The sequence below is a fragment of the Rhodoferax sp. ZS1R8 genome (assembly GCF_056521325.1).
This window is the reverse complement of sequence record NZ_JBWMBA010000003.1, coordinates 169099-224671: the sequence shown is the minus strand read 5'-3', so window position 1 is coordinate 224671 and position 55573 is coordinate 169099. Positions and strand designations below refer to the sequence as shown.

The 55573-nt window shown below is 60.2% G+C and carries 57 protein-coding genes (2 of these 57 running past the window's edge); 29 read left to right on the top strand and 28 right to left on the bottom strand.

The genetic code is table 11. The annotated features are described in order from the left end of the window. Nucleotides 1-516, top strand: the 3' end of a protein-coding gene (locus tag AC097P_RS11965; protein ID WP_479610641.1) for a S49 family peptidase. 516 nt of this gene lie to the left of the window's left edge; only the last 516 of its 1032 coding nucleotides appear in the window; its start codon lies off the left edge, out of view; the stop codon is at nucleotides 514-516. Between the two features lie 17 nt (nucleotides 517-533). Here the strand turns inward: AC097P_RS11965 and AC097P_RS11960 are convergent, their stop codons facing one another. Together AC097P_RS11960 and AC097P_RS11955 are read right to left on the bottom strand one after the other, a co-directional pair. Then, entirely contained in the window at nucleotides 534-1292 is a 759-nt protein-coding gene (locus AC097P_RS11960; protein WP_479610640.1) for an SAM-dependent methyltransferase, read from the bottom strand. Beyond that, a complete protein-coding gene (locus AC097P_RS11955) occupies nucleotides 1289-1903 on the bottom strand; it encodes a Maf family nucleotide pyrophosphatase (protein WP_479610639.1) in 615 nt (204 codons plus the stop codon). Before AC097P_RS11955 ends, AC097P_RS11960 begins: the two co-directional genes overlap by 4 nt. A 25-nt stretch (nucleotides 1904-1928) precedes the next feature. Here AC097P_RS11955 and AC097P_RS11950 point away from each other — a divergent pair, with 25 nt between their 5' ends. The 21 genes from AC097P_RS11950 (at nucleotide 1929) to acpS (ending at nucleotide 20292) form a co-directional block, all read left to right on the top strand. Further along, nucleotides 1929-2471, top strand: a complete 543-nt coding sequence (locus tag AC097P_RS11950; protein ID WP_479610638.1) for a YceD family protein — start codon at nucleotides 1929-1931, stop codon at nucleotides 2469-2471. 125 nt (nucleotides 2472-2596) lie between these two features. Beyond that, nucleotides 2597-2779, top strand: a complete 183-nt coding sequence (gene rpmF / locus AC097P_RS11945) for a 50S ribosomal protein L32 (RefSeq protein WP_105259923.1) — start codon at nucleotides 2597-2599, stop codon at nucleotides 2777-2779. Between the two features lie 111 nt (nucleotides 2780-2890). Further along, nucleotides 2891-3916: a phosphate acyltransferase PlsX gene (gene plsX / locus AC097P_RS11940; protein ID WP_479610637.1), complete on the top strand. Its 1026-nt coding sequence runs from the start codon at nucleotides 2891-2893 to the stop codon at nucleotides 3914-3916. Between the two features lie 28 nt (nucleotides 3917-3944). Next, nucleotides 3945-4919 carry a beta-ketoacyl-ACP synthase III gene (locus tag AC097P_RS11935; protein WP_479610636.1) on the top strand — a complete coding sequence of 325 codons (975 nt, stop codon included), beginning with the start codon at nucleotides 3945-3947 and terminating at the stop codon, nucleotides 4917-4919. 51 nt (nucleotides 4920-4970) lie between these two features. Further along, on the top strand, nucleotides 4971-5933 hold the full coding sequence (gene fabD / locus AC097P_RS11930) for an ACP S-malonyltransferase (protein ID WP_479610635.1): 963 nt from the start codon (nucleotides 4971-4973) through the stop codon (nucleotides 5931-5933). Continuing rightward, on the top strand, nucleotides 5930-6676 hold the full coding sequence (fabG, locus tag AC097P_RS11925) for a 3-oxoacyl-ACP reductase FabG (protein ID WP_479610634.1): 747 nt from the start codon (nucleotides 5930-5932) through the stop codon (nucleotides 6674-6676). Before fabD ends, fabG begins: the two co-directional genes overlap by 4 nt. 110 nt (nucleotides 6677-6786) lie before the next feature. Beyond that, nucleotides 6787-7026 carry an acyl carrier protein gene (acpP, locus tag AC097P_RS11920; RefSeq protein ID WP_326530058.1) on the top strand — a complete coding sequence of 80 codons (240 nt, stop codon included), beginning with the start codon at nucleotides 6787-6789 and terminating at the stop codon, nucleotides 7024-7026. Between the two features lie 131 nt (nucleotides 7027-7157). Next, the gene (fabF, locus tag AC097P_RS11915) at nucleotides 7158-8402 is read left to right on the top strand and encodes a beta-ketoacyl-ACP synthase II (protein ID WP_479610633.1); all 1245 of its coding nucleotides are present in this window, start codon (nucleotides 7158-7160) and stop codon (nucleotides 8400-8402) included. 24 nt (nucleotides 8403-8426) lie between these two features. Next, nucleotides 8427-8900: a hypothetical protein gene (locus AC097P_RS11910; protein ID WP_479610632.1), complete on the top strand. Its 474-nt coding sequence runs from the start codon at nucleotides 8427-8429 to the stop codon at nucleotides 8898-8900. Next, complete coding sequence (gene rpoE, locus AC097P_RS11905) at nucleotides 8897-9520, top strand: RNA polymerase sigma factor RpoE (RefSeq protein ID WP_479610631.1); 624 nt, start codon at nucleotides 8897-8899, stop codon at nucleotides 9518-9520. The genes AC097P_RS11910 and rpoE overlap by 4 nt, the downstream gene beginning before the upstream one ends. A 19-nt stretch (nucleotides 9521-9539) precedes the next feature. Beyond that, a complete protein-coding gene (locus tag AC097P_RS11900) occupies nucleotides 9540-10145 on the top strand; it encodes a sigma-E factor negative regulatory protein (RefSeq protein ID WP_479610630.1) in 606 nt (201 codons plus the stop codon). Further along, nucleotides 10142-11152, top strand: a complete 1011-nt coding sequence (locus tag AC097P_RS11895) for a MucB/RseB C-terminal domain-containing protein (RefSeq protein ID WP_479610629.1) — start codon at nucleotides 10142-10144, stop codon at nucleotides 11150-11152. The genes AC097P_RS11900 and AC097P_RS11895 overlap by 4 nt, the downstream gene beginning before the upstream one ends. Nucleotides 11153-11224: 72 nt before the next feature. After that, nucleotides 11225-12688 carry a Do family serine endopeptidase gene (locus tag AC097P_RS11890; RefSeq protein ID WP_479610628.1) on the top strand — a complete coding sequence of 488 codons (1464 nt, stop codon included), beginning with the start codon at nucleotides 11225-11227 and terminating at the stop codon, nucleotides 12686-12688. Nucleotides 12689-13173: 485 nt separating this feature from the next. Beyond that, entirely contained in the window at nucleotides 13174-14985 is a 1812-nt protein-coding gene (gene lepA / locus AC097P_RS11885; protein WP_479610627.1) for a translation elongation factor 4, read from the top strand. Continuing rightward, nucleotides 14985-15950: a signal peptidase I gene (gene lepB, locus AC097P_RS11880; protein ID WP_479610626.1), complete on the top strand. Its 966-nt coding sequence runs from the start codon at nucleotides 14985-14987 to the stop codon at nucleotides 15948-15950. Before lepA ends, lepB begins: the two co-directional genes overlap by 1 nt. A 10-nt stretch (nucleotides 15951-15960) precedes the next feature. Continuing rightward, the gene (locus AC097P_RS11875) at nucleotides 15961-16314 is read left to right on the top strand and encodes a DUF4845 domain-containing protein (protein WP_479610625.1); all 354 of its coding nucleotides are present in this window, start codon (nucleotides 15961-15963) and stop codon (nucleotides 16312-16314) included. 1 nt (nucleotide 16315) lies between these two features. Then, nucleotides 16316-17002: a ribonuclease III gene (gene rnc / locus AC097P_RS11870; RefSeq protein WP_479610624.1), complete on the top strand. Its 687-nt coding sequence runs from the start codon at nucleotides 16316-16318 to the stop codon at nucleotides 17000-17002. Between the two features lie 92 nt (nucleotides 17003-17094). Continuing rightward, on the top strand, nucleotides 17095-18057 hold the full coding sequence (gene era / locus AC097P_RS11865) for a GTPase Era (protein WP_479611064.1): 963 nt from the start codon (nucleotides 17095-17097) through the stop codon (nucleotides 18055-18057). A gap of 193 nt (nucleotides 18058-18250) precedes the next feature. Further along, nucleotides 18251-19000 carry a DNA repair protein RecO gene (gene recO / locus AC097P_RS11860; RefSeq protein ID WP_479610623.1) on the top strand — a complete coding sequence of 250 codons (750 nt, stop codon included), beginning with the start codon at nucleotides 18251-18253 and terminating at the stop codon, nucleotides 18998-19000. An 88-nt stretch (nucleotides 19001-19088) separates the two neighbouring features. Beyond that, a complete protein-coding gene (locus AC097P_RS11855) occupies nucleotides 19089-19847 on the top strand; it encodes a pyridoxine 5'-phosphate synthase (RefSeq protein WP_479610622.1) in 759 nt (252 codons plus the stop codon). Nucleotides 19848-19890: 43 nt separating this feature from the next. Continuing rightward, nucleotides 19891-20292, top strand: coding sequence for a holo-ACP synthase (gene acpS / locus AC097P_RS11850; protein ID WP_479610621.1), 402 nt, complete (start codon nucleotides 19891-19893; stop codon nucleotides 20290-20292). A gap of 41 nt (nucleotides 20293-20333) precedes the next feature. Here acpS and AC097P_RS11845 read toward each other — a convergent pair whose 3' ends face one another. The 3 genes from AC097P_RS11845 to AC097P_RS11835 form a co-directional block, all read right to left on the bottom strand. After that, the gene (locus AC097P_RS11845) at nucleotides 20334-22238 is read right to left on the bottom strand and encodes an ankyrin repeat domain-containing protein (protein ID WP_479610620.1); all 1905 of its coding nucleotides are present in this window, start codon (nucleotides 22236-22238) and stop codon (nucleotides 20334-20336) included. 11 nt (nucleotides 22239-22249) lie between these two features. Next, nucleotides 22250-23527, bottom strand: coding sequence for a UDP-N-acetylglucosamine 1-carboxyvinyltransferase (gene murA / locus AC097P_RS11840; protein ID WP_479610619.1), 1278 nt, complete (start codon nucleotides 23525-23527; stop codon nucleotides 22250-22252). A 180-nt stretch (nucleotides 23528-23707) separates the two neighbouring features. Further along, entirely contained in the window at nucleotides 23708-24772 is a 1065-nt protein-coding gene (locus tag AC097P_RS11835; RefSeq protein WP_479610618.1) for an NAD(P)H-dependent flavin oxidoreductase, read from the bottom strand. 175 nt (nucleotides 24773-24947) lie between these two features. On the opposite strand from AC097P_RS11835, the gene nagZ reads away from it, so the two are divergent. After that, nucleotides 24948-26054: a beta-N-acetylhexosaminidase gene (gene nagZ, locus AC097P_RS11830; RefSeq protein WP_479610617.1), complete on the top strand. Its 1107-nt coding sequence runs from the start codon at nucleotides 24948-24950 to the stop codon at nucleotides 26052-26054. A gap of 1 nt (nucleotide 26055) precedes the next feature. Beyond that, nucleotides 26056-26733 carry a rhombosortase gene (gene rrtA / locus AC097P_RS11825; protein WP_479610616.1) on the top strand — a complete coding sequence of 226 codons (678 nt, stop codon included), beginning with the start codon at nucleotides 26056-26058 and terminating at the stop codon, nucleotides 26731-26733. Here the strand turns inward: rrtA and AC097P_RS11820 are convergent. From AC097P_RS11820 to AC097P_RS11810, 3 genes are read right to left on the bottom strand one after another with little or no spacing between them, the layout of a single operon-like run. Next, nucleotides 26674-28662 (bottom strand): S8 family serine peptidase, encoded by a 1989-nt coding sequence (locus AC097P_RS11820; protein WP_479610615.1) that lies wholly within the window; start codon nucleotides 28660-28662, stop codon nucleotides 26674-26676. The two genes, rrtA and AC097P_RS11820, sit on opposite strands and share 60 nt — an antisense overlap. Before the next feature lie 57 nt (nucleotides 28663-28719). Beyond that, nucleotides 28720-29136 carry a hypothetical protein gene (locus tag AC097P_RS11815; protein WP_479610614.1) on the bottom strand — a complete coding sequence of 139 codons (417 nt, stop codon included), beginning with the start codon at nucleotides 29134-29136 and terminating at the stop codon, nucleotides 28720-28722. 35 nt (nucleotides 29137-29171) lie between these two features. Beyond that, on the bottom strand, nucleotides 29172-29399 hold the full coding sequence (locus AC097P_RS11810) for a hypothetical protein (protein ID WP_479610613.1): 228 nt from the start codon (nucleotides 29397-29399) through the stop codon (nucleotides 29172-29174). A gap of 150 nt (nucleotides 29400-29549) precedes the next feature. Here AC097P_RS11810 and AC097P_RS11805 point away from each other — a divergent pair, with 150 nt between their 5' ends. Beyond that, nucleotides 29550-29762 carry a DUF3820 family protein gene (locus AC097P_RS11805; protein WP_479610612.1) on the top strand — a complete coding sequence of 71 codons (213 nt, stop codon included), beginning with the start codon at nucleotides 29550-29552 and terminating at the stop codon, nucleotides 29760-29762. A gap of 58 nt (nucleotides 29763-29820) precedes the next feature. Here the strand turns inward: AC097P_RS11805 and AC097P_RS11800 are convergent, their stop codons facing one another. Further along, nucleotides 29821-32643, bottom strand: coding sequence for an ATP-binding protein (locus AC097P_RS11800; RefSeq protein ID WP_479610611.1), 2823 nt, complete (start codon nucleotides 32641-32643; stop codon nucleotides 29821-29823). Nucleotides 32644-33000: 357 nt separating this feature from the next. On the opposite strand from AC097P_RS11800, the gene AC097P_RS11795 reads away from it, so the two are divergent. Beyond that, nucleotides 33001-33567 carry a chalcone isomerase family protein gene (locus AC097P_RS11795; protein WP_479610610.1) on the top strand — a complete coding sequence of 189 codons (567 nt, stop codon included), beginning with the start codon at nucleotides 33001-33003 and terminating at the stop codon, nucleotides 33565-33567. Between the two features lie 147 nt (nucleotides 33568-33714). Beyond that, nucleotides 33715-33963 (top strand): HP1242/YdcH family protein, encoded by a 249-nt coding sequence (locus tag AC097P_RS11790; RefSeq protein ID WP_479610609.1) that lies wholly within the window; start codon nucleotides 33715-33717, stop codon nucleotides 33961-33963. A 12-nt stretch (nucleotides 33964-33975) separates the two neighbouring features. On the opposite strand, the gene AC097P_RS11785 is transcribed toward AC097P_RS11790, so the two are convergent. Further along, the gene (locus tag AC097P_RS11785; protein ID WP_479610608.1) at nucleotides 33976-34518 is read right to left on the bottom strand and encodes a M48 metallopeptidase family protein; all 543 of its coding nucleotides are present in this window, start codon (nucleotides 34516-34518) and stop codon (nucleotides 33976-33978) included. Nucleotides 34519-34561: 43 nt separating this feature from the next. Continuing rightward, nucleotides 34562-36115, bottom strand: a complete 1554-nt coding sequence (lysS, locus tag AC097P_RS11780) for a lysine--tRNA ligase (protein ID WP_479610607.1) — start codon at nucleotides 36113-36115, stop codon at nucleotides 34562-34564. A 108-nt stretch (nucleotides 36116-36223) separates the two neighbouring features. Between lysS and AC097P_RS11775 the strand changes: the two genes are divergently transcribed. Next, nucleotides 36224-36790 carry a YggT family protein gene (locus AC097P_RS11775; RefSeq protein ID WP_479610606.1) on the top strand — a complete coding sequence of 189 codons (567 nt, stop codon included), beginning with the start codon at nucleotides 36224-36226 and terminating at the stop codon, nucleotides 36788-36790. Nucleotides 36791-36878: 88 nt separating this feature from the next. Next, entirely contained in the window at nucleotides 36879-37394 is a 516-nt protein-coding gene (locus AC097P_RS11770) for a TspO/MBR family protein (protein ID WP_479610605.1), read from the top strand. 27 nt (nucleotides 37395-37421) lie between these two features. On the opposite strand, the gene accD is transcribed toward AC097P_RS11770, so the two are convergent. The 17 genes from accD to sdhD all read right to left on the bottom strand — a co-directional run. Next, a complete protein-coding gene (gene accD, locus AC097P_RS11765; RefSeq protein ID WP_479610604.1) occupies nucleotides 37422-38294 on the bottom strand; it encodes an acetyl-CoA carboxylase, carboxyltransferase subunit beta in 873 nt (290 codons plus the stop codon). 77 nt (nucleotides 38295-38371) lie between these two features. Further along, entirely contained in the window at nucleotides 38372-39193 is an 822-nt protein-coding gene (gene trpA, locus AC097P_RS11760; protein ID WP_479610603.1) for a tryptophan synthase subunit alpha, read from the bottom strand. Next, entirely contained in the window at nucleotides 39190-40491 is a 1302-nt protein-coding gene (trpB, locus tag AC097P_RS11755; RefSeq protein ID WP_479610602.1) for a tryptophan synthase subunit beta, read from the bottom strand. Before trpB ends, trpA begins: the two co-directional genes overlap by 4 nt. A 58-nt stretch (nucleotides 40492-40549) precedes the next feature. Continuing rightward, complete coding sequence (locus tag AC097P_RS11750) at nucleotides 40550-41251, bottom strand: phosphoribosylanthranilate isomerase (RefSeq protein ID WP_479610601.1); 702 nt, start codon at nucleotides 41249-41251, stop codon at nucleotides 40550-40552. Next, nucleotides 41248-42030: a tRNA pseudouridine(38-40) synthase TruA gene (truA, locus tag AC097P_RS11745; protein ID WP_479610600.1), complete on the bottom strand. Its 783-nt coding sequence runs from the start codon at nucleotides 42028-42030 to the stop codon at nucleotides 41248-41250. Before truA ends, AC097P_RS11750 begins: the two co-directional genes overlap by 4 nt. 42 nt (nucleotides 42031-42072) lie before the next feature. Further along, the gene (locus AC097P_RS11740) at nucleotides 42073-44745 is read right to left on the bottom strand and encodes a motility hub landmark protein FimV (RefSeq protein WP_479610599.1); all 2673 of its coding nucleotides are present in this window, start codon (nucleotides 44743-44745) and stop codon (nucleotides 42073-42075) included. 235 nt (nucleotides 44746-44980) lie between these two features. Further along, nucleotides 44981-46168: an aspartate-semialdehyde dehydrogenase gene (asd, locus tag AC097P_RS11735; RefSeq protein WP_479610598.1), complete on the bottom strand. Its 1188-nt coding sequence runs from the start codon at nucleotides 46166-46168 to the stop codon at nucleotides 44981-44983. A 237-nt stretch (nucleotides 46169-46405) separates the two neighbouring features. Continuing rightward, nucleotides 46406-47488: a 3-isopropylmalate dehydrogenase gene (gene leuB, locus AC097P_RS11730; RefSeq protein WP_479610597.1), complete on the bottom strand. Its 1083-nt coding sequence runs from the start codon at nucleotides 47486-47488 to the stop codon at nucleotides 46406-46408. A gap of 83 nt (nucleotides 47489-47571) precedes the next feature. After that, complete coding sequence (gene leuD / locus AC097P_RS11725; RefSeq protein WP_479610596.1) at nucleotides 47572-48222, bottom strand: 3-isopropylmalate dehydratase small subunit; 651 nt, start codon at nucleotides 48220-48222, stop codon at nucleotides 47572-47574. Next, nucleotides 48219-48353 (bottom strand): entericidin A/B family lipoprotein, encoded by a 135-nt coding sequence (locus AC097P_RS11720; RefSeq protein WP_479610595.1) that lies wholly within the window; start codon nucleotides 48351-48353, stop codon nucleotides 48219-48221. The genes leuD and AC097P_RS11720 overlap by 4 nt, the downstream gene beginning before the upstream one ends. A gap of 23 nt (nucleotides 48354-48376) precedes the next feature. Then, complete coding sequence (gene leuC / locus AC097P_RS11715) at nucleotides 48377-49825, bottom strand: 3-isopropylmalate dehydratase large subunit (protein ID WP_479610594.1); 1449 nt, start codon at nucleotides 49823-49825, stop codon at nucleotides 48377-48379. A 28-nt stretch (nucleotides 49826-49853) separates the two neighbouring features. After that, on the bottom strand, nucleotides 49854-50801 hold the full coding sequence (locus AC097P_RS11710; protein ID WP_479610593.1) for a LysR family transcriptional regulator: 948 nt from the start codon (nucleotides 50799-50801) through the stop codon (nucleotides 49854-49856). A 285-nt stretch (nucleotides 50802-51086) separates the two neighbouring features. Beyond that, nucleotides 51087-52397 carry a citrate synthase gene (gene gltA / locus AC097P_RS11705; RefSeq protein ID WP_479610592.1) on the bottom strand — a complete coding sequence of 437 codons (1311 nt, stop codon included), beginning with the start codon at nucleotides 52395-52397 and terminating at the stop codon, nucleotides 51087-51089. 10 nt (nucleotides 52398-52407) lie between these two features. Further along, nucleotides 52408-52695, bottom strand: coding sequence for an FAD assembly factor SdhE (locus tag AC097P_RS11700; RefSeq protein ID WP_479610591.1), 288 nt, complete (start codon nucleotides 52693-52695; stop codon nucleotides 52408-52410). A gap of 86 nt (nucleotides 52696-52781) precedes the next feature. Further along, a complete protein-coding gene (locus AC097P_RS11695) occupies nucleotides 52782-53486 on the bottom strand; it encodes a succinate dehydrogenase iron-sulfur subunit (protein ID WP_209396820.1) in 705 nt (234 codons plus the stop codon). Between the two features lie 2 nt (nucleotides 53487-53488). Continuing rightward, nucleotides 53489-55279, bottom strand: coding sequence for a succinate dehydrogenase flavoprotein subunit (gene sdhA, locus AC097P_RS11690; RefSeq protein WP_479610590.1), 1791 nt, complete (start codon nucleotides 55277-55279; stop codon nucleotides 53489-53491). Nucleotides 55280-55306: 27 nt separating this feature from the next. Next, on the bottom strand, nucleotides 55307-55573 hold the 3' portion of the coding sequence (gene sdhD, locus AC097P_RS11685) for a succinate dehydrogenase, hydrophobic membrane anchor protein (RefSeq protein WP_479610589.1). It continues 99 nt past the right edge of the window; the window shows 267 of its 366 coding nt (coding positions 100-366); its start codon lies beyond the right edge, outside the window; the stop codon is at nucleotides 55307-55309.

Genomic DNA, 55573 nt, shown 5'->3' with positions numbered 1-55573 from the left:
TCTGCGGCCTACTACATCGCTGCCGGCGCCGACAAGATCTTTGTCGACAAGGCAAGCGTAGTCGGCAGCATTGGCGTGCTGATGGATGGCTTTGGATTCACTGGCCTCATGGACAAGATTGGCGTTGAGCGCCGCCTGATGACGGCCGGAGAGAACAAGGGGTTCATGGATCCGTTTAGCCCCCAGACAGAGAAGCAACGCGCGTTTGCCCAGACCATGTTGGACCAGATCCACCAGCAGTTCATCAAGGTCGTGAAACAGGGCCGTGGCGAGCGTCTGAAAGAAACGCCCGAAACCTTCAGTGGCTTGTTCTGGACTGGTCAGCAGGCCATCGATATGGGCTTGGCCGACCAACTGGGCAACCTGGACTTTGTAGCCCGTGAAGTGGTCAAGGCCGAGGAATTGATTGACTACACCCGCAAGGACAATGTGGCCGAACGCCTGGTCAAACGCTTTGGTGCCGCCATTGGTGAGAGCAGCGTGAAGGCGATGCGGGTTTTGCCTGCGCTGCGCTGAGCAAACCCTGGCTGTATTTAGCGGCCGATGGCAAACACCGTAGGGACGGTATTCGCCAGGGTCCAGGGCTTGTGTTTCCAGTTCTTGGCCAAGTCGCTGTAGCACTGGGCCCCGTCCAAAGTCAGCCCGCTGGCCGTTGCCAGGCGGGTGTTGTGCTGCAGGGTTTGCAACAGTGCCTGCTGCATAGCCTGGTTGCGGTAGGGCGTTTCAATGAATATCTGTGTTTGACCAGTCTTCAGCGCCAGGGATTCCAGCTCGCGTATGCGCTGGCTCCGCTCTGGTGGTGTATTGGGCAGATAGCCCACAAACGCAAAGTTTTGCCCACTAAGGCCGCTGGCCGCCAAGGCCAGCAGCAGTGACACCGGGCCAACCAGCGGCACCACCCGTACGCCCAATTCGTGTGCGGCACGCACGACGGAGGAGCCTGGGTCGGCAATGGCGGGCATGCCGGCTTCGCTGACCAAGCCCATGTCTTCGCCCTGTACCGCAGCTTGCAGCAGGTAGCGCGCGTCAAAGTGGCCCTGGTGATCGCCTTTTTTGTGGACCTCGTGCGGCAGCTCCTGCAATTGCATGGCTTGTAGCGGCTGGCACAGGGGGTGGGTCTCGGCGATGCGCTTCAGGTAAGCACGCGTGGACTTGGCGTTTTCACAAATCCAGTGCTTCAGACTTGCAGCCACTTCCAGCGTTCCCGCCGGCATGCTGCGGTTCAGTGCCACCTGGCTGTCGCAGCCAAAGTCCAGCGGGGCCGGCACCAGGTAGAGCGTGCCCGGCGTCATACCAGCGTCCGCGGGCCGGTCAACAAGGCAATGCCGGCAGCGCGCAACATGCGGCTGGTGCGAATCAGCGGCAAGCCGACCAAGGCCGTGGGATCGTCGCTGTCAATGGCGTCTAGTAATGCAATACCGAGCCCTTCACTCTTGGCGCTGCCGGCGCAGTCATACGGTTGCTCCAGCCGCAGGTAATTCTCGATTTCGGTGTCCTCCAGCGCGCGGAACTGAACCCGTACCGGAGCCAGCGACTGCTGGCTGAAACCCGTCTCCAGACACACCACAGCCACGGCCGTCTGAAAGACCACCGTCTTGCCGCGCATCTGGCGCAGTTGCAGCGTGGCCCGTTCGTGCGTGCCGGGTTTGCCCAAGGGCTGGCCGTCCAGGTCCGCGACCTGGTCCGAACCGATCACCACGCAGTCGGGGAAACGCTGTGCGACAGCCTGGGCCTTGGCCAGTGCCAGCCGCTGGGCCAGATCGGGCGGAAGTTCTCCGGGTAGCGGGGTTTCATCGACGTGGGGGGATTCCACGGAAAAAGGCAGGTTCAGGCGGCCCAGCAATTCGCGCCGGTAGACCGACGTGGATCCGAGTATGAGTTTTCTGTTGGAAATGTCTGGCATGGCCCGATTCTCTTACACTGCGCGCATGAAACACGACTACGATGCCCGGCACCTGAATATCGAGGCCTTTGCCACGGCCGGCGGCAGCCTCCAGGTCAGCGAAGACCTGGGCCGTTTTGACCGTCTGTTGGAGGAGGCGCAAGGTGGGGGTGCGCAAAACCCGGTGCGTTTTATCGCAGCGGGCATGACACGCCCCAACGGCGCTACCAGTGAGCAGATCTGGCTGAGTTTGAGCGCGCAGGTGGCGCTGCCGCAGACCTGCCAGCGTTGCCTGGGTCCTGTGGATGTGCCGGTGGCATTCGAACGGGAATTCCGTTTTGTGGCCAGCGAGGAGGTTGCAGCCGTGGAGGACGAAGAATCCGAGGAAGACGTGCTGGTGCTGAGCCGTGACTTCAACTTGCTGGAGCTGGTGGAAGACGAATTGCTGATGGCCTTGCCCGTGGTCCCCAAGCACGAAGTGTGTCCCGGAGCCGTGAAGCTGCAGGTGGCAGACCCGGATTTCGCCGAAGAAGCGCAGGAAAAGCCCAATCCTTTCGCTGTTCTGCAGCAACTCAAAAAGAAGCCCTAGCCCCAGTTGCCGCTTTGGGCTATAATCTTAGGCTTCGCGTGTGAAATCTGCCGCGTTTTTTACTAACCCCCAGTGTTGCATTTTGCGTTGAGCATGGCGCAGCACCCCAGCTCAGGAGCCTAGTCATGGCCGTCCAACAAAACAAAAAGTCGCCTTCCAAGCGCGGTATGCACCGTTCGCACAATGCCCTGGTTGTTCCAGGTATTGCAGTTGAATCCACCACTGGTGAAACCCACCTGCGCCACCACATCAGCCCCACCGGTTTTTACCGTGGCCGCAAGGTGTTGAAGACCAAATCTGAAGCCTGACCCAGGTTTTTCAGCCAAAGCCCGGAGCTACACATCCTGTAGCGTCGGGCTTTTGTCATTTTTGGCCCTGCTGCCGATGCTTGATCTCCACTCTTTTCGGGCGCTTACCCCATGATCACAATCGCTGTTGACTGCATGGGAGGCGACCACGGCCCTCAGGTCACACTGCCCGCCTGTACGCAATTTCTGGAGCAGCACCCGGATGCTGCGCTGCTATTAGTCGGTTTGGCGGACCGGTTGGCCGGATTTTCGCATCCCCGCGCCACCATTGTGGCTGCCAGTGAGGTTGTGATGATGGATGATCCGCTGGAAATTGCGCTGCGCCGCAAAAAGGACTCGTCCATGCGGGTTGCCATCCAGCAAGTAAAGGACGGCAAGGCACAAGCAGCAGTATCTGCCGGCAACACAGCCGCCTTAATGGCTATCTCCCGCTATATTCTCAAAACCCTTGATGGCATTGAGCGTCCCGCTATTGCTGCACAGCTTCCGAATGCAACTGGCGGTGCCACTACCGTACTGGATCTGGGAGCCAATGTGGACTGTGAGGCCGAGCATCTGTTGCAATTCGCGGTGATGGGCTCCGCTCTGGTTTCCGTACTGAACAACAAAGTATCGCCGACCGTGGGCTTACTCAATATCGGCGAAGAGATCATTAAAGGTAATGAAACCATTAAAAAGGCCGGCGAACTGTTGCGTTCTGCGTCCAAAGCGGGCGATTTGAACTTTTTCGGTAACGTCGAGGGGAATGACATTTTCAAGGGCACAGTCGACTTGGTCGTGTGTGACGGATTTGTTGGCAACGTGGCGTTGAAAGCCAGCGAGGGCTTGGCGGGCATGATCGGGAATTTCCTGAAAGCCGAGTTTTCTCGCAATATATTCACTAAAATGGCTGCAATTGCAGCTTACTCAGTATTAAATGCGCTCAAAGCGCGAGTTGATCACCGGCGCTACAACGGCGCAGCACTTTTGGGTCTTCGGGGTTTGGTATTCAAGAGCCATGGCTCCGCAGACGCGCTGGGTTTTGGGTTCGCGTTAAACCGGGCGTATGATGCAGCCCGAAACAACTTGCTTGACCGAGTTCAGGCCCGCATCGCGCACGCAGCGCCTTTGTTGGCGGCGGTTGAAAGCGCCACCTAAAACCTGACCGGGTGTCATCAACCCACACATGAAATATTCGCGAATAACTGGCACGGGCAGCTTTTTGCCCCCGCGCAGGCTGGCAAATGCCGATTTGGTGGCCGAGCTTGCGGCCAAGGGCGTGGAAACGTCGGACGAGTGGATCGTAGAGCGTACTGGCATTCGCGCCCGGCATTTCGTGGCGGATGGCGTGTTCAGCAGCGATCTCGGCCTGGAGGCTGCCAAGCAGGCGCTGCAGGCTGCAGGTCGCAGTGCACGGGACGTTGACCTGATCATCGTCGCCACGTCGACGCCCGACATGGTGTTCCCGTCGACCGCCTGCATCCTGCAAAACAAGTTAGGTGCCAATGGTTGCGCCGCATTTGATGTGCAAGCCGTTTGCAGCGGTTTTGTCTATGCACTGACCGTCGCCGACGCCATGGTCAAGACTGGCGCCGCCAAATGCGCGCTGGTCGTTGGGGCTGAAGTTTTTTCCCGCCTTCTCGATTTCAACGACCGCACCACCTGTGTGCTGTTTGGTGATGGCGCGGGCGCCGTTGTGCTGGAAGCGTCTGAAACACCTGGCATTTTGTCCAGCGATTTGCACGCCGATGGCAAGCACGTTGGCATTCTGTGTGTGCCCGGTCATGTGTCGGGCGGCGCCATCCTTGGGGACCCGCTGTTGAAGATGGATGGCCAGGCGGTGTTCAAGCTCGCTGTTGGCGTGTTGGAAAGCGCGGCCCGTGCCACGCTGGCCAAGGCCAACTTGACCGAGGCCGATATCGATTGGCTGGTGCCGCACCAGGCGAACATTCGCATCATGCAAAGCACGGCGCGCAAGCTGAAGCTGTCCATGGACAAAGTCGTGGTCACGGTAGATCAGCACGGCAATACGTCGGCCGCCTCGATTCCGCTGGCGCTGGACGCTGGCGTGCGCTCCGGCCAGGTCAAGCCCGGCCAGACCCTGCTGCTGGAGGGAGTGGGCGGTGGTTTCACATGGGGTGCAGTGCTCCTGATTTTATAGCGGCTTACGCGCTTTCCGCGAGGGCTAGAGGCACATTTGACTATTTTCAATATGAAGAATTTTGCATTTGTATTTCCCGGACAGGGCTCGCAGTCGGTGGGCATGCTGGATGCTTGGGGTGACAACGCCATCGTCGCGCAGACGCTGCAGGAAGCGTCCGACGCGCTGGGTGAAGATATTGCCAAGCTGATCCAAGAAGGCCCCAAGGATGCGTTGGCGCTGACAACCAACACCCAACCCGTGATGTTGGTCGCCGGTGTGGCGGCCTACCGGGTCTGGATGGCGGAAGTGGGTGTCGCTCCGTCGGCGGTTGCCGGCCATTCGCTGGGCGAGTACACGGCGCTGGTCGCTGCCGGGGCATTGACCTTGCAGCAGGCCGCGCCGCTGGTGCGTCTGCGTGCACAGGCCATGCAAGAGGCCGTTCCAGTGGGAGTGGGCGCCATGGCCGCTATTTTGGGCATGGACGCCACCAAGGTAAAGGCTGGCTGCCTGGAAGTGACGCAGTCCTTTGGGGCGGGTTCTACAGAGATCGTGGAGGCCGTCAATTTCAATGACCCGGCCCAGACCGTCATTGCCGGTAGCAAGGCTGCGGTCGAGAAAGCATGCGAAGTGCTCAAGGCCAACGGTGCCAAGCGGGCATTGCCCTTGCCAGTATCCGCACCGTTCCACTCCAGCCTGATGAAACCGGCAGCCGAAAAGCTGAAGGCCCATCTGGCCACGCTGGACATCGCCGCGCCCCAGATCGCCCTGGTCAACAATATTGATGTAGCCGTGGAAACCGACCTGGACCGGGTCCGGGACGCCTTGTACCGCCAGGCCTTTGGCCCAGTGCGCTGGGTAGAGTGCGTGCAGGCCATCAAGGCACGCGGGGTGACTACACTCGTGGAATGTGGCCCCGGCAAGGTGCTGGCCGGTATGGCCAAGCGTATCGATGCCGAACTGACAGGGCTGGCGATGTTCGATCCCACCACAGTACAAGATGTAAAAGAAGCGTTAAAGGGTGCCCTGGTATGACTGAAGTGAAATTTGAAGGCCAGGTGGCCCTGGTGACGGGCGCGTCGAGAGGCATTGGTGCTGCTATTGCGCTGGAATTGGCCCGTAAAGGCGTCAAGGTCATCGGCACGGCCACGACCGATGCCGGTGCCGCCAAGATTGCCGATGTCTTGGCCGCCTTCCCTGGATGTACAGGCCGGACGTTGGACGTGACCAATGGAGCCGCAGGCGAGGCCTTGGTGGATGCGCTGGTCAAAGAGTATGGTGGCCTGCAAGTGCTGGTCAACAATGCCGGCATCACCCGCGACAACCTGGCCATGCGCATGAAGGACGATGAGTGGGATGCCGTGCTGGAGGCCAACTTGAAGGGCGTGTTCCGCATGAGCCGCGCGGTGATGCGCACCATGATGAAACAGCGCTATGGCCGCATCGTCAACATCACCTCGGTGGTGGGCGCGTCGGGCAACCCCGGCCAGGCCAATTATGCTGCCGCCAAGGCCGGCGTGGCCGGCATGACCCGCGCACTGGCCCGCGAGCTGGGTTCGCGCAACATCACGGTCAATTGCGTTGCACCGGGCTTTATTGAGACCGATATGACTGCCAGCTTGCAGGAAGAGCAGCAAAAGGCGCTGCTGACACAGATTCCGCTGGGCCATTTGGGCAAACCTTCCGATGTGGCCCATGCTGTTGCATACTTGGCGTCCCCGTTAGCAGCCTACGTGACGGGCCAGGAGTTGCACGTCAACGGCGGCATGTACATGTAATTGCCAAAAGTAGAAGTTCAGCCGATTTGTCCGTTCGGCGACCCGTTTGGAGTTGAGACTCTAAGCCCGGGTAAAATTACGGATTCTTTTACAACCCTTAGAGGGAAGCCATGAGTGATATCGAAGTCCGCGTCAAAAAAATTATTGCCGAACAACTCGGTGTGGAAGAGTCCCAAGTTACCAACGAAAAAGCCTTTGTGGCCGATCTGGGTGCAGACTCCCTGGACACCGTTGAATTGGTGATGGCGTTGGAAGACGAGTTCGGAATTGAAATTCCCGATGAAGACGCAGAGAAGATCACGACCGTGCAAAACGCTGTCGACTACGCAACTACGCACAAGAAAGCCTGATCAGGCTTTCGCGGCACCTCGGTGCTGCGCGGTTCGGGGCACATATCCGCAGCAGTCGCTGCGGTGCTGCCGATCCGGAACATGGCCGACTTGATCGGCCTTTTTTTGACCAAAGCTGAAAACTGATTGCTATGTCCCGTCGTCGCGTTGTTGTCACTGGTTTGGGTTGTGTCAGTCCCGTAGGTAATACGGTGAACGAGGCATGGACCAATGTGCTTGCTGGCAAGTCCGGCATCGATTTGATCAGTCGTTTTGATGCGTCCACCTTCTCCTGCAAGATTGCCGGCGAGGTTCGCAATTTCGACCTCGAACCCTACATCAGCGCGAAGGAAGCGCGAACCATGGACACCTTCATCCATTACGGCATTGCTGCAGCCATGCAGGCCGTTGTCGATGCGGGGCTGCCCACGGGCGACGCGCTGGGCGAGGAGGAAGCCACGCGTATCGGTTGCGTGATCGGCTCCGGTATCGGAGGCTTGCCTCTGATCGAGACCATGCACACCGAACTCACGAATCGTGGCGCACGCCGGATCTCTCCGTTTTTTGTGCCCGCCACCATCATCAACATGACGGCCGGCCACGTGTCCATGAAGTACGGATTCAAGGGTCCCAACATTGCCATCGTGACCGCATGCACCACCGGTTTGCATTGCATCGGTGAGGCCGGCCGCATGATCGAGTACGGTGATGCCGACGTCATGGTTGCAGGTGGTTCCGAAGCCACTGTATCGCCGTTGGGCATTGGCGGCTTTGCGGCCATGCGGGCTTTGAGTACACGCAACGACGACCCTGCTACCGCCTCACGCCCCTGGGACAAGGACCGCGACGGTTTTGTGCTTGGCGAGGGTGCAGGCGTAGTCGTGCTAGAAGAGTATGAACATGCAGTAGCCCGCGGTGCCAGGATCTACGCAGAATTGGCAGGTTTCGGCATGAGTGCCGACGCCGGCCACATGACCGCACCCAATATGGATGGCCCCCGGCGCGCAATGCTGGGCGCTCTGCGTAATGCTGGCGTCAACGCGGACCAAGTCGACTATTTAAATGCCCATGGCACCTCGACGCCGTTGGGCGACCTGAACGAATCCAATGCGATCAAGGCGGCGCTGGGCGACCATGCCAAGAAGATCGTCGTCAACTCCACCAAGTCCATGACCGGCCATTTGCTGGGCGGTGCGGGCGGATTGGAGTCGGTGTTCACGATTCTGGCTGTGCACCACCAAAAGAGCCCCCCGACGATCAACATCTTCAACCAAGACCCCGAGTGCGACCTGGACTATTGCGCCAACATCGCCCGCGACTTGCGCATTGATGTTGCGGTCAAAAACAACTTTGGCTTCGGCGGAACCAACGGTTCGCTGGTGTTCAAACGCGTTTAGGCATTCGGGCCCAAGTCAGACTCCATGCACCGGGCCCCCGCGGTCAATTTTTCCGTCAAACGCTCGCGCTGGCAGCTACGGCTCATCGTCTGTTTGGGCTTGCTGGCTGGCGTAACCCTGTTGGTTTTCGCGCGCGAGCAGGCTCCGCTGGACGCACGCAGCGGGGTCATGGCGTTGGCCATCTGTGTTGCAACCGTCGTGGCGTTGCGGGGGTGGAGACGGTCCCCCCAAGGTAGCTTGCGCTGGGATGGGCAGCACTGGTACTGGTCCGGCTTTCCTGCCAACCCCGCGTGCAGGGTTGCCTTGTTGATGGATTTTCAGAGTGTCGTATTGGTGCGCATAGCCGCACAGGCGCATTCGGCTGTTTTCTTGTGGCTGGAAACGGCCCCCGCCGACGGAAACTGGCGACCGCTGCGACGTGCGTTGGTGTCTAGCCAAGCTGAATCTGGCAACACACCCACAACAGCTGGCCCTGGCGCGGGCGGAGAGCCCGCATGAGCGAAGAACTGCCAGCTACCCCGCAAGACAGTGATGCCGTATTGGTCCAGCGAACAGTAGCAGGGGATCAGCGTGCCTACGGCCTTCTGGTGCTGAAGTACCAACGCCGCATCCAGCGCCTGATCGGCCGCATGGTGCGCGATGTGGACCTGGTGGAGGATATCTGCCAGGAGACCTTCATCCGAGCCTACCGGGCCTTGCACCAGTTCCGGGGTGATGCACAGTTCTATACCTGGCTGTACCGTATCGCTGTCAATACGGCCAAGAAGTTCTTGCTGGAACTCAAGCACGATCCCACCGTGTCGGAGAGTTTTCTGGCAAATGACGACGACGATGAAACTTCCTGGAAGAAAAATGAACCAATAGCCGATGACGGACCGGAATCCATTCTGGCTGCCAAGGAAATTGCTGCCATGGTCAATGCCGCCATGGACGACTTGCCGGACGATTTGCGACAGGCTGTCGTGCTGAGAGAGATCGAAGGCTTGAGCTACGAAGAAATCGCCGCCGCCATGAATTGCCCTGTGGGTACGGTGCGTTCGCGAATCTTCCGCGCCCGCGAAGCGATTTCCGCGCGGATTCGTCCGCTATTGGACAAACAAACAGGTAAACGGTGGTAACGGTGGCAGAGGGTTGCACATGGAAAAGATGAATTTGATAGCCAAGGAGCGTGTCTGTGATCTGGTCGATGGCCATGGGCCGGATGGCGAGTCTGCGCGAGCTTTAGACGCGTTGTTGGCTGATGGCGAAGCGATGCAGACCTGGCATGCCTACCATGTGATTGGTGACGTGCTGCGCAGTTCCGAGCTGGCACCGTCCGGGGACGATCACGCCTTTTTGCAACGCTTGGAGCAGAGGCTGGCCCAGGAACCAGTTCGTCCGAGAGTTGCCGAAGTAGGCCAAGCTCCCGTATTCGCTAAGAACCTGTCGAGTGCGAATGCCTCTGTGTTCCGGTGGAAGATGCTGGCGGGTGTGGCCGGGTTTGCACTGATCGGTGTTGTCGGCATGAATCTCTGGACACAAACGGGCCTGCGCGGCGAAGCACAGATCGCGGCCCAAACTATTGCTAGTTCCCGTGCTGCAGATAGCACGCTGGTGGCCGCCGACAGCGCTGGCGGCGCCATGCTGCGCGATCCCCGCCTGGACGAATTGATGGCCGCGCACCGCCAGCTGGGGGGTCATTCTGCATTGCAGGTGCCTGCAGGCTTTTTGCGTAATGCTACCTATGAAGGGCCCATTCGATGAGGCGAGCCAGGGTTGGCTGGACCGGCCTGGTGCTGGTTCTGTGCGGACTGTGGTTTCAAGGCCAAGCGTTGGCGCAGTCGGCCAGCGCCGATGCCGCGCTGAATGCGTGGCTGATGCGGGTACACCAGGCCGCGCGGCAGAGTGTCTATACGGGCACCTTCGTCGTTTCTTCCAGCGCGGGCATGGCGAGCGCGCGCATCTGGCATGTGTGCGATGGCGCGCAGCAAATGGAGCGAGTGGAGTCCCTGAGTGGCACGCCCAGAGCCATCTTTCGGCACAACGACCAGGTAGTCACCTTTTTTCCCCAAACCCGCATTGCGGTGGCCGAGGTGCGCGAATCCTTGGGTCTGTTCCCCAATCTGCTCAAATCCAGTGACTCGTCCCTTGGCGAGTTGTATCAACTGAAAGCTTTGGGCAGTGAGCGCATTGCTGGCTTTGATACGGAAATCTTTCAGCTGGTACCCAAGGACCAGTTGCGCTATGGCTACAGGGTGTGGAATGAGAAAAAAACAGGCCTCATCATCCAGCTGCAGACGCTGGACTTGAACGGCAAGATACTGGAGCAGTCGGCGTTTTCGGAACTGCAGTTGGGCGCTGCGATTAACGTAGCCAAGCTTTCCCGCTCTGGCAACACGGATGGCTATCGGGTCGTGCGCCCTGATTTGCAGAAAACTACCGCTGACGCCCAGGGCTGGGCGCTACAAAAACTGGTGGAAGGGTTTAAGCCCATGGGTTGCTATCAGCGTCCTGCGGTGGTGCAGCCGCCTGGAGCGCAAGGCAATGCGCAGAACACCATGCAGTGGGTATTCTCTGATGGCGTGGCCACTGTCTCGCTCTTTGTCGAGGCCTTCGACGGCCGCCGCCACGCACGCGAGGGCGCTACCGATATGGGCGGCGCCACCCATACCGTGACGCGGCGCATCGACACCTGGTGGGCGACCGTAGTCGGTGAAGTACCGCTGAGCACCCTGAGCGCATTCGCGCAATCCCTCGAACGAAAAAAATAGCGTCGCCTGGGGAACGCGCCCTGCGTTGCGCACTCTATGACAGTACTGTTTTTTTGAATGGAAGAATATCCGATGAAGATTTCTATGCACAAGACGTTGCACACTTTTTTGGTCGCGTTGACCCTTTCCGCTGGTGCTTTCGTGGCAACTGCACCGTTACAGCCTGCCATGGCGCAGACGCGCGCTTTGCCGGACTTCACCGATTTGGTGGACCAAGTCGGGCCTTCGGTCGTCAACATTCGCACGATGGAAAAAGTTGCTGCCCGTTCCCAGCAAGGTGGTCCGGGTGAAGAAGACATGCTGGAATTCTTCCGGCGCTTTGGTATCCCGGCGCCTGGAAACCCCAGGGCTGCTCCTCGGCAAAACCGGCCCCAGCAGGAAGAGGAGCAACCCCGTGGTGTCGGTTCCGGCTTTATCCTGACAGCGGACGGTTACATCATGACCAATGCCCATGTGGTGGATGGTGCCGATGAAGTGCTGGTGACTCTGACCGACAAGCGCGAATTCAAAGCCAAGATCGTTGGCGCCGATAAGAAAAGCGACGTCGCGGTTGTGAAGATCGAAGCAACCGGATTGCCCGCTGTCAAAGTGGGTGACGTCAGCCGGCTGCGGGTCGGTGAATGGGTCTTGGCGATAGGGTCGCCGTTCGGCCTGGAGAATACCGTCACTGCCGGCATCGTGAGTGCCAAGCAGCGTGATACTGGCGATTTGCTGCCGTTGATCCAAACTGACGTGGCCATCAACCCTGGCAATTCTGGTGGGCCGTTGATCAATATGCGCGGTGAGGTGGTGGGCATCAATAGCCAGATTTACTCGCGCTCCGGCGGATACATGGGTATCTCCTTTTCCATTCCCATGGACGAAGCGGTGCGGGTCAGTGATCAGTTACGCAGTTCGGGCCGCGTCTCTCGGGGCCGTATTGGCGTTCAGATAGAGCAGGTCAGCAAAGACGTTGCCGAATCCTTGGGCTTGGGAAAGTCCGTTGGCGCCATGGTACGCGGCGTGGAGCCCGGTTCGCCTGCGGAGAAGGCTGGCATTGAGGCGGGCGACATCATCACCCGCTTTGAAGGCAAGGCCATCGAAAAGTCCACCGACCTGCCCCGTTTGGTGGGGGGAACCAAGCCCGGCACCAAAAGCACGATTACCGTGTTCCGTCGCGGCGCGTCCAAAGATTTAGGTATCACCATTGCCGAAGTGGAAGCGGACAAGCCTGCCGTCAAGGCATCTTCCCGCGAAGAGAAGCCCAAGGCTTCCGCTGCAGGACAGGCCGTCGGACTTGCAGTCAGTGAACTGACAGACGCGCAGAAGAAGGAACTCAAGATCAAAGGTGGGGTAAAAATTGAAAGTGCCGCAGATGCTGCTGCCCGCGCCGGTTTGCGCGAAGGCGACGTCATCCTGGCGCTCGCCAACACTGATGTTGCATCCGTCAAGGAATTTGAGGCAGCGCTTGCCAAGCATGACAAGACCAAGCCCTTGCCGGTGCTGATTCGCCGTGGCGAGCTGGCGCAGTTTGTCATCATCAAGCCCGCCCGCTAACAGCCGGAGCCGTAGAACAACCCCTAAGCCTGCTAGGTTTTGGGGTTGTTTTCACGTTGAACTGTAGATTTTTTCTGTTGGGCAAAAGTAAGGTCCAACATGTTTGCGGATACTAACTTTTTCGATTCCTCAGAATATTGGTTAGAATACAGGCTCCGCAAAGCGCTTTCTGGGTATATGGATTCTTAAAAATCCATCATATGGGATGACATCGAGTCCCCCACAGCTGATCCACAGATCACCCACAAGTTGTACAGAACTTCCTCCATCGAATTGTTGATAAGCTGTGAATAAAATAACTGTTGTTGAGTCGCAACGGCACCCGAGTGGTGTTTTTGGGGCTTTGCTTTCAGGGCTTTTTGCCTACAATGAAGCTCCAACCTTCGCAGTTGCCAATGATTGTTGGTTCAGGGCGCGTCAATATCCGACGCGCCCTTTTTTCTTGCCCGAATCAAATTAATTCAACCACTTAAGCGTTTTCGTTGATGAATCACATCAGAAATTTTTCGATCATTGCGCACATTGATCACGGCAAATCCACACTCGCGGATCGATTGATTCAGCGCTGCGGTGGGCTTGAAGCACGTGACATGGAAGCGCAGGTTCTTGACTCGATGGATATCGAAAAAGAGCGTGGGATAACCATCAAGGCGCAGACGGCCGCACTGCAATACAAAGCCAAAGATGGGCAGGTCTACAACCTCAACCTGATCGACACGCCAGGCCATGTGGACTTTTCGTATGAAGTGAGCCGTTCGCTGTCCGCATGCGAAGGCGCGCTGTTGGTGGTGGATGCCAGCCAGGGTGTTGAAGCGCAGACAGTCGCCAACTGCTACACCGCACTGGATCTCAATGTGGAAGTGCTTCCGGTGTTGAACAAGATTGATCTGCCCAACGCCGACCCGGACAACGCGCGCAGCGAAATTGAAGATGTGATCGGTATTGACGCGACCGACGCAATTGTCTGCTCCGCCAAAACCGGTCTGGGTATCGACGAGATTTTGGAAATGATCGTCGCCAAGGTGCCGGCGCCCAAGGGCAACCCCGACGGCCCGTTGCGCGCCATGATTATCGACAGCTGGTTCGACCCTTATGTTGGCGTCGTGATGCTGGTGCGTGTGGTCGATGGCCGACTGGCCAAGGGTGAACGTATCAAGATGATGGCGTCCGGCGCGATGTACAACGCCGACAGCCTCGGCGTCTTCACACCCGCCAACCAGCCGCGCCAGTCGTTGGAAGCGGGAGAGGTGGGCTACATCATTGCCGGTATCAAGGAGTTGCAGGCCGCTAAGGTCGGCGACACCGTGACACTGATCAAAGCCGGTAGTGGTGGCGCGGCACTGACCGCTACGGAGGCGCTTTCCGGTTTCAAGGAAATTCAGCCGCAGGTGTTTGCTGGCCTGTACCCGACCGAAGCCAGCGAATACGATTCGTTGCGCGACGCCTTGGAAAAGCTCAAGCTCAACGATGCATCGCTGCACTACGAACCCGAAGTGTCGCAAGCGCTGGGCTTTGGCTTTCGCTGCGGCTTCCTGGGCTTGCTGCACATGGAGATCGTCCAGGAGCGCCTGGAGCGCGAATTTGACCAAGACCTGATCACGACCGCACCCAGCGTGGTCTACCAGGTCATGAAGAACGATGGCGAGGTCATCATGGTGGAGAACCCGTCCAAGATGCCCGACGTGGGCAAAATGGCCGAGATCCGTGAACCCATCGTCACCATGCACCTCTACATGCCACAGGAATATGTGGGCGTGGTCATGACGCTGGCCAACCAGAAGCGTGGCGTGCAGATGAACATGGCCTACAAGGGCCGCCAGGTCGTGCTGACCTATGAACTGCCGCTGGCCGAGATCGTGCTGGACTTCTTTGACAAGCTTAAGAGTGTCAGCCGGGGTTACGCCTCGATGGACTATGAGTTCAAGGAATACCGCGCAGCCGATGTCGTCAAGGTCGATATCCTGCTGAACGGTGAAAAGGTCGACGCGCTGTCCATCATGTTGCACCGTGCGCAAAGCCAGTACCGCGGCCGGGCCGTGGTGGCCAAAATGCGCGAAATCATTTCGCGTCAGATGTATGACGTCGCGATCCAGGCCGCCATCGGGGCTAACATCATCGCCCGTGAGACAATCAAAGCCCTTCGCAAAAACGTGCTCGCCAAGTGCTATGGCGGCGATATTTCACGTAAAAAGAAGCTCCTTGAGAAACAAAAAGCAGGCAAGAAACGTATGAAGCAAGTTGGATCTGTGGAAGTGCCACAAGAGGCATTCCTGGCTATTTTGCAGGTGGAAGACTGATGCAGGCGCTGACTTCGGCCGTTCTGGCGGCATTTGTGGCGTATGCCGCATCTTGGTATTTTGGCTATGTAGAAGGCAACTTCGCCTTGCTGCTGTTCGTCGCCACTGTAGTCACTGGGGCTTACTGGCTGGCTGAACGCTTCTACTTCTTGCCACAGCGACTGAACGCCGCCGCCGTGTTGGAAGCGTCCGACGCCAAGCGACGCGAAGATCTGGGCAAAATGGGCATCAAGCAGATTGATGGTGACATTGCCGAAGCCAAAAACCGGATACTGATGCAGCCCTGGTGGCTGGATTGGACCGCCGGCTTGTTCCCGGTCATTATTGCCGTGTTCTTCCTGCGCTCGTTTCTAGTCGAACCGTTCAAGATTCCTTCGGGGTCGATGATTCCAACTCTGCTGGTTGGCGATTTGATCCTGGTTAACAAATTCACTTATGGCCTGCGCCTGCCGGTGCTGAACACCAAGATCACCGACGGCACGCCGCCCAAACGCGGTGACGTCATGGTGTTCAGGTATCCGCCCAAGCCCAGCTTGGACTACATCAAGCGCGTGGTCGGCCTGCCGGGCGACACCGTGGAATACATCAACAAGCGCCTGACCATCAACGGCCAAGTGGTTCCCACTGCCGGCACTACAGAATTTTTTGACGAGGATGCGATGCGCTACTTCAAGCAGTTTGAAGAGTCGCTGGGTGACAAAAAACACCGACTGCTCAACGACGACGAGCGCCCTGCCTTTGTCGCAGGCGTCGAAAATTTTTCGGGTCGAGACGCCTGCCTGTACTCGGTCGAAGGTGTGCGCTGCAAGGTGCCGGAAGGCCACTATTTCATGATGGGTGACAACCGTGATAATTCGCAGGATTCCCGCTATTGGGGCTTTGTGCCGGAAAAAAATATCGTCGGCAAAGCCTTCTTTATTTGGATGAATTTCAGCAATCCCAAACGGTTTGGTTCGTTTGATTGAAAGGAACAATATGACAGTGCAAAGCAGATCCAAGCAGCGTGGTATTACCTTTTTCGGGTTGGTTTTTGTTGGGGTGGTGTTAGCCGTTACTGGTGTAGTGGCGGCCCAAGTGTTCCCAACCTTCGTAGAGTATCAAGCCATCAACAAAGCTGCTAAGAGAGCGGCTGAAGGCAGTTCAGTGGCAGAAATACGAGCTGCTTTCGATCGCATGCAAGCTATTGACGACTTCAAAGCCATCAGCGGCAAAGATCTAGAAATCACCAAAGAGGGGGATAAGGTCGTGGTCAGCTTCAAGTACGAACGTGAAATCCACCTGACAGGTCCCGCCTGGCTGACGCTCAAATACGCCGGCCGCTCCAAATAGCGTGGCATCTGGTTTACTGGAGTTGCAGCGCCGTCTGCAACACGAATTTTCCAATGCTGCCCTGCTGACCCAGGCACTGACACACCGCAGCTTCTCCGCAGACCATTACGAGCGCCTGGAATTCCTGGGCGACTCGGTGTTAAATCTGGCCGTCTCCGATCTTTTGTACACCCGCCTGGGTAATCTGCCTGAAGGCGATCTGTCGCGCGTGCGTGCCAACCTCGTCAAGCAGGATACGCTGCACCAGTTAGCCGTCGGCCTGGGTCTGCCGGATGTCATGCGGTTAGGGGAGGGCGAGGTCCGTTCCGGCGGTCAGAAACGGCCTTCGATCCTGGCCGACACGCTGGAAGCCATCATTGGCGCGGTCTACCTCGACGCCGGCTTCGCGGCCGCGCAGGCGCTGGTGCACAGGCTGTTCAAAGAGGTTGAGATCAACCCTGGCATGGACGCCATTGGCAAAGACCCCAAAACCGAGTTGCAAGAGTGGCTGCAGGGCCGCAAAATGAAGCTGCCGCTGTACAAGGTGGTGGCCACCATCGGTGCGGCGCACAAACAGAGCTTCGATGTGGAGTGTGAAATCCCAGAGCTGCGCCTGTCCGAACGGGGCATAGGTGGCTCCCGCCGATCGGGCGAACAGGCCGCAGCTGCCGCGATGCTGCTCACCATCAAGGCAAAGGTCAAACCATGACACCCAAGAAAATTACTACAAAAAATATGGCAACGGACGCACAGTCCACGGGGGCTAGCGACGTAAATGACGTGCAGCCGGACCTGGACAGTATGCTCGAAGGTCTACTCAAAAGCACACCCAAGCTGGCCCAGCCCGGCTCGGCGGCCGATGGCGACCAACGCTGCGGTCTGGTCGCCATCGTCGGCAAACCCAACGTCGGCAAATCCACGCTGCTCAACGCGCTGGTGGGCCAAAAAATCAGCATCACGTCGCGCAAAGCCCAGACCACCCGCCACCGCATCACCGGCATGCACACACGCGGTGCTACGCAGTTCGTGTTTGTCGACACCCCGGGTTTCCAGACGCTACACGCCAACGCGCTGAACAAGTCGCTGAACAAGACCGTGCAGGGTGCCGTAGCCGATGTGGACCTGATCCTGTTTGTGGTCGAGGCCGGTAGTTTTACACCCGCCGATGCCCGCGTGCTGGCCCTGCTGGGCAAGGATATCCCCACCTTGCTGATCGCCAACAAGCTCGACAACATCCACCGCCGTGGCGACATCGCCCCCTGGCTGCAAACCATGCAGGACAAGCACAAGTTTGCCGAGTTTGTGCCCATGTCCGCGAAGAATGCCAAGGACGTGGATCGTCTGCTCGGTATCTGCGAAAAGTATCTGCCTGAGCAGGCCTGGTGGTATGCCGAAGATGAGCTGACCGACCGCAGCGAGAAGTTTCTGGCCAGCGAACTGGTGCGCGAAAAACTGTTCCGCCTGACCGGCGACGAGTTGCCCTACACGTCCACGGTGGTCATCGACAAGTTTGAAGAAGAGCCACCCCAGCGCAAAGGGCAGAAGCGCCTGCTGCGCATTGCCGCCACTATCGTCGTCGAGCGCGACACGCACAAGGCCATGGTGATTGGTGACAAGGGTGAACGCATCAAGCGCATCGGCATGGAGACCCGGGTCGAGCTGGAGAAGTTGGCGGACGCCAAGGTCTTCATCGAGTTGTGGGTCAAGGTGCGCTCTGGCTGGGCAGATGACGAAGCGCGGGTGCGCAGCTTTGGCTACGAGTGACATGCTGGCCCCCACGCTCCGCCGCTGCGCGGGTCGCTGCCCCCCGAGGGGGCTAAATCCGCTTGGGGCGGCCCGGCGCGGATTTGCTGCCCCCACGCTCCGCCGCTGCGCGGGTCGCTGCCCCCCGAGAGGGCTAAATCCGCTTGTGGCGGCCCGGCGCGGATTTGCTGCCCCCACGCTCCACCGCTGAGCCGTGGCGACCAAACGCATCTCTGATGAGCCCGCGTATGTGCTGCACCGCTACGACTGGAGTGAGTCCAGCCTGATTCTGGAAGTCTTCACGCGGCACTATGGTCGTATTGCGCTGGTGGCCAAAGGCGCGAAGCGGCCCAGCTCCAGTTTCCGTCCTGTTCTACTGCCCCTGCAGATGCTGCATGTGGCCTTTGGTGGAGACGCCGAAATCCGCACACTCAAGAGCGCCGAATGGCAGGGCGGCCATGTGATGCCCACCGGTGACGCGCTGTTGTCTGGCTACTACCTCAATGAATTACTGCTGACACTGCTGGCGCGCGATGACCCGCATCCTGGGCTCTTTGACGTGTATGCCAATGTCGTGTGCGTCTTGGCCAGCGAACATGGCGAAGCGTTGCAGGCTGCGCTACGCACCTACGAATTGCTGCTTCTGCGCGAAATCGGCCTGTTACCGCAGTTGAATGCCCAGACCATGACGCTGGCGGCGCTGGAACCTGACACCGCATACTGCCTGGTGCCTGAAGGCGGCCTGCGCCAAGCCCATGCCGACGACCGCGCCAGCCTCAGCGGCGCGCAGTGGACTGGTCTCCAGACGGCGCTGGCAGACAACGCACCCTTCACCACTACGCTGCGTGCCTGCTCCGAAGTCTCGACCGAACTCAAGCCCCAGCTGCGGGCCTTGCTGCACTACCATTGCGGTGTCAAAACCCTGCGCACCCGCCAGATGATGGTGGACATCCAATCGCTCTAAACATGGCCCCCACGCTTGTCACTTCGTGTACTACGCTGCCCCCCAAGGGGGCGCGTTTTGCCTTGGGGCGGCCCGGCGGCCAAACAATATGACCCCCACACCCCGCACCAAACTCTCCGTCAACGTCAACAAGGTCGCCCACCTGCGCAATACCCGCCACCTGGGCATTCCCAGCGTGACGAAGGCGGCCACGTTGTGCCTGCAAGCCGGCGCGGCGGGCATCACCGTACACCCCCGGCCGGACGCGCGCCATATCCGCCCCGACGACGTGGTGGAACTGGCCACGCTGATGCAGGACTGGCCGGACCGCGAATACAACGTTGAAGGCAATCCCTTCCACAACCTGATGGACTGCGTGGCCGACCTCGTGGCGCGCAAGCTGCCGGTGCACCAGGTCACCTTTGTGCCCGATTCCGAAGGCCAGTTCACCAGTGACCATGGTTGGAGCTTCCCGCAGGACGCCATGCGCCTCAAACCGCTGATTGACCAGGCCCATGCGCTGGGCCTACGCGTCAGCTTGTTCATGGATGCCGATGTGGCCGCGATGCCTGCCGTGAAAGCCGTGGGCGCCGACCGCATCGAGCTCTACACCGAGCCCTATGCGGCAGCCTGGGGCACGCCTGATCAAGATGTGCAATTGCGACGCTTCGCCCAGGCAGCCCAAGCGGCACTGGACGCCGGCCTGGGTGTGAATGCCGGCCACGACCTGAATCGCGACAACCTTGCCGCCTTTGCGCTTGCCGTACCCGGCCTGGCCGAGGTTTCCATAGGTCACGCGCTGATTGCCGATGCGCTGGAACTGGGTTACACCGCCACCGTCAAGGCCTATCTAGATTGCTTGGTATGAGCATCGCTGGGTCGTCCCTCCGAGGCGCGGAGCCTATTTCCACATGATCTACGGCATAGGCACCGATATTTGCGACGTGCGCCGCATCAAGGCCAGCCTGGAAAAACACGGCGACCGCTTCGCATTGAAGATCCTCAGCGAAGGCGAATTCGCCACTTGGAAGGCCCGCACCGCCCGCTGGCCGGAGCGCGGTATACGCTACCTGGCCACCCGTTTCTCCGCGAAGGAGGCCTTCAGCAAGGCTGTGGGGCTGGGCATGCGCATGCCGATGACCTGGCGGCTGTGCGAAGTGGCCAAGCTGCCCAGCGGCGCGCCGACCATTGTCCTGCACGGTGTGTTGAAAGAGTGGTTCGAGGCCCAAAACCTTAATGCCCACATCAGCGTGACCGACGAGACCGACTACGCGGCCAGTTTCTGCGTGGTCGAGGTCCAGCCAAAAGCTTAGGCCGGCAGGGCGGCCGCCCGCGTCCCATCCGCCAACCGCGTTTACTGCGCACAGACCGCAGCCTGGATCTCGGCGTTGCGCTTGAAAAACTTCGCCCAATCGCAGGCAGTCTGCTCCTGGTTATCTTTCAGCAACCGGTCCGCCCCCAGCCGCACAAAGGCCTGCACCGTCGCGACACTGCCGAACTGCACAGCTGTCTGCAGTGCCGCCTGCTGCCGGTAGGCTGGCGTGCGCTCGTTAATGTCGGCGCCCGCGCAGACGAGTTCTCCAATCGATCCCGTGGCACTCTCATACGCTGCTACGTGCAGCGGGGTCCAGCCGGTCGGATCGTTGGTCGATGGCTCAGCACCGGCTTGCAGAAGGCGGCGGACAGCGTCCACTGCGTCCGTGCGCAATGCTTGCGTGAGTGCGGTCACGATCTGCCCCTGCTCGTTGGTTTTTCGCGCGTTGACATGCGCGCCAGCCGCCAACAGCCGCTCGACCATCGCCACGTCGTTACTCGCCGCCGCGTAGCCCAAGGCCGTGCGGCCCGCATCTTCGACGCTGTGCGCGTCGGCACTGGCACCGGCCGCCAGCAGCAGCGACGCGGTGTCGAAATTTTCGGTCTTGAGCGCTTCCAGCAGCAGGCCATCTTTGTCTTGCAGTGCTGCGCCGCGCAGGCGTTCGCCGCAACCCGCTCGTACCAGTTCCAGCTCGCCCTTTACGCGGTCACAAGGATCACTGGCTCCGCGCGCCTTGGCCAGGGCACGGTGCAAGTTGAGGTAGGGGCCGTGCTCGGGGTAGACGGTCGATCCGCCCGCCGAGCTGATTTGCAGCTTGAGCCGAACACCGTCGGTGTCGAAGGCCGCTGGTAGCGGCATACGGATTTCAACACCTTTCTGCTCCTGCGGCAGACTCCAGCGCGTGACCTCCCGCAGATTGGCGTTCACGGCAATCGGGTCGCTTTGTGCGAGTGTGGAAAAGTTCTTCTCACCGTCCTGCGAGAGCAATAAACTCATCGATTCGACCTCGCAGACGCGGCTGCCCGCCTCGCAGGCGCCCACGGGTTGCACGTCCAGCGACTCGACGCGCACGATGAGCACGCCCTTGTCCACGCGCGCCTTGCCGACCAGCCGGCCGCGCAAGGCCCAGTCGTTGACGAGGTAGTTGGTGACCCGGATATCAAAGGCTTCGGTGTCGACGCCGGTGGCCTGGGCGCCCGCACCGACCACGGCCTTGGCGCGCGTCCACAGATGCAGGTCCAGAAAAGTCGACAATTGCGCCACCACCACCAACGCAACAAAACCATAGGCCCACGGGGCCCACCGCTTGCGCACCGCGGCCACTTGTTCTGGCGTATACGCTGGCGTCTTGTTACCAAGGCTGCTGGTACTGCGCGGCGCAAACTGCAGTTCACCCGCATGGGCTGTGCGTGTCTTCAGGTCGAAGGTCCACTCCAACCCATCCGCCCGCAAGATCAGCGTCGCGGAGTAGGTCATGTCGCGGTCCGACGCTGCAGTGCCTGGTATATCGCTGGGGAATGTCACTTCCGTCCGGATGCGCTGGGCTCCAACTGGCTTGGCTGCGTAGTCCTGGTTCCAGACCAAGCCAAACCCGCTTTGGTTGCGCGCCGACGACTCGATCTTTGCTTCCACCTGCCATTGGTCTGCGGCAATGGCCCGGTCGACCTGAAACTCCACCGCCACCGGAACGCCGTGCGGTACCGGGTCGTGGGACAGCTTCAGGCTGACGCTGCCGCCTTTGAGCCGCTGGCGCCACAAGTACAGCGATCCCCAGGTCGCCCCCACCCCTGCCAGCACAAAGACGGCCTTAAACCAAAACGGAATATCGCCCGCTGGGAGCATCAGCTTGAGCACAATGGTGTCCCACACAATTGCGAACACGGTGAGAAACTCGGCGCCTTTTCCGGCGCGGGTGCGGGTCTGTGACTGGGGACTCTTGGGCATGTTGTTTGCGTTCAGGCTTTGCGCGTGATGCGCGCACCCAGCGCGGTGAGCTTTTCCTCGATGCGCTCGTAGCCGCGCTCCACCATATTTGCGTTCTGCACGGTGGATTTGCCGGTCGCGCACAGGGCTGCGCCGATCAGGGCCATGCCGGCGCGGATGTCGGGCGACACCATCGTTGTGCCGCGCAGTTTGGAGCGCCCGCTGATGACGACCCGGTGCGGATCACACACGATGGCGTTAGCCCCCATGCCGATCAGGCGGTCGACAAAATACAGCCGCGACTCGAACATCTTCTCGAAGAACAGCACATTGCCCTCCACCTGCGTGGCCAGCGTGATCATGCAGCTCATCTGGTCGCTGGCAAATTGCGGCCAGGGGCCGTCGCCAATCACCGGCATGGTGCCGTCGTTGTCGCGCAGGATGCGCAGCGACTGGTTGGCCGGCAGGTAGACGTGGTCCTTGTACAGCTCGATCTTGACGCCCAGCGTCTCGAAGACGCGGTGGCACATCCAGTAGGAATGCAGGTCGGTGCCTTCTACCTTGATCTCGCCGCCGGTTGCAGCGGCCAGGGCCAAATAGGAGGCCGCCTCGATATGGTCATGGCAGACCTGGTGCGTGGTGCCGTGCAGCGAGGGCACGCCCTCCACGGTCAACTGGTTGGTGCCAATGCCGCTGATCTTGGCGCCCATGGCGTTCAGCATCAGGGCCAGGTCTTGGACGTGCGGCTCGCAGGCGGCATTGCGGATCAGCGTGTGGCCTTCGCTGACCGCCGCGGCCATCATGATGTGTTCGGTGCCGGTGACCGAGGGCTCGTCAAAAAACAGCTCTGCACCGCGCAGCCGATTCGGCACCGCAAAGTCGTAGCTGCCGTTCGCAGCCAATACGGCACCCAGTTTTTGCAGGCCATAGAAGTGTGTGTCCAGACGCCTGCGGCCGATCACGTCGCCACCCGGCGGGTAGAGTTTGGCCTTGCCGGTGCGGTGCAGCAGCGGCGCCACGCACAGGATGGAGGTGCGCACCTTGTTGCACAGCTCGCGGCTGATTTCGCTGGTGGTGACTTGGGCCACGTGGATGCTGACGCGCTGGCCGCTGCGCTCTACTGTCCCGCCGATCGCGGTAATGACGTCCAGCATGTGGCGCACGTCGATGATGTCGGGCACGTTGTCCAGCACCATCTCCTGGTCGGTCAGTATGCAAGCCGCGATGATCGGCAAAATGGCGTTCTTGTTGCCCGAGGCACGCACGGTGCCACGCAGCGGAACGCCGCCTTCAATTTCAAAAGTAGACATGGTGGGTGGTGGTAGAGGGCTGAAGTGGCCGCCGTTCGCGCAGTCGGGGACTGGTCGGCAGGCCAATCCCCAATTTTGCCACGTGCGCATGCGCAGCCGATGCTGGCAAGTGCTATATGCGAAATCGGGTGGTAGCCCTCGTGTAGCGGGCGTAAGCAGCTACGCTTTTTATAGCGTCTATCAGTCCGAGTTGTTTGACCCTGCGACCAACCCCGCCAGCTCCCGCGTCAATTGCGCCGCCGGTATCGCCTTGCAGCCGGTCACGTTCTGCCCCGACCACAGCGGAGAGAAGTCTCCCGAACCTTGAGCCTCCGCCTTGGCGCGCAGTGGTGCCATGGCCGTGGTGGCCAGCGGAAAGCGTGGGGCCTCGGGGTTCAATGCACCCAGTTCGCGCATGGCGCGGTTGACGATGCCACGCGCCGGGCGGCCGGTGAACAGGTTGGTCAGCGCGGTGTGGCGTGCCGCCACGCTTTGCAGCGCCGCACGGTGTATGGCGCTGGTGGTGGCTTCGGGGCACAGCATGTAGGCTGTGCCCACTTGCGCGGCCACGGCGCCCAGTGCCAGCACGGCGGCCACGCCCTGTGCGTCGGCAATGCCACCGCTTGCAATCACCGGCACCTGTAGCGCGCGCACCAGCTGCGGCAGCAGCGCGTAGGTACCCATCTGTTCGCTCAGGTCGTCACTGAGAAAATGCCCGCGGTGCCCGCCGGCCTCCAGTCCCTGCGCAATAACCGCGTCCACACCGTGCTGCTGCAGCCACAGGCCCTCTTCGACCGTGGTGGCCGACGCGATGACCTTGGCACCCCATCCGCGCACCCGTGCCAGCAGGTCCGCATTGGGCAGGCCGAAGTGGAAGCTGACAACCGGTGGCGCAAACGGCTCCACGGCATCGGCTACCTCGGTGTTGAAGGGCATGCGCCCCAGCCCGGGGGCAATGGCGCTGGCGTCTATGCCGTATTCGCGGTAGCAGGCGCCCAGCGTGGTGCGCCAAGCAGCTTCGCGCCGGGCATCGGGCTCGGGTGGTGTGTGGCAGAAGAAATTGACGTTGAAGGGCTTGCCACCCGCCTGGTCGCGGATCAAGCCCAGCTCTTGGCGCAGCGCGTCCAGGCTCAGCATCGCGGCGGGCAGCGAGCCCAGGCCGCCGGCGTTGGATACCGCCACAGCCAGCGCTCCGGCTTGCACGCCAGCCAGCGGGGCCTGGATGATGGGGAGTTCGATGCCAAGAAGTTGTTGGTGGGCTGTCATAGTTGTGAAAAATGGGTAGTTTGATGTGCGACGCAGCAGTGTGGCCCAAGTTGCATGACCTTGTGCGCGTGCCCCTTTTGGGTGCGAAGTTATAGGCCATTTGGGCCCCTAGCCCCCGTACAATGCGCGTAAGCAGCTAGCATTTTCATAGCACCTTTCGGAGCGCGACACCCCCATGGCCTTCCACGCACCCCTCGTCATCGACATTGCCGGCACCACATTGACCAAACTGGATCGCCAGCGCCTCAAGCACCCGTTGGTTGGGGGGATGATTTTATTTGCCCGCAACTGGCAAGACCGGGCCCAGCTGACCGCGCTGTGCCACGACATCAAAAAGATCCGCGCCGACCTGTTGATCTGCGTCGACCATGAAGGTGGCCGCGTGCAGCGCTTCAAGACCGACGGCTTTACCCACCTGCCGCCGATGCGCGCCTTGGGCGAGATGTGGATGCAAGAGCCTAAGGCCACCCTCCACGGTAAGGGCCACGTCGGCCCCATGGATGCCACCAACGCGGCCACCGCCTGCGGCTACGTGCTGGGCGCGGAGCTGCGCGCCTGCGGTGTGGACCTGAGCTTCACGCCGGTGCTCGATCTCGACTACGGTGGTAGCAGCGTCATCGGCGACCGCGCTTTCCACCGCGACCCGCGCGTTGTCAGCCTGCTGGCCAAGAGCCTGATGCAGGGCCTGCTGCAAAGCGGTATGGCCAATTGCGGCAAACACTTTCCCGGCCACGGTTTTGTGGCTGCCGATTCGCACACCGCCGTGCCGGTGGACACGCGCAGCCTCAAGGCCATCCTGACCGAAGACGCCGCGCCCTACCGCTGGCTCAACACCGTGACACGCAGCGTGATGCCGGCCCACGTGATCTACCCCAAGGTGGATGCGCGCCCGGCTGGCTTTTCCACCCGGTGGCTGAACGACATCCTGCGCGGCCAGCTGGGCTTTGGCGGCGCCATCTTCAGCGACGACTTGTCGATGGCCGGCGCGCGTGTCATCGACGGCCAGGCCGTTGGCTATACCGAGGCGGCACTGGCCGCTTTGACCGCCGGTTGCGACATGGTCTTGCTGTGTAACCAGTCGCTTGCCAGCAGCGAAAGCGGTGGCCGCGCGATTGATGAGGTGATAGCCGGCCTGGCCGAGGCCCAGGTCAAAGGCCGCTGGCAGGCCAGCGACGCCAGCGAGCTGCGCCGCCGCGCGCTGTTGCCGGCAACACCCGCCGTGGAATGGGATGCGCTGATGGTGCAGCCAGCGTACATGCACGCGCTGGACTGGATCGCCTGACATGCGCTTGCCGCCGCTAAGCCGCCAACTGTCTACAGGCGAGGCGCCGTGGGCGCTGACATTTGTGGTCATCACGCTGGCACTGCAGTGGCTGCCGGATGTGGCACAGCTGGCGCAGTTTGATCGCGCGGATTATGCAGCCGGCGCTTGGTGGCAACTGGTGACGGCGCAGTGGGTGCACCTGGGGCCCTTGCATGCGGTCGTCAACGCGCTCGGCATGGTGGTGTTGCTGTTTGTGTTCAGGGGCCTGGTAGCAGGGCGCCTGCAGGCTCTGGCCCTGGCGGGCGGTTATGCCGGCGTGGCCGTGCTGCTGGCAATGGATACCGACTGCTCGCTGTATGCCGGTGCGTCCGGCGCGCTGCATGGTTTGCTGGCGGGCGGTGCCTGTGCGCTGCTGTTTGTGCCGCCACCCCGGCCCACCGCGATGACACGGCAACGGCTGCACATTCTGGCGTGTTGCATGCTGCTGGGCCTGGCGGCTAAACTGATGGTGCAGCACTTTGGCATTGGCGCACCGTCATCCGTCGGCTGGCTGGGCTTTGCGACTTTTTATCCGGCCCACGAAGCCGGTGCGTTGGGCGGCTTTTTGGCCGTGCTGCTGGTGGCGCTGGTGTTTCCGCTAGCCGCGCGTGCGCTCAGGCGCAAGCGCAGGTCTGCGGGCCCACGCAGCAGCCGCTAGCAGCAGCAAGCCCGCTGCCATATCGATCCAACCCAGTGCACCTCCGCCGCCACCGCTGCTGGGGATGGGGGTTACAGTGATGGGCGCAGCTGGTGTGGTGCCCGTCGGCGCGGGGGTGACAGGCTCCATGGGAATGACCGGAATATTTGAGGTCACGGAAATCTTGACCGAGATACTGGCCCCGGCAGTAGCGCCATCGGTGGGCTGGATCACAAACGTGTAGTCCCCCGCCGGCTGGGCCTTGGGCCAGCTGAAAACGCCGGTTACCGCGTTGAACGTGGCGCCGCTGGGCAGCCCGCTGCCGATAAAGGCCACCTCATCGCCATCCGCATCTGTTGCCTTGGCCGTGAACTGCAGCGCGCCACCCGGCAGCACGTACTGCTGGGGCAGGGCCGTCATCAGCGGCGCGGCATTGGCCACCCCTTGCGACTGTAGCAAGCTGTACACGGCCTTGAAGGCATCCAGCAAACCGGCACCGCATTCGGTGCGACCCGCGCAGTAGCTGCCCGCCGCATACGGGCGCGCCGAGCTGGCCAGGTGCTGGCTGATCTCCGAAGGCGTGATGTTGGGCTTGATCTGCACCAGCAGCGCTGCCACGCCGGACACCAGTGGCGCGGAAAAACTGGTACCTGAACCGCCGCGGTATATGTCTGGCCCCGGCACGGTCGTACCCGCATTGCCGATGTTGAAAATATTGTTGCCCGGCGCACTGATCAGCGTGCCCGCACCCACGTTTGCGTAGTCGGTGTTGGCCCCCGCGCTGGTGTGTGCAGATACCGCAACTACGCCCTGGCAGTTGCTGGGCTGCGTAATGGTGGAGGTAGACGAGTCGTTCCCTGTGGATACGACAACTGTGGCGCCGGCCGCATTGGCAGCGCGGATCGCGTTCTGGTACGTTTGCGAGCATGCGCCGCTGCGCCCGAAGCTCATGTTGATGACCTTGGCCGGGTTGGCATTGACCGGCACGCCCGGCACGGCGATGCCCGCCGCCCACTGCAGGCCCGCCGCGGTATCAGACGTATAACCACCGCATACGCCCAACACGCGCACCGGCAAAATTTTGGCGCGGTAAGCCACGCCGATCACACCCACATTGTTGTTGCCGACCGCGCCGATGATGCCAGCAACATGCGTGCCGTGCCATGACGAGTTGGACACATCGCACAGATTGGTCTGGGTATTCCAGTCCCCGGGATCTTGCGCATCGGCGTCGCGGCCATCGCCGTCATTGGCCGTGGTGTAGTCGTTGAAACCGTCCGCGCTGATGAAGTCGTAGCCGCCCACGATGTTGGCCACCAGGTCGGCATGCGGGCGGTAGCCCGAGTCCAATACCGCCACCGTGACCCCGGCACCGCTAACAGGCACCCCCGCAACTGTGCGCCCCCAGGCATTAGGCAGGTTGGCACCGCCGGTCTGCACAAAGGGTGACGTCAAATACGTTTGCTGCGTGGCGTACAGCGCGTCGTTCGGCACGAAGTGCGGGAACACGCGCTCATCGACCTCGGCATATTCCACGCGCGGGTCTTGCGCCAGCGTGCGGGCCAGCGCGCTTAAAGCGGCATGGTCCATGGGCTCGCTGGTGCGAGCGACGTGGGTATTGCCCGAGACCGACTTCAGGTACGACAGCGTAGCCGCTGCACCCATCTTGCCGGCGGTGGAAAAGGTGTTCAGCGCATGCACGCGCTCTTGCGCTGAAGCCACCTGCTGGGCCTGGCTCTTGCTGCCTTCTGCGCCGACGTTGTCCTTGAAGCGGACGATCAGGCGGTTCAAGCGTTGCTGCTGATGCGCCTGGGCCATGGTCGAAGGTTTGAATGCAGCGGGCTGCGCGCTGCTGCTGTTGCTGCTATTGCTTTGCGCCAGCGTGTACAGCGAGGCGCTGGCCAGCGCCGCTGTGGTCGCGGCAGCCATGACAAATCGGATTCCAGACATCACTACCCTTCAAGCAATCAAATGCTCGTTCGTTCATTGGTTCGTTCGTTAGTTCATCTATTTGTTGGCCCGTGCCTTGCCGTTGTACAGCTCCACCCGCGCTACCGAGGACAAGGCCCCCAGCCGCTGTGTCGCAAGCGCCGGGTCCTGTGTGGATGGCAATTCCAGGCCGTAGATATGGGTGTCGGGGGACACCGCAGCGATATAGTGCATCGGTACCTGGGCCTGCACCTGCAGCGCTGTTACAAAGTTCTCATCGTCAAAAGCCTGCGTGGGGGGTGTTGAGGCAGCTGCAGACACTGCTGCCGGCCGGAACTGCAGCACCACCCGCACGGTGGTGATTCCCCCCTTGACGGTGTCGGCTTGGAGGTTAGGCGGGGGCAGGGCTTCGGGAGGGCGGTAGCCGGTGTCGCGCGCGCAAGCCAGCAGCCCAAGGGCGCACGCGCCAAGAACCAGAGTGTTACGGATATTCACAATGTTTCTCTTGTTGGAGGGTGTTTTGGGCCGCTTTAGGGGGAGCGGTGCAGGCGCGAGCCCTTGAGCGCGGTGATCTGATCCTGCGTGGCTGAGTCCAGCACCGGGTTGCGTGCCAAGAGCTTGGCATTGCTCAACAGCGTGCGCAACTGCTCCACATCAACAACCGATGGCGCAACCTTGATCTGCGCCAGCGCCGCCTGGGTGTTGCCACCCTGAATCAGCGTGAGGATTTTGCTGGCCCAGACATGGGGACGGGACATGGTGGACTCCTTTTCCTTCGTTACTCTCACTCAACGGGGCCTTCCCCGTTTTCGACCAGTCATTGTGGCACATAGCCCCCGTCCAGTGCGCGTAAGCAGCTATCAAAACAATAGCGCCGGTGGGGTAGCCTGGCGTTATGCTTTGGCCCTATGCAAGCCCAAGACCTCCAGCTACTCGTGACCCGCGAAATGCCGTTTGGCAAGTACCAGGGCCGCCTGATCGCCGACCTGCCTGGCGACTATTTGAACTGGTTCGCGCGCAACGGGTTCCCAAAGGGGGAAATTGGGAGGCTGCTGGCGCTGATGCAGGAAATTGATAGCAATGGGTTGAAGGATTTGTTGGGGCCGTTGCGGGGTGGGTGAGCGGTAGTTCGAGTTGGACCGGAGGTTTCGCCCCTCGGGTCCAAATTCATACAGATCCTTACTGCTGTGCGTCCAAACGGAGGCCAAATTTATCTGGCAATGAAATCACCGTTTCAAACCGCCGGAAGTCGGTACTGGTGTCGTCATCGAGGAACACTAACGCGATGGTGCCACCCTCGCGCTCGACAAAACCCTTCACCGCATCCATGCCCACGCCACGACCGGAGACTTCAGTCACCGTACTAGCCGTAGAGAAGCCAGGCGCAAAGATGAGCTGCGCCACTTGCTCAGCAGTAATCGGCTGGTCTCCCTGGATCAAACCGGAATCAATGGCTTTCTTTTGAATGGAACCGATTGCCAGGCCGCGCCCATCGTCGCGCAATTTGAGCCACAACTTTCCGTCGCCAGTCGACAGCTTCAGCTGTATCTTCCCAGCCGGGCTCTTGCCCAGGGCAACCCGCTGTTCGGCGCTCTCGATACCGTGGTCTATGGAGTTGCGCAGCAGATGCATGAAGACGTTCTTCAAAAGATCCGCGATCTGATTGGGCAAAACAATGGTGCCACTGTCAATGTCAACCGCAGGTGCTTCTTTGCCTAGCTCTCTGGCGAGAGAAGGCAGCGAATCGATCACCCCGGAAAGGATATCTTCGACCTTCTCGGTTCCAATTTGTTTCAAACTGCCCAACACCCTCTGGAGCAATTGGTCCTTGACGACGGGATCATCACTTTGGCCAGACTCCAGGCTGGCAATCAAACTGTCGATGTGGGTCTTCTGGACCATCAGGAATTTATCGACGCCGCCGCGTCGGCCTGGACCTCTGCGTCCAAGTTTGACTTCGTTGACCCTTGCGTACTCTTGAATGGCGCTGTTGGTGTCTGCCAGCTGCTCCAGCAAATGGGCTTTGTTCCAGTCCGCTTCAGGATTTTTCCGCAAATTGTCATATACCTGCTCGGTCTCATGGACAGTGTTGGTCAATTGCAGCAATCCATAGGTACGAGCGTTGCCTTTGATGGTGTGCATGTTGCGGAACAGCGTCGTGATGGCCTCTGGATCGCGGCTTTCGTTGTTCTCGATGACAGCGCGGTTTTCTTCGATAAAGTGGCCCGCACTGTCAATGAACTGGTGGAACTTTTCTTGATTGACCGCAAGGATCTCGCCGATCATTTCCAGTTCGCGCCTTTGCTTGCTGGCCTCGGCGGCCAAACCCTTGAGTTCGGTGACGTCTCGCACACACAACATCAGCTTTTCGCAGACGTCGGCTTCATTGCAGATTGGAGACCAACTCAGTTCCAGCGACTTGACTCTGCCACTGGGCATGGTCTTGTCCAGCTCAGTGACCATGAGGTGCGTGTTGAACTCGAAATTCATCCTGTCCTCACCAATACACGCACCGGCTACAGCCTCTACCTGTGAAAGTATGTCGGAGCCCAGGTTGGTTTGGGAGAAGACGACATCCATCATGCCTTTACCAGCGATGTCCTGGGTCTCGAAAATTTGCTCCAGATACGCGGAATACTCGGGATGGATAACTGCTCCTTGCGTAACCGTCAGAATGCCCTGTGGCATGTTCTGCAGCATGGTCAGAATGTCGTTGGTCTTTTGGCGCAGCTGCAGGGTCCGTTCAGCGACCAAATCTTCCAGTTTGTCGTTCATGAGTCTCAGGTCATGCGCCATTTTTTTGTTCTCAACGAATGTATTGGCGAAGATATTGCTCGCCACATACAGCATCGAAACAACAAAACCCAGCACACCATAAAACAGTGTTGACATGGAATTGATGCGGCCGAGGCTCAGGAGCATGTCGTGGACCCCTGCCACGTAAAAAATGCCGATACCAACGCACAGCGTGATGGAACCGGGCCTTCCCGAAAGTGCCCCTCTGACGGACTGGTACAGCGCCAACGTGCCCAGCAGCAACGCCGTTACGAAAAACGCGCTCCGGACCTTTTGAAACAAGTCCAGATTCAAATCGACCATTTGCGCCGCAATAGTTAAGGCCAGCAAGCCGTATACCGAGCCCAGCAACCAGTTGGTCTTTGGCGTGAACTTGTAGAAAAACTGCGTGAAGAGGTAGGCCCCGAAAAACATGATCAAACCGGTGTAATGCAAAAGCAGCATGGGCTCCGGTGGCAACACCTTCATCAGGAAATCACTGGGGGCAACAAAAAACGGAAACACCGAAATGCTGGAAAGCGAAGCGACCAGGTACAAGGCATATCGCGTCTTGCGGTAGACCAGCATGAAGAACAACCCGAAGCTGAACACCACGAACGCGGCAAGAATGCGGAGCTCGCCATTTTGGAACTGATGCCAAGCCAGACTGGTGTCGTGCTTGTCATACTTGTGCATTTCAAACGGCAACTGGTACACACCGGTCATCAGCAGGGTATCAATGCGAACTGCCACCACATGCTGGGTCTGGGTAACCTTAAACCGAACGGGTATCGGCTGGGTCGCGTAGTAACGCTCGACATTGATGTCACCCGGGCGCCTGTAGATTTCCTGGCCGTTGTTGTAGACGTTGACGCGACCCATGTAGGCATTGAGCAGAATCACAACGTCCTGCCCTACGAGGGACTGGTCAAATTCGAATACCCCGCGGTACCAGCCTATCCGGTAATTCTTCCCGTCAGGATAGGCGCCTTTCCATGGTCCCGGTGCCTTGATGATGGGCCAGGCGCTGGTGTCGAGCTCAACCTTCGCGTTATCGACAGTGTCGTCTCGGGTAAATAGCCAATTGCCGCTTAACTTAAGGGGCTGATCCAGACTCTTGACCTCTATGCGACAGGAGTCACATCCGGCGCGAGGGGCCTGCGTTGCCATTGCCGTGGGATGCCCTAAAACCCCAAGAAGTAGCCAAAAAATGCAAATCAAGCGCATGTTGTCGTCCTCTCAATGTCGTAATTTTTTATCCCCTGATGCCCATCCGCGCCCGGTCTGCAGTGATCACCCGCAGGGTCGCAACTCCCGGTCGTGGCCATCCTGGCAACAAATAGGCATCCAGCACCTACCCACTACCCAGAAGTTTTTTCAATACTTCAGACAAACGCGATCCGAGATGAACAATGTAATGGAAACATCGCTTCGTCAAGCAAAGTGAAAACCAGGTAATCCGAACGCACTGCACTCAAGTACGATTGCAAAGCGCAGGTCCCCTACCGCGACGCCTCATGCGTCGCTGGGCACGACCGGGCGAGACACTCCGATCCACAGATAGCAGTCCATTCTGGAGAACCCATGAAATATTTCATAACAGCGGCAGTGGCCGCACTTTCCCTCAACCTGGCCTTTGCAGTCGAATTGGAAGGTGCAAAGTTTGATGACTCAATCAAAGTTGCCGGTGCAGACCTTGTAGTCAACGGACTGGGTTTGCGCAGCAAATTTGGCAAGCGTTATGTCGCAGCGCTGTACCTACAGACCAAATCCAGCGACGCGGAGGGAATCGTTGCATCGAAAGGACCCAAGCGGGTCGCTTTGCATTTGTTGAAGGATGGCGACGGGAAGACCTTTGCCAAAGCCTTCGTTGGCGGTATTGAAGACAACGCAAGCGAGGCTGAACTGGCCGCGATTCATGACCGTGTGGCGGTGTTTTCCAGCATGATGCAGAGCATGGGCGACGTGAAGGCTGGATCTGTTGTGATGATTGATTGGGTGCCCGAGAAGGGGACTTATGTCAGTTTGAACAACAAGGCTTTGGGCAAGGAGATTGCCGGCGAAGACTTTTTTAAGGCGCTGCTGAAAGTCTGGTTGGGCAAGAGTCCGGTTCAGAGCGACCTCAAGACCGGGCTCTTGGGTAAGGCATGACCTGAAGCGGTCCGTGCGCGTCTAAAGGGCGTGCAAGCTGCGGGCCCATGGGGCTGGGCCACTAGCCCGCTCCATGGGCATGTGGTACACCCGGGTGTGTGTGCCCCGAGCGCACGCCCCCACAACCCCTCTCTGCGAAGGATGCGCATGAACCTGCTCAAACACGACATCAGCACCGAATTTCCCCAGTTCAAGGACAAGATCCAGGGCCTGCGGGCCGGCAATGCGCACTTTGCCAAACTGTTTGACAGCTACGACCTGCTGAACCACGCCATCGCCACAGTAGAGACCACCGGCGGAGCGGGCGCCGCCATGACAGATGAGGCGCTGGAAATCGAGAAGAAAAAGCGCCTGAAGCTCAAGGACGAAATCGTCCACATGCTGCACCAGCCGTAAAAGGACCGGTTTTCAGGCGCCGCTGTCGGCAGCCGCCCAGCAGCGGGTGCCCACGGCATCCAGGTGCGTCAGGTACAGGCGCACCTCAAACTCCAACTGGTGGTAGGCCGGCTCCATGTAGGTGCAGAGCTGGTAGAAAGCCTTGTCGTGGTTGCGTTCACGCAGGTGGGCCAGCTCGTGCACCACAATCATTTTCAGAAACGGCTCGGGCGTGTCCTTGAACAGCGATGCGACCCGGATCTCGCGTTTGGCCTTGAGCTTGCTGCCCTGCACGCGTGACACGGTGGTGTGGGTGCCCAACGCGTGCTGGACGATCTGCAGCTTGCTGTCAAACGCCACCTTGGACACCGCGTCGGCGCCGCGCAGGTGTTCGGTCTTGAGCGTTTGCACGTAGTCGTACAACGCGCGGTCGGTGCGCACGCCGTGGGAGGTGGGGTATTTCTGCAGCAGCCAGGCGCCGGAGCGCTTGCCATCCATCATGGCCTGTACCTGGGCCAGCGTGTCTGCCGGGTAGCCCTGCAGAAATTTCCATTGCTGGAGTGCTACGTTTTTCATAGCGGGTTACGCGCGTCCCACGAGGGCTGCAGCCCGATTTGGCTTAAACCTCACGCCTTAAAGCTGGGAACAGGATCACGTCGCGGATGCTGGCGCTGTCGGTTAGCAGCATCATCAGGCGGTCGATACCCACGCCACAGCCGCCGGTGGGGGGCATGCCGTATTCCAGCGCACGGACAAAATCATGGTCGTAATGCATGGCCTCGTCGTCTCCGCTGTCCTTGGCGGTCACTTGCGCTTGGAAACGTGCGGCCTGGTCTTCGGCGTCGTTCAGCTCGCTGAAACCGTTGCCGAATTCGCGGCCGGTGATATAGAGCTCAAAGCGCTCGGTCACCTCGGGGCGGTCGTCGTTGGCGCGGGCCAGTGGCGAGATCTCGGTGGGGTGCTCCATGATGAAGGTGGGATTCCACAGCTTTTCTTCGACGGTCTCTTCAAAGTACAGCACCTGCAGGCTGGCCAGTGTGCGGCCTTCCAAACGGTTCTTGGCTTCGGTCAGGCCCAGCTTCTTGACGGCGTTGGTCAGCCACACCGCGTCATTGACGTTGTCACCCGCGTCGGTGTATTTGCGGATCGCTTCGACGATCGTCAAGCGCTCGAATGGCTTGCTCAGGTCCACCGGCTTGCCGGCATAGGTGAGTTGCAGCGAACCCGTGGCGCGCTGGGCGGCGTCGCGTATCAGCGCCTCGGTGTAGTCCATCAGGTCTTGGTAGTTCCAGTAGGCCGCGTAGAACTCCATCATCGTGAACTCGGGGTTGTGGCGCACGCTGATACCTTCGTTGCGGTAGCTGCGGTTGATCTCGAACACGCGATCGAACCCGCCGACGATCAGGCGCTTGAGGTAAAGCTCGGGCGCGATGCGCAGGAACATCTCCTGGTCCAGCGCGTTGTGGTGGGTCTTGAAGGGCTTGGCATTCGCACCGCCGGGAATGGAGTGCAGCATCGGTGTTTCGACTTCGAGGAAGTCGTTGGCCACCATGAAGTCACGCAATGCGGTCACGGCCTTGCTGCGCGCCATGAAGCGCTTGCGGGCTTCTACGTCGGTCATCAGGTCGACATAGCGCTGGCGGTATTTGGTCTCCTGGTCGGCCATGCCGTGGAACTTGTCGGGCATGGGGCGCAGGCTCTTGGTTAGCAGCCGCACGCTGGTGGCGTGGATGGACAGTTCACCGGTCTTGGTCTTGAAGACCTTGCCTTCGGCGGCGACGATGTCGCCCAAATCCCAGTGCTTGAAGGCGGCATACAGCTCGGCACCCACGTCTTCACCTTTGACATAGATCTGGATGCGCCCACCCGTGGTGCCAAAGGATGCGTCCTGCAGCGTGCAGAAGCTGGCCTTGCCCATGACGCGCTTGAGCATCATGCGGCCTGCCACCTTGGCAGTAGCCCGCAGAGCTTCCAGTTCTTCGGTGGTCCGGGTATCAAACTCGGCAAATAGGGCCTCGGCCTTGTGGCTGGGCTTGTAGTCGTTGGGGAAGGCGACGCCCTTGCCGTCGACTTGCTGCTGGCGGATGGCTTTCAGCTTTTCGCGGCGCTCCAGAATCAACTGGTTTTCGTCCTGGGGTGCGGTTGCGGGAGCAGAGGCGGTGGAGTCAGACATGGAGGTGAGCAGGGTGGGTCAAAGAGGAGGCCGCTTTTGCTGGCCAGAACCCTAGATTCTAAGAGGGCCGCCCGTATATGATGCAAACGCCCCTTTTCATTGGACACCATGCTCTACCAAATCTTCTCCCTGTTGCTGGAAGTGGCAGCCGGTTTGCTCGCCGGCACCTGCCTGCTGCGCCTGTACATGCAGTACCAGCGCATACCGATGTCGGTGCGATCGGGCAACCCGCTGGCCAAGTTCATTTTTGCGCTGACCGACTGGCTGGTGCTGCCGCTGCGCCGGGTGATTCCGGCCGTGGGGCGCTGGGATCTGGCCAGCTTGGTTGGGGCATTTCTGATTCAGCTGGCGCAGTTCCTGATCTTGTGGGTGGTTTTGGGTATGGGCATGAGCCTGGTGTCGGTCTTCGTTCTGGCAGCCTTTGGCCTGGTGCGCATGGCGATCTCGGGCATGACAGGGCTGGTCATCATCTATGCCATCCTCTCCTGGGTGCAGACGCAATCCGTGGCTGCCGATTTTCTGGAGCGGCTGGTGATGCCAATCTTGATACCGATACGCCGGGTGCTTCCCTTGGTGGGCGGTGTCGATCTGTCGCCGCTGGTCTTGCTAGTGCTGCTGCAGATTTCGGCCATTGTGCTGGGTTCCGTTCAGGCGGCCGTGTTGGTTGCGCTGTAGTCGGCGCGCCATGCTTGCACGTGCCTTGGCGCACAGACCGGCAGCGGCACACATTTGAAGAATAGGCGCATCCTGTTAGAGATGCACCATGCCACGTTCCACTCCTCCTACTCCAACGCGCGCATCCACCCATCCCCTTGTCGGCCTCGTCGGATGGCTGGCTCTGTGTTTTGTTGCCGCTGCCATTGGCGCCTACGCGTCCGCCAACGCGGGAGATTTTTACGGGCAACTCAACCGACCGGGTTGGGCGCCGCCGGCATGGCTGTTTGCCCCGGTGTGGACGCTGCTGTACGCGATGATGGGGGTTGCGGCCTGGATTGTGTGGTCGCACAGGGGGTGGGACAAGGCAAGAACAGCCCTCAGCCTGTTTGTCGTGCAGCTTGCTGCAAATGCGCTGTGGACCTGGATTTTCTTCGCTTGGAACCTAGGTGCGTTGGCTTTTGCCGAAATCTTGCTGTTGTGGCTATTGATTGCCGCCACCGCAGTGATGTTTTGGCGCATACAAAAAATGGCCGGCGTGCTGCTGCTGCCTTATTTGGCGTGGGTCAGCTTCGCTTCGGCCTTGACCTATGCCATGTGGCAGCGCAACCCACAGATTCTGTAGGTTGGTGCTGCGGCAGGCGGCTTGGCGTCATATGACGGCGTCGGCCGGCTGGCGCTGCAACATGGCCAGTGCGTTGGCTACCGTCTTGCGTAGCTCGCGGCGGTCGCAGATCAAATCCACTGCGCCCTTGGTTTGCAAGAACTCCGAGCGTTGGAAGCCTTCTGGCAACGTCACCCGCACCGTGGATTCGATGACGCGTGGACCGGCAAAGCCGATCAGTGCCTTTGGCTCTGCAATCACAATATCGCCCAAGAAGGCAAAGCCAGCGCTGACGCCGCCCATGGTGGGATCGGTCAACACGCTGATGTAGGGCAGGCCCTTCTTGGCCAAACGGGTCAGCGATGCATTGGTCTTGGCCATTTGCATCAGGCTTAAAAGACCTTCTTGCATGCGCGCACCACCGGTGGCGGTGAAGCACAGGAACGGCACTTTTTGCTCGATGGCGGCTTCCACACCGCGCACAAAACGCTCGCCAACGACGGAGCCCATGCTGCCGCCCATGAAGTCGAATTCAAAGCATGCAGCCACCAGACTGATGCCCATGACGGCCCCGCCCATGACGACCAGCGCATCGGTCTCGCCGGTGCTTTCCAGCGCTTCCTTCAGGCGGTCGGGGTATTTGCGGCTGTCTTTGAACTTGAGCGGGTCCACCGGCAGCACTTCCTGGCCGAGCTCGAAGCGGCCTTCATTGTCCAGAAATACGTTGAGCCGGGCGCGGGCGCCGATGCGGTGGTGGTGGCTGCAGGTGGGGCAGACGTTCTGGTTTTGCTCCAGGTCGGTCTTGTACAGCACGGATTCACAACTGGGGCATTTGACCCACAGGCCTTCAGGGACGCTGCGGCGGTCGGCCGGGTCGGTTTGCTGAATTTTTGGGGGAAGCAGTTTTTCAAGCCAGCTCATGGGTGTTCCTTCATCTCAAGTGGGGAACCGGGGTCGGGGCTGGGCAGCCGTCCGCGCCCGGTTCCGCAAGGGTGCCATTATGAATCCAAAGCGGCCCGTATTTCTTGCAGGAAGTTTTGGGCCGTGGCGGCGACTTGGTCTCTGAGCTGGTTTTCCAGCAGCTGGATGATTTTGCTGCCAATGACCACAGCATCCGCCACCTTGGAGATGGTTTTTGCGGTTGCCGCGTCGCGGATGCCAAAACCCACGCCTACCGGTGTGTTGATGTGCTGGCGGATGCGAGGCAGCATGGCTTCCACGGCGCCAATATCCAACGCGCCTGAGCCGGTGACGCCCTTCAGCGACACGTAGTACACATAGCCGCTGGCCACGCGCGCCACTTGTTGCATACGTTGCTCAGTGCTGGTGGGGGCCAGCAAAAAGATCAGGTCCATGCCGTGGGCGCGCAGATCGGCCGCAAAGGCTTCGCATTCCTCGGGCGGGTAGTCGACGATCAGCACACCGTCGACACCAGCCTGCGCCGCGTCCCTGACGAACGGGCTGCTGACACCGGCTTTGCCATGCTTCTGGTCATAGCGTTCCACCGGATTGGCATAGCCCATCAGCACGACGGGTGTCGTGCTGTTGGTCGTGCGGAACTCGCGCACCATGGTCAGCACCTGGACCAAACCAATGCCAAAGGCCAAAGCCTTGTCGCCGGCCTTCTGGATCACGGGCCCGTCGGCACTAGGGTCGGAGAAGGGCACGCCCAGTTCGATGACGTCAGCGCCGCCCGCGACCATGGCGTGCATCAGCTCGGGGGTGACGTCGGCGTAGGGGTAGCCGGCTGTCACAAACGGTATCAGCGCTTTGCGGTTTTGGGCTTTGAGTGTGGAGAATGTTGTGGTTATGCGGCTCATGCTGTACCTCCGCTCTTGGCGATCAGCTTGATCGGCTGCTCGCCACCCTTGACCGATTGCCCGGTACAGCTGGGTCGGCAGAAGAATTCGCCATTGCTCAGATCCGCTACGGTGCCGATGTCCTTGTCACCACGTCCGGACAGGTTCACCAGAATGGACTGGTCGGGTCGCATGGTCTTGGCCAGCTTCATGCCATAGGCCACGGCGTGGCTGGACTCGAGCGCAGGGATGATGCCTTCGGTACGGCACAGGTAGTGGAAGGCGTCCAGTGCTTCCTTGTCGGTGATGCCCACATATTCGGCGCGGCCGATGTCAGCCAGGAATGCGTGCTCGGGGCCGACGCCGGGGTAGTCCAGGCCAGCGCTGATGCTGTGCGTCTCAGTGACCTGGCCGTTGTCGTCCTGCAGTACGTAGGTGCGGTTGCCGTGCAGTACGCCGGGGCTGCCGCGCTGGATGCTGGCGGAGTGTTTGCCACTGTCCATGCCTTCACCAGCCGCTTCCACACCGATCAGGCGCGTAGCTTCATGGGCGATGTAGGGGTGGAAGATGCCCATGGCGTTGGACCCGCCGCCGACGCAGGCAATGACTGCGCCGGGCTGGTCGCCGTTGCAGCCTGCGGCCTTCAGCATCTCGGGCATCTGCACCAGGCATTCATTGCCGATCACGCTCTGGAAATCCCGCACCATCATCGGGTAGGGGTGGGGGCCGGCCACGGTGCCGATGATGTAGAAGGTGTTGTCCACATTGGCAACCCAGTCGCGCATGGCTTCGTTCAAGGCGTCTTTCAGGGTCTTGCTGCCGCTCTCCACCGGAACCACGGTGGCGCCCAAGAGCTTCATGCGGTAGACGTTGGGGCTTTGGCGTTTGACATCTTCGCTGCCCATGTAGACCACACATTCCAGCCCGTAGCGGGCGCAGATGGTGGCGGTGGCTACACCATGTTGGCCGGCGCCGGTTTCGGCAATCACGCGTGGCTTGCCCATGCGCTTGGCGAGCATGGCTTGGCCTATGGTGTTGTTGATCTTGTGGGCGCCGGTGTGGTTCAGGTCTTCGCGTTTTAAGAAAATCTGTGCGCCGCCCGCCTCACGGCTCATGCGGGCCGCATGGTAGACGGGGGACGGGCGTCCGACAAAGTGGGCCAGCTCGGACTGGAATTCGGCCAGGAAGGCCGGGTCGTGCTGGTACTTGGCGTAAGCGTCTTTCAGTTCATTGATCGCGTGGGTTAGCGTTTCGGAAACAAAGCTGCCGCCGTATTTGCCAAAGTGGCCCTTGGCGTCGGGTTGCTGGTATTCGTACATGGTTACTCTTCCATCCGTTGCCGAACGGAATGGCACTGGGTGCCGTCCGTAGCGGGAATTACTGAAATTGCTGGTCCGCAGCGCGCACGGCGGCCACGAACTGGAAAATTTTTGCGGGGTCTTTGATGCCCTTGAGGGGCTTGCCCTGAGCGTCGACGGCTTCTACGCCGGAGCTCACATCCACGGCCAACGACTTACAGCGCGGCCGAACGAGCGCGATTCCGTCGCCCACGTTTGCAGGTGTGAGTCCACCACTCAAGACGAGGTGAGCGTTGACGCTTGGAGGAAGAAGTGACCAATTGAATGCCTTGCCGCCGCCGCCGAATCCGTCGACATGGGCGTCGAGCAGAATGGCCTGGGCGTTTGAGTAATCGTTGGCGAATTGTACGAGGTCGAAGCGGGACGCGGATTCGTCCAGCGGAATGCGTGCTGCGCGCAGCCACGGGCGCCTGCTCTCCGAGGTGGCCAGATGACAGTCCTGGGGACTTTCATCTCCGTGAAATTGCACGGTAGCCCCGGCAACCATTGAACATGCTGCTATTACTTCTGTAGCAGGAGCATTGACGACCAGTAATACGGGCGTCACAAACGGGGGGAGGCGTTTGGCCAGTTGTGCGGCGCGCTCGATGGTGACGGCACGGGGGCTTTTCGCATAGAGCACAAAGCCAATCGCGTCGGCGCCGGCGGCGACGGCTGCGTCAACTTGGTCTTCGCGGGTCAAGCCGCAGATTTTGATTCGAGTGCGTGTGTGAAGTGTCATGGCAACCCATCATACGCAGGCGCTCGATCAGGTATGCCCCATTTTGCGTCGTAGCGTGGGCCGAGGAAGTACAGGCCGTCAGGCGAGAAGGTGGGCGCGGCGGCACGGCGGTCGCGGGCGGCCAGCACCTCGGCCATCCACTCGGGCGGTTTTTTGCCCTGGCCAATCTGTACCAGGCAGCCCATGATGTTGCGGATCATGTGGTGCAGGAAGGCGTTGGCTTCAAATTCAATACGCCAGTAGGAGCCACGCTTGCTGAACGCAATCTCCGTCAGATTCTTGACGGGACTCAGCGCCTGGCATTGGGAGGCGCGGAACGAAGTGAAATCGTGCTCGCCCAACAGAATATCAGCGGCGCGGCGCATGGCAGCGGCGTCCAAGGAGCGAAAGGCCCAGCCCACGCGGCCCTGGTCAATGCTTGGGCGGATCACGGATTCGTATAGCACGTAGGCGTAGCGGCGCGACGTGGCGCAGGCGCGGCAATGGAATCCTTCTGGTGGGATGACGGCCCACTGCACGGCGATATCGCGCGGCAGATTGGCATTGGTGCCGCGCACCCAGGAGTAGGTGTCGCGCTCCAAGGGGGTATCAAAGTGCACCACCTGCATGATGCCATGCACACCAGAATCGGTACGGCCAGCGCAAAGAGTGGATACGCGCTGGGCGGCAAACTTGCTCAGCGCTTTCTCCAGCTTATCTTGTACGGTCAGGCCTGAGAGCTGGCTCTGCCAGCCCTGGTAGGCCTGTCCGTTGTAGCTGATACCTAGCGCGACCCTCACGTCAAATGTGTATGCGTCAGGAGCGCCCCGCCCAGGGCGGGTTTAGCTCAGGTTGGCCAGTGCGCGTTGCGCCTTGGCGCGCATCTCGCCGGTGGATTCGGCAACGACTTCCTCGATCAGCGCACGGGCGCCGTCTTCGTCACCGATGGAGACAAACTCATCGGCCAGCGCGAGCTTGGTTTCCAGCGGGTCTTCGCTGAGGTTGTCCGACGCGGTAGGTTGCTCGGAGACAGGGCCATCCAGGTCCAGCGACAAGGAGCCAAGGTCAAACTCCAACATGCCAGAGTCTTTGGCTGCAGCGGGCGAAGCAGCAGAGACTACTGGGGCAGGCGGGGCTGCATTCAATTCAGGCAGCGGGGGGGACGGCTCGTACGTATGGTCATCCAGGTCCATCGACAGCGAGATCTCAGGCAATGCGCTAGGCGCTTCGTGCAGCACGGGCGCAGCAACATGGGCAGGTGGCGCATGTGCGGGCTCTTCTGCCGGCATCTCGAAATCCATATCCATGTCCATCGGCGCGTGGGCATCAGAACCGGGCGCAGCGGGCATCTTGATGGTTTGTTCGACCCTGGCTTGGCTGAAGCTTTCTTTGCTGTTGAGTTCGCCCATGGGGTTGGCGGGCTCGTCGTCAAGCGAGAAGTCCAGGTCCAGGTCAAGGTCAACACCCGGGGCCGAATCGCCAGCATCCGCACGCGCTGGCTGCGGGATGGTGCTGTTGCCAAACGTGGATGGCGCGGCGATGGTAGCACCTGCGGAGGGTGCACCACCTGGTTGGTACAGCGGATTGCCGGGATCAAAGCCCATGCCCATTTCGCAAATGCGGGTCCAGTCAGGACTGTTGGGGCCGGTCAGAGCGAAGGCTTGGGTCGCCGAGGCTTCAAAGTTCTTGGCATCGCGGCGTTTGGCAAAAATTTCCAGCAGCTTGGTGTGGATTGCCAAGCGGCCCGGGTTGGTACGTACCGCTTCGCGCAGGATCTCTTCGGCTTGCAGGTCACGACCGTAGGCCAGGTAGACATCTGCTTCGGCGACTGGGTCTACATCATCCGCAGCGTCAAGCTGGCTGGCGGAGTAGACCATGGACGAACCAGTGACCGAATTCTCATTGTTGGTGTCCACCCGTTGACCGCCGCTGGCACCGAAGAACGAGTCCGGTTGCAAACGGCTTTCCAGGAAAGAGCTGTCCATGTGGGACTGGCTGTTCTTGCGCTGGCGGGTGCGCCAGACAGCAAAGCCGCCGAGCAGCGCCAGCAAGCCAGCGGCGCCATAGGGCAGCCATGGATTGCTCAGCACTTCATCCATCAAGCTCGGCTCTTCCATGGGCGGAGGAGGAACGGGTACGACGGCTTTGGGCTTGGATGGAGCGGAAGCTGCGGGTGCTGCGGCTGATGCCGGTGCGGACGCAGGTGTAGAGGCGGCAGCTGATGCCGGTGCCGATGCGGCGACTGGCGCCGGAACGGGCGTTGGTGTGACCGCAGGTGTCGACGGAGGTGCAACTGGCACGGGCACGGGCGGGGGGGCGGCAACCGCAATCGCCGGGACCGCAGGCGCAGCCACTGGTTTGGGTTGCGATGCCACTACGGCAGCGGCGGGTGCTGCTGGGGCGCTTGCACTGCCGAGCTTTTTCAGGTCGCTGATGTTCTTGGCAATCTCGCTGGCGCGGGCGGCTGCATCTTTTTCGGCGCGCTCCTTGGCGATCTTGGCGTCGTCTGTCTTGGTCTGGACTGATCCCTTGGAGAGGGTGAGCTTGTCCGGTGTGACTGTCGCGGCCTTCTTGTCTTCGACCTTGGTGTCGATGGCGCCGCTGGTTTTGCGCGTGGGTGCGGCTACGGCCGCTGCGGGTGCATTGGTTGCCAGATTGCGTCGGAATTCGTTGAAATCCCTGCTTTGCGCAATGACGGTTTGTGAGGCCTCCGCTGCCGACAGCGCCAGGGCTTGCTCGGCACTAGGCATCTCCATGACAGCGCCTGCACGGATGCGGTTGATGTTGCTGCGGACAAAGGCGTCGGGGTTGGTGCGCAGCATGGCTACCAGCATCTGATCCAGCGACACACCCGCAGGCTTGGCGTTGGCGGCAATCTTGCCAGCAGTGTCGCCGGCCTTGACGACTACGCGTTTGGCATCGTCTGGCGCTGCCATTGCCGCAGGCTTCTGCGCAGGGCTGGTAGCGGTAGGACGTGTGGGTGCCCCGCTGCGCGACGGCTCGGTAGCCGCCGGCGGCTGCTGGCGCATGATGCTGGGACTGGTAGCGGCTGTAGAAGTTTGCGGCAGTGTGGCGGGTGCAGGGGCTGCACGGCGCGTCACCGGTGGGTCAAACAACATCGTGTAATCGCGCAGGATGCGTCCCGAAGACCAGCTGGCTTCGATGATCATGTCCACAAACGGGTCGTTGATGGGGCGATCGCTGCTCAGGCGAATGTAGGCTCGGCCATCGGCGCGGCGTTGCAGGCTGGCCTGCAGGCTTGTCATGGCTGCGTTGTATTCCAGTCCGGCGGCGGCAAAGGCCGAGGGAGAGGCCACGCCAGCCTTCAAGGAAGAAGCCTCTTCGGCATTGATATCGGGAACTTCGATTTCAGCCCGCAGGGGTTCGCCCAAAGCTGACTGAACCGTGATGCGGCCAAGCGACAGCGCCCAAGCCCCAGAGGTGGAAAGGCCGAGTAGCGCAATGGCCGCAGCCGCTACAGCGGTTTTTTGCCAACGATGTGACTTTGCTATCAATTTATATGCCTCCGGTGCTGCTCGCGAGCCGCAATTACTATGCTTGTTTGCGGCCCAATAGCCAGACTCTCAAAACGTAAAAAGTACCATAACATCAATGTCTTAGGCTGACAAGCTAAGAAAGCGCTTAAGTTTGCAAGCGGTGTCAGCGGACCCTGATCCCGGTACTCTTTTGTTGCCTTGAGACAACGACCCGGGAGTGTAATCTGTGCCGATGCTCCCGGGTTGGAATTTATTACGCTGACAGCAAAATACGTAGCATCCGGCGCAGTGGTTCCGCGGCTCCCCACAGCAATTGGTCGCCAATGGTGAAGGCGCCAACGTACTGCGGACCCATGGCCAGCTTGCGCACCCGGCCCACCGGAATGGTCATCGTGCCGGTCACGGCGACAGGAGTCAGGTCTTTGATGGTGGCTTCCCGGGTGTTGGGCACTACCTTGACCCATTCGTTATCGGCGGCCATCATGGCTTCCAGGTCGGCCACCGAGACATCCTTGTTGAGCTTGAAGGTCAGCGCCTGGCTGTGGCAGCGCATGGCGCCCACTCGCACGCAAAAGCCGTCCACGGGGACCGCGGGGGTGCTGAAGCCTTCGCCCATTCCCATGATCTTGTTGGTCTCGGCCATGCCTTTCCATTCTTCCTTGGACATGCCCCAACCAGGTTCGCCCTGGTTTTTCCCGATACCCAGATCCTTGTCGATCCAGGGGATCAAGGAGCCGCCCAACGGTACGCCAAAATTGGCGGTCTCTGCGGAAGTTAGTGCTCGCTGCTTAGCAACGATCTTGCGGTCGATTTCCAGGATGGCGCTCTTGGGGTCGTCGAGCAAGGCTTTGACTTCGGCGTTCAGCGTGCCGTACTGGGTCAGCAGTTCGCGCATGTGCTGCGCGCCGCCACCGGATGCTGCCTGGTAGGTCTGGGTGCTCATCCATTCCACCAAACCGGCCTTGTACAGCGCACCAACGCCCATCAGCATGCAGCTGACCGTGCAGTTGCCGCCGATCCAGTTCTTGCCGCCGTTGGCCAGCGCCTTCTGGATCACGGGCATGTTGACCGGGTCCAGGATGATGACGGCGTCGTTGTCCATGCGCAGTGTGGAGGCCGCATCGATCCAGTGGCCATTCCAGCCGGCGGCGCGCAATTTGGGAAAGACTTCGGTGGTGTAGTCGCCACCTTGGGCGCTGATGATGATGTCACAGCGCTTCAGGGCGTCAATATTGAAGGCGTCTTGCAGCGTGGTTTCGTTCTTGGCCTGAGCCGGGGCTTTGCCGCCGGAATTGGACGTAGAGAAGAACACGGGTTCAATCAAATCGAAGTCGCCTTCGGTTTGCATACGGTCCATCAGAACCGAACCCACCATGCCGCGCCATCCGACCAGACCCACCAGGGGCTGTGAGCCTCCAGCGACGAGATTACCTACCTTCATGACATTGCCCTTTCAGAAAAATTCAACAAACGAGAATTTGGTCTGCCCGGCTCGTCTGGCCGGGAGGGGCGCGCGACGAACCGGGCTGCTTAGCCTTTAATGGTTGTCGTCTTGGTGGTCGCAGGCAGGGCCGACGATACACCGGCCCACGCGCCTGTGCTGCCGCAGAAGGGCAGTACAAGGGAAACGGGGCGAGAGATATGCATGCGCTGATTGTAAGCGAGGAATTTTGGTGGATTACAGCGCTTTGACGACCGCGTCGCCCATCTCACGCGTGCTGACACGGGTTGTGCCTTCGCTGTAAATGTCAGCGGTGCGCAGGCCTTGCGCCAGTACCTTTTGCACGGCGACTTCGATGCGCAATGCGGAAGCTTCCTGGTTCAGGCTGAAACGCAGCATCATGGCCGCACTCAGGATGGTGGCCAGCGGATTGGCGATGCCCTTGCCAGCGATATCCGGCGCACTTCCGTGGCTCGGTTCGTACAGACCCTGGTTGCTGGAATTCAGCGACGCGGATGGCAGCATGCCAATCGACCCGGTCAGCATAGAGGCTTCGTCCGACAGGATGTCGCCAAACATATTGCCGGTGACCACCACGTCGAAACGCTTGGGCGCCTTGACCAGTTGCATGGCGGCGTTGTCCACGTACATATGGTCCAGCGCAATGTCGGGGTATTGCAAGCCGACTTCGGAGACCACGTCTTTCCAGAACTGGAAGGTTTCCAGCACATTGGCCTTGTCCACGCTGGTCACGCGACCTTCACTGCCCGATGCCTTGCGTTTGCGCGCAGCCTGGAAGGCGACGTGGGCAATGCGTTCGATCTCTGGGCGGCTGTAGCGCATGGTGTCAAAGGCTTCCTCGGCACCGGGGAAATGGCCATCGGTGGCGATGCGGCGGCCGCGCGGCTGGCCGAAGTAGATGTCGCCGGTCAGCTCGCGGATGATCAAAATATCCAGACCCGAGATCAGCTCGGGCTTGAGGCTGGAGGCGCCGACCAATTGCTCGTAGCAAATCGCAGGGCGGAAGTTGGCGAACAGTCCCAGGTTCTTGCGCAGGCCGAGGATGGCTTGCTCCGGGCGCAAGGGGCGGTCCAGCTTGTCGTATTTCCAGTCGCCCACGGCGCCAAACAGCACGGCGTCGGCTTCTTTGGCCAGCTTAAGCGTGGACTCGGGCAGCGGGTGACCATGCGCCTCGTAAGCTGCGCCACCGACCAGTGCGCTTTCCATTTCCAGCTTCAGGTCGAGCACGTTCAAGACCTTGACGGCCTCGGCCACGATTTCGGTACCAATGCCGTCACCCGGCAAGACTGCGATTTTCATATTCGAACTTTGAGGTAAGGTGAGGGTAGGGCGCGCGTTTTACGCGTTACCTTCCTCAGGGTTGCTATTTTTTTGATAGCTGCTTATGCAGTCATGGTGAGGGCTAGCCACGGTTTTTTCGCTAGACGGTCGGCTTCAAACGCCTTGATCTTGTCGGCGTGGCGCAGCGTCAGGCCAATGTCGTCAAACCCGTTGAGCAGGCAGTATTTGCGGAAAGCCTGCACGTCAAACGGAATTTCTTCACCCTGGGGCTTGACGACGACCTGGCGCTCCAGATCGATGCTGAGCTGGTAGCCGGGGAAGGCCAAGGCCTCGCTGAACAACTGGTCGACCAACGATTCGCTCAGCACGATGGGCAGCAAGCCATTCTTGAAGCTGTTGTTGAAGAAAATGTCTGCATAGCTGGGCGCAATGATGGCGCGAAAGCCATACTGGTCCAGCGCCCACGGCGCGTGTTCCCGTGACGAGCCGCAGCCAAAGTTCTTGCGCGCCAGCAGGATGGATGCGCCTTTGTAGCGCGACTGGTTCAGCACAAAGTCGGGGTTGGGTTTGCGGCTGGTCGGGTCCTGGCCGGGAAAGCCCGCGTCCAGGTAACGCCATTCATCAAACAGGTTTTCGCCAAAGCCGGTCTTGCGGATGGATTTGAGAAACTGCTTGGGGATGAGGGCATCCGTGTCCACGTTCTCGCGGTCCATGGGCGCAACCAGGCCCTTGTGGATGGTGAATTTGTTCATTTTTTCTTGGCCGCAGCATCCTCGATTTTTTCGCCAACTTTTTGGACGTCCTGCCCTACACCTTTGACGGTGTTACAGGCGCCCAGTAGCAATAGGGCGGATACACAGACTGCGGAAGCAATGGTTTTCATGGTGGTGTCCTCGGTGGGTTGGGTTAACTGAATTTTCGGATATCGACAAAGTGGCCGTGGATGGCAGCCGCAGCCGCCATGGCCGGGCTGACCAGGTGGGTACGACCACCGGCGCCCTGGCGGCCCTCGAAATTGCGGTTGCTGGTGGAGGCGCAGCGCTCGCCCGGCTCCAGCCGGTCGGCGTTCATGGCCAGGCACATGGAGCAACCGGGTTCGCGCCATTCGAAACCAGCGGCCTTGAAGATCTCGTGCAAGCCCTCGCGCTCGGCTTGATCCTTGACCAGACCCGAGCCTGGAACCACCATCGCCAGCTTGATGTTTTTGGCGACTTTTTGACCGAGTTTTTTCACGACTGCTGCCGCTTCGCGCATGTCTTCGATGCGGCTGTTGGTGCAGGAGCCGATAAACACCTTGTCGACGAATAAATCGTCCAGCGCTTTGCCGGGCTCCAGGCCCATGTAGGTCAGGGCACGTTCGATGGCGCCGCGCTTGTTGGCGTCCTTCTCCTTGTCCGGGTCAGGCACGCGGGCATCAATGCCCAGCACCATTTCGGGCGACGTGCCCCAAGTGACTTGGGGCACGATTTGCGTGGCGTCCAGCTCGACCACGGTGTCGAAATGCGCACCCGCGTCGGAGTGCAGTGTCTTCCAGAATGCCACGGCCTGGTCCCATTCCACGGCAGCCGCTTCCGGGCTGCTCGCATTGGCACCGGGGGCGAGAGGGCGGCCCTTCACGTAGTCAATGGTTTTCTCGTCCACGGCTACCAGGCCCGCACGCGCACCGGCTTCGATAGCCATATTGCAGACCGTCATGCGACCTTCCATGGAGAGGGCGCGGATGGCTGAGCCGCCAAATTCGATGGTGTAACCGGTGCCGCCGGCCGTGCCGATCTTGCCGATGATGGCCAGCACGATGTCCTTGGCCGTGATGCCGTGGGCGACCGAGCCTTCCACCTTGACCAGCATGTTCTTGGCCTTCTTGGCCAGCAGGGTTTGCGTGGCCATCACATGCTCCACCTCGCTGGTGCCAATGCCGTGGGCCAGTGCACCAAACGCGCCGTGGGTGGACGTGTGCGAGTCTCCGCAGACGACCGTCATGCCGGGCAATGTCGCGCCGTTCTCAGGCCCGATGACATGGACGATGCCCTGGCGTTTGGACAGGAAGGGAAAGTAAGCCGCAGATCCGAACTCGCCGATATTGGAGTCCAGCGTCATGACCTGTTCTTTGCTGGTCGGGTCGGTAATGCCGTCGTAGCCACGCTCCCATCCGGTCGTGGGGGTGTTGTGGTCGGCCGTTGCCACGATGGAACTGACGCGCCAGACCTTGCGACCCGCCACGCGCAGGCCTTCAAAGGCTTGGGGGCTGGTTACTTCGTGGACCAGATGGCGGTCTATGTAGAGGATGGCCGTGCCATCGTCTTCGGTGTGGACCACATGGTCGTCCCAGAGTTTGTCGTAGAGCGTGCGTGCCATGGTGAGGTCTTCCTTATGAAAATCAATTTTAGGCCGTGGCCCCGGGCTGCGGGGTCATCGTGTGGTTAGCGGCGGTGAGGTGGTCTACCAGCAGACGCGCTGTGCGCGGCAGCGTGGAGAAGTCGCGGGCCACCAGCTCGATGCGGCGCGTGGTCCAGGCGTCGGTCAAGGCCACGGCGGTGAGTCCAACCGCGCTGTGCATCAGCGTAAAAGCGCGCAAGGGCATCACGCCAATGCCCAAGCCGTTGAGGATCATGCGGCCCATGGCGTCCAGTCCGCTGACCTGTATGCGCAGCTTGATGCTCTGGCCCAGCGCGGTAGCGGCCTGGCGCATGGCCACATAGATGGAGCTGTTGGAGTGCAGCCCCACATGGTCAAAGGCCAGGGTTTCTTCAAACGCCACATTGGTCTGGGCGGCAAGCGCATGGCCCGTGGGTACGATGAGCACCAACTGGTCTTGCCGGTAAGGTAGGGTTTGCAGTTCGCCCACACCGTCGGCTGTGTTGCAGACGCCGAGGTCGGCCGCACCTTCTTGGACTGCGCGCAACACTTCGCTGCTGAGGTGCTCTTCCAGATCGATCTTGACGCCGTGGTGCACGCGGATGAATGCGCCCAGGTCTTCGGGCAAAAACTGCACAGTGGCCGAAATGCTGGCATGCACCCGCACCTGGCCACGCACGCCGTCGGCATATTCGCTGAATTCGGACTGCATGCGCTCCAGGCTGAACAACACGGCGCGTGCGTGGTGCAACAGGTTCTGCCCCGCGGGAGTAAGGTGCACACCGCGCGAGTGGCGGTGCAGCAACGCACTGCCCAGCGTGGCCTCCAGATCGCTGAGCCGCTTGCTCAGGGCAGATGGCGCAATGAATTCCCGCTGCGCCGCCTTGCCAATGCTGCCCAGTTCGCACACAGCGGCAAAGAGCTGAAGCGAGGTCAGGTCTATGCGGCGGGCGAAACTGCGGTCGGGGGTGTTCATGGGACGTTGGTGCCATCGCCAATAGCGATGTGTTAAACATTATCTCAAAGTATTGTGTGATTTGGCATCGTGCTTTGCGATGGTAGATGTGGCAAACCATGTTTACCCAGGACGGGCGCATGGCTGGATATGCCTAGGCTGTGTCCTTAGGGGTTAAGGCGCAATACCCGCCGGAAAAGTGCCTTTAGCCCTCGTGGAATGCGCGTAGCCAGCTATCAAATATGTAGCAATTAAAAAAGCCCGCTGGTGTTGACCGCCAGCGGGCTTTTTGTCAGGTGCGCCTGTTTAGCGCTGAGCGATAGGCGCGACGTCGCGCTTTTCAGAGCCTGTGAACAACTGACGTGGACGGCCGATCTTGTACTCGGGGTCGCCGATCATTTCGTTCAACTGGGCAATCCAGCCTACGGTGCGGGCCAGCGCAAAGATCGCGGTGAACAAGGGGATTGGGATGCCGATGGCGCGCTGCACGATGCCCGAGTAGAAGTCGACATTGGGGTAGAGCTTGCGCTGCACGAAGTAGTCGTCTTCCAGCGCGATCTTTTCCAGCGCCATGGCCAGCTTGAACAGCGGGTCGTTTTCCAGCCCCAACTCGGCCAGCACTTCCTTGCAGGTCTCTTGCATCAGCTTGGCGCGGGGGTCGTAGTTCTTGTAGACGCGGTGGCCAAAGCCCATCAGCTTGACACCGGAGCTCTTGTCCTTGACCTTCTCCATGAATTCGCCCACCTTGCTGATGCCGCCCATCTTCTGGATGTCTTCCAGCATGTTCAGGCAGGCCTCGTTGGCGCCGCCGTGGGCAGGGCCCCACAGGCACGCCACACCGGCCGCAATGGCTGCAAACGGGTTGGTGCCCGAGCTGCCGCACAGGCGCACGGTGGAGGTGGACGCGTTTTGTTCGTGGTCAGCGTGCAGCGTGAAGATGCGGTCCATCGCGCGCTCGATCACGGGGTTGACCACATAAGGCTCGCACGGCGTGGCAAACATCATGTGCAAGAAATTGCCAGCGTAGCTGAGTTCATTCTTCGGGTACATGTAGGGCTGGCCTACGGTGTACTTGTACGCCATCGCCACCAGGGTCGGCATCTTGGCAATCAGGCGGATCGCGGAAATGTCGCGGTGCTCTGGATTGGTGATGTCGGTACTGTCATGGTAGAAGGCCGACAGGGCGCCGACCAGGCCGGTCATGATGGCCATGGGGTGCGCATCACGGCGAAAGCCTCGCAGGAAGAACTGCATCTGCTCGTTGACCATGGTGTGCTGGGTCACGCGCCGTGTGAAGTCGGCCTTGCCAGCCGCATTGGGCAGGTTCCCGTACAAAAGCAGGTGGCAGGTTTCCATGAAATCGCAGTTGGTAGCCAACTGCTCAATGGGGTAGCCGCGGTACAGCAGCTCACCCTTGTCGCCGTCGATATAAGTGATCGCTGACTGGCACGCCGCGGTGGACAAGAAGCCCGGGTCGTAAGTAAACATGCCGGTCTGCGCGTACAGCTTGCGGATGTCCACAACATCGGGGCCGACGCTGCCTTGGTATACCGGCAGTTCGACGCTGGGGCTGCCATTGCTGAAAGACAGCGTGGCTTTGTTGTCAGCTAATTTCATTTTCGACCTTTCAACAGTTTTTTCTCAACATACTCAAAACTTCGTGCACACCGTCTTCGCGGTCTAATGTCTCTGATACCTGTGCCAACGATTTACGTGCAAGTTGCACGTCCAACAAATCGTTGTCGCTCAAATCCATCAACAGGCCCAATGCATGGCCTTGGCCTACTGTCAGCGATTCGCTGAAATTCTTGAAGAATCGCTCGATGAACAAATCGTTCTCCAGCAGCCCGCGGCGGCACCGCCACCGCAGTTTGCTTAGAGCGCGTTCATCCAGCAGTTCGTCATCGCGCGCCATGCAATCTTCCGACGGGCCGCCCCTAGGAAGATTCGCCCCCTCGGGGGGCAGCGCAGTACACGCAGTGACAAGCGTGGAGGCCATATTCATACGGTACGCATCACCATCATTTCCTTGATCTTCCCAATCGCCTTCGTGGGGTTCAGTCCCTTAGGGCACACATCCACGCAGTTCATGATGGTGTGGCAGCGGAACAGGCGATACGGGTCTTCCAGGTTGTCCAAACGTTCACCGGTGGCCTGGTCGCGGCTATCGGCCAGAAAACGGTAGGCCTGCAGCAAACCGGCAGGGCCTACAAACTTATCAGGGTTCCACCAGAAGCTGGGGCAACTCGTGGAGCAGCTCGCGCACAAGATGCATTCGTACAGGCCGTTGAGCTCTTCACGCTCTTCGGGGCTCTGCAGGCGCTCCTTTTCGGGCGGCACGGTGTCGTTGATCAAATAGGGCTTGATCGAGTTGTATTGCTTGAAGAACTGCGTCATGTCCACGATCAGGTCGCGGATCACAGGCAGGCCGGGCAAGGGCTTCAACACAATCTTGCCGGGCAAGGTCAGCATATTGGTCAGGCAGGCCAGACCGTTTTTGCCGTTGATGTTCATGGCGTCCGATCCACACACGCCTTCGCGGCAGGAGCGGCGGAAGGAGATCGTGGGGTCCACGGCCTTGAGCTTCATCAGGGCATCCAGCAACATGCGTTCGTGGCCATCGAGTTCGACCTCGATGTCCTGCATGTAGGGCTTGGCGTCCTTGTCCGGATCGTAGCGGTAGATGGAGAAAGTGCGTTTGGTCATGATTAGAACGTCCTTACTTTGAGCGGCACGGAGTCAACCGTCAGCGGTTTCATTTGTACGGGCTTGTAGCTCAGCGAATTACTTTCGCTATGCCACAGCGTGTGCTTGTGCCATTCGACGTCGTTGCGGCCGTTGGGGTATGTTGGGCTGTCGCTGTAGTCGTCCACGGTGTGCGCACCGCGGCTCTCGTGGCGGGCGGCGGCAGACACGATGGTGGCTTGCGCGGCCTCGATCAGGTTGTCCACTTCCAGCGCTTCGATGCGTGCGGTGTTGAAGATCTTGGACTTGTCCTTCAGCGTGATCGCATCGACACGCTTGCGCAGGTCGGCGATCTTGACCACGCCCTCGTCCATGCTCTTCTGGGTGCGGAACACACCGGCATGCAGTTGCATGCTGGCGCGCAGGTCGTCGGCCACGTTTTGTGCATATTCACCGGTGCTGGAGTTGTCCAGGCGTGCCAGGCGCGCCAAGGTACGGTCGGCCGCATCCTTGGGCAGTGGTTTGTGCGCCTTGGTCTTGGATGCGAAATCGACGATGTGGTTGCCGGCCGCGCGGCCAAATACCAGCAAATCCAGCAGCGAGTTGGTGCCCAGGCGGTTGGCGCCGTGTACGCTGACGCAGGAGCATTCGCCCACCGCGTACAAACCGTTGACGACAGCGTTATGCACATCACCCTTGGGTGTGACGACCTGGCCATTGATATTGGTGGGGATGCCACCCATCTGGTAGTGGATGGTCGGCACGACGGGGATGGGTTCGCGCGTGATGTCGACGTTGGCGAAGTTGACGCCAATTTCGTACACCGATGGCAGACGTTTGTGGATGGTCTCAGCGCCCAGGTGGTCCAGCTTCAGCAGCACGTAATCCTTGTTGGGCCCACAGCCACGGCCTTCCTTGATTTCCTGGTCCATGGAGCGGGACACGAAGTCGCGCGGTGCCAGGTCCTTCAGCGTGGGCGCATAGCGTTCCATGAAGCGCTCGCCATTGCTGTTCAGCAAAATGGCACCTTCGCCACGGCAGCCTTCGGTCAGCAACACGCCAGCGCCCGCCACGCCGGTGGGGTGGAACTGCCAGAATTCCATGTCTTGCAAGGGGATGCCGGCGCGTGCCGCCATGCCCAGGCCATCGCCGGTGTTGATGAAGGCATTGGTGGAGGCTGCAAAGATGCGTCCGGCTCCACCGGTTGCCAGCAGCACGGTCTTGGCGTGCAACACGTGCAGGTCACCGGTTTCCATTTCCAAAGCCGTCACACCGACCACATCGCCTTCGGCGTCGCGGATCAGGTCCAGCGCCATCCACTCCACGAAGAAGCTGGTCTTGGCCGCAACGTTTTGCTGGTACAGCGTGTGCAACATGGCGTGGCCGGTGCGGTCGGCGGCAGCGCAGGCGCGCTCCACAGCCTTTTCGCCGTAATTGGCGGTGTGGCCGCCAAACGGGCGCTGGTAAATCGTGCCGTCGGGGTTGCGGTCAAAAGGCATGCCCATGTGTTCCAGGTCGTAGACGACCTTGGGTGCTTCGCGGCACATGAATTCGATGGCATCTTGGTCGCCGAGCCAGTCGGAGCCCTTCACGGTGTCGTAGAAGTGGTAGTGCCAGTTGTCGTCGTTCATGTTGCCCAAGCTTGCACCGATGCCACCTTGGGCAGCCACGGTGTGCGAGCGGGTGGGGAACACTTTGGACAGCACCGCCACATTCAAACCGGCACGTGCCAGTTGCAGCGATGCACGCATGCCGGAGCCACCGGCGCCGACGATAACGACGTCAAATTTTCGGGTTACAGGGGAGTAGGTCATGGGTTCAATCTCGATTGTTCGGTGGAATCAAAGGCGCCACAGGACCTGGATGGCCCAGCCCGCACAAGCCACGAGCCACACAATGGCAAACACCTGCAAGGCCAGTCGTACATACACCGGTTGGATGTAATCCATGAAAATTTCGCGCATGCCAACCCAAGCGTGGTACAGCAGCGAGATGATGACGCAGAAGGTCAGCGTCTTCATCCACTGGGTGGAGAAGATGCCAGCCCATTTGTCATAGCCCATGGGGCCTTTGCGCAACAGGATTTGGGCCAATACGATCAGCGTGAA

What these genes read in the sequence shown, in the direction of transcription:
- gltA (WP_479610592.1), bottom strand. Translation starts at nt 52,397, where the DNA reads ATGAAATTAGCTGACAACAAAGCCACGCTGTCTTTCAGCAATGGCAGC.
- AC097P_RS11770 (WP_479610605.1), top strand. Translation starts at nt 36,879, where the DNA reads ATGCCACGTTCCACTCCTCCTACTCCAACGCGCGCATCCACCCATCCC.
- lysS (WP_479610607.1), bottom strand. Translation starts at nt 36,115, where the DNA reads ATGTCTGACTCCACCGCCTCTGCTCCCGCAACCGCACCCCAGGACGAA.
- AC097P_RS11900 (WP_479610630.1), top strand. Translation starts at nt 9,540, where the DNA reads ATGGAAAAGATGAATTTGATAGCCAAGGAGCGTGTCTGTGATCTGGTC.
- AC097P_RS11775 (WP_479610606.1), top strand. Translation starts at nt 36,224, where the DNA reads ATGCTCTACCAAATCTTCTCCCTGTTGCTGGAAGTGGCAGCCGGTTTG.
- AC097P_RS11805 (WP_479610612.1), top strand. Translation starts at nt 29,550, where the DNA reads ATGCAAGCCCAAGACCTCCAGCTACTCGTGACCCGCGAAATGCCGTTT.
- AC097P_RS11950 (WP_479610638.1), top strand. Translation starts at nt 1,929, where the DNA reads ATGAAACACGACTACGATGCCCGGCACCTGAATATCGAGGCCTTTGCC.
- leuD (WP_479610596.1), bottom strand. Translation starts at nt 48,222, where the DNA reads ATGAACAAATTCACCATCCACAAGGGCCTGGTTGCGCCCATGGACCGC.
- sdhA (WP_479610590.1), bottom strand. Translation starts at nt 55,279, where the DNA reads ATGACCTACTCCCCTGTAACCCGAAAATTTGACGTCGTTATCGTCGGC.
- leuC (WP_479610594.1), bottom strand. Translation starts at nt 49,825, where the DNA reads ATGGCACGCACGCTCTACGACAAACTCTGGGACGACCATGTGGTCCAC.
- accD (WP_479610604.1), bottom strand. Translation starts at nt 38,294, where the DNA reads ATGAGCTGGCTTGAAAAACTGCTTCCCCCAAAAATTCAGCAAACCGAC.
- lepB (WP_479610626.1), top strand. Translation starts at nt 14,985, where the DNA reads ATGCAGGCGCTGACTTCGGCCGTTCTGGCGGCATTTGTGGCGTATGCC.
- era (WP_479611064.1), top strand. Translation starts at nt 17,095, where the DNA reads ATGCTCGAAGGTCTACTCAAAAGCACACCCAAGCTGGCCCAGCCCGGC.
- fabG (WP_479610634.1), top strand. Translation starts at nt 5,930, where the DNA reads ATGACTGAAGTGAAATTTGAAGGCCAGGTGGCCCTGGTGACGGGCGCG.
- plsX (WP_479610637.1), top strand. Translation starts at nt 2,891, where the DNA reads ATGATCACAATCGCTGTTGACTGCATGGGAGGCGACCACGGCCCTCAG.
- rpmF (WP_105259923.1), top strand. Translation starts at nt 2,597, where the DNA reads ATGGCCGTCCAACAAAACAAAAAGTCGCCTTCCAAGCGCGGTATGCAC.
- lepA (WP_479610627.1), top strand. Translation starts at nt 13,174, where the DNA reads ATGAATCACATCAGAAATTTTTCGATCATTGCGCACATTGATCACGGC.
- AC097P_RS11785 (WP_479610608.1), bottom strand. Translation starts at nt 34,518, where the DNA reads ATGAAAAACGTAGCACTCCAGCAATGGAAATTTCTGCAGGGCTACCCG.
- AC097P_RS11810 (WP_479610613.1), bottom strand. Translation starts at nt 29,399, where the DNA reads ATGTCCCGTCCCCATGTCTGGGCCAGCAAAATCCTCACGCTGATTCAG.
- murA (WP_479610619.1), bottom strand. Translation starts at nt 23,527, where the DNA reads ATGTCTACTTTTGAAATTGAAGGCGGCGTTCCGCTGCGTGGCACCGTG.
- AC097P_RS11890 (WP_479610628.1), top strand. Translation starts at nt 11,225, where the DNA reads ATGAAGATTTCTATGCACAAGACGTTGCACACTTTTTTGGTCGCGTTG.
- rpoE (WP_479610631.1), top strand. Translation starts at nt 8,897, where the DNA reads ATGAGCGAAGAACTGCCAGCTACCCCGCAAGACAGTGATGCCGTATTG.
- AC097P_RS11700 (WP_479610591.1), bottom strand. Translation starts at nt 52,695, where the DNA reads ATGGCGCGCGATGACGAACTGCTGGATGAACGCGCTCTAAGCAAACTG.
- fabF (WP_479610633.1), top strand. Translation starts at nt 7,158, where the DNA reads ATGTCCCGTCGTCGCGTTGTTGTCACTGGTTTGGGTTGTGTCAGTCCC.
- AC097P_RS11960 (WP_479610640.1), bottom strand. Translation starts at nt 1,292, where the DNA reads ATGACGCCGGGCACGCTCTACCTGGTGCCGGCCCCGCTGGACTTTGGC.
- AC097P_RS11820 (WP_479610615.1), bottom strand. Translation starts at nt 28,662, where the DNA reads ATGTCTGGAATCCGATTTGTCATGGCTGCCGCGACCACAGCGGCGCTG.
- nagZ (WP_479610617.1), top strand. Translation starts at nt 24,948, where the DNA reads ATGGCCTTCCACGCACCCCTCGTCATCGACATTGCCGGCACCACATTG.
- AC097P_RS11750 (WP_479610601.1), bottom strand. Translation starts at nt 41,251, where the DNA reads ATGACACTTCACACACGCACTCGAATCAAAATCTGCGGCTTGACCCGC.
- fabD (WP_479610635.1), top strand. Translation starts at nt 4,971, where the DNA reads ATGAAGAATTTTGCATTTGTATTTCCCGGACAGGGCTCGCAGTCGGTG.
- rrtA (WP_479610616.1), top strand. Translation starts at nt 26,056, where the DNA reads ATGCGCTTGCCGCCGCTAAGCCGCCAACTGTCTACAGGCGAGGCGCCG.
- AC097P_RS11855 (WP_479610622.1), top strand. Translation starts at nt 19,089, where the DNA reads ATGACCCCCACACCCCGCACCAAACTCTCCGTCAACGTCAACAAGGTC.
- AC097P_RS11875 (WP_479610625.1), top strand. Translation starts at nt 15,961, where the DNA reads ATGACAGTGCAAAGCAGATCCAAGCAGCGTGGTATTACCTTTTTCGGG.
- AC097P_RS11835 (WP_479610618.1), bottom strand. Translation starts at nt 24,772, where the DNA reads ATGACAGCCCACCAACAACTTCTTGGCATCGAACTCCCCATCATCCAG.
- AC097P_RS11910 (WP_479610632.1), top strand. Translation starts at nt 8,427, where the DNA reads ATGCACCGGGCCCCCGCGGTCAATTTTTCCGTCAAACGCTCGCGCTGG.
- leuB (WP_479610597.1), bottom strand. Translation starts at nt 47,488, where the DNA reads ATGAAAATCGCAGTCTTGCCGGGTGACGGCATTGGTACCGAAATCGTG.
- AC097P_RS11710 (WP_479610593.1), bottom strand. Translation starts at nt 50,801, where the DNA reads ATGAACACCCCCGACCGCAGTTTCGCCCGCCGCATAGACCTGACCTCG.
- trpB (WP_479610602.1), bottom strand. Translation starts at nt 40,491, where the DNA reads ATGTACGAATACCAGCAACCCGACGCCAAGGGCCACTTTGGCAAATAC.
- AC097P_RS11955 (WP_479610639.1), bottom strand. Translation starts at nt 1,903, where the DNA reads ATGCCAGACATTTCCAACAGAAAACTCATACTCGGATCCACGTCGGTC.
- AC097P_RS11845 (WP_479610620.1), bottom strand. Translation starts at nt 22,238, where the DNA reads ATGCCCAAGAGTCCCCAGTCACAGACCCGCACCCGCGCCGGAAAAGGC.
- acpS (WP_479610621.1), top strand. Translation starts at nt 19,891, where the DNA reads ATGATCTACGGCATAGGCACCGATATTTGCGACGTGCGCCGCATCAAG.
- AC097P_RS11935 (WP_479610636.1), top strand. Translation starts at nt 3,945, where the DNA reads ATGAAATATTCGCGAATAACTGGCACGGGCAGCTTTTTGCCCCCGCGC.
- asd (WP_479610598.1), bottom strand. Translation starts at nt 46,168, where the DNA reads ATGAAGGTAGGTAATCTCGTCGCTGGAGGCTCACAGCCCCTGGTGGGT.
- AC097P_RS11800 (WP_479610611.1), bottom strand. Translation starts at nt 32,643, where the DNA reads ATGCGCTTGATTTGCATTTTTTGGCTACTTCTTGGGGTTTTAGGGCAT.
- AC097P_RS11790 (WP_479610609.1), top strand. Translation starts at nt 33,715, where the DNA reads ATGAACCTGCTCAAACACGACATCAGCACCGAATTTCCCCAGTTCAAG.
- AC097P_RS11895 (WP_479610629.1), top strand. Translation starts at nt 10,142, where the DNA reads ATGAGGCGAGCCAGGGTTGGCTGGACCGGCCTGGTGCTGGTTCTGTGC.
- acpP (WP_326530058.1), top strand. Translation starts at nt 6,787, where the DNA reads ATGAGTGATATCGAAGTCCGCGTCAAAAAAATTATTGCCGAACAACTC.
- trpA (WP_479610603.1), bottom strand. Translation starts at nt 39,193, where the DNA reads ATGAGCCGCATAACCACAACATTCTCCACACTCAAAGCCCAAAACCGC.
- AC097P_RS11795 (WP_479610610.1), top strand. Translation starts at nt 33,001, where the DNA reads ATGAAATATTTCATAACAGCGGCAGTGGCCGCACTTTCCCTCAACCTG.
- AC097P_RS11720 (WP_479610595.1), bottom strand. Translation starts at nt 48,353, where the DNA reads ATGAAAACCATTGCTTCCGCAGTCTGTGTATCCGCCCTATTGCTACTG.
- AC097P_RS11695 (WP_209396820.1), bottom strand. Translation starts at nt 53,486, where the DNA reads ATGACCAAACGCACTTTCTCCATCTACCGCTACGATCCGGACAAGGAC.